Annotated in this window: 56 protein-coding genes and 1 riboswitch (1 of these 57 running past the window's edge); of the genes, 53 read left to right on the top strand and 3 right to left on the bottom strand. The window is 47.4% G+C overall.

Annotated features, from left to right (window positions below):
* Positions 1 to 189: 189 nt before the first annotated feature.
* The gene (locus tag OM416_RS29710) at positions 190 to 630 is read left to right on the top strand and encodes a hypothetical protein (protein WP_264935564.1); all 441 of its coding nucleotides are present in this window, start codon (positions 190 to 192) and stop codon (positions 628 to 630) included.
* Positions 631 to 1,248: 618 nt separating this feature from the next.
* On the opposite strand, the gene OM416_RS29715 is transcribed toward OM416_RS29710, so the two are convergent.
* Positions 1,249 to 1,773, bottom strand: coding sequence for a hypothetical protein (locus tag OM416_RS29715; protein WP_264935566.1), 525 nt, complete (start codon positions 1,771 to 1,773; stop codon positions 1,249 to 1,251).
* A 494-nt stretch (positions 1,774 to 2,267) separates the two neighbouring features.
* On the opposite strand from OM416_RS29715, the gene OM416_RS29720 reads away from it, so the two are divergent.
* The 12 genes from OM416_RS29720 (at position 2,268) to rsmI (ending at position 12,261) form a co-directional block, all read left to right on the top strand.
* Positions 2,268 to 2,453 carry a sigma factor G inhibitor Gin gene (locus tag OM416_RS29720; protein ID WP_062838106.1) on the top strand — a complete coding sequence of 62 codons (186 nt, stop codon included), beginning with the start codon at positions 2,268 to 2,270 and terminating at the stop codon, positions 2,451 to 2,453.
* Positions 2,454 to 2,709: 256 nt separating this feature from the next.
* On the top strand, positions 2,710 to 4,536 hold the full coding sequence (locus OM416_RS29725; protein WP_264935569.1) for an aminotransferase class I/II-fold pyridoxal phosphate-dependent enzyme: 1,827 nt from the start codon (positions 2,710 to 2,712) through the stop codon (positions 4,534 to 4,536).
* A 529-nt stretch (positions 4,537 to 5,065) separates the two neighbouring features.
* On the top strand, positions 5,066 to 5,494 hold the full coding sequence (locus tag OM416_RS29730; protein WP_264935571.1) for a CidA/LrgA family protein: 429 nt from the start codon (positions 5,066 to 5,068) through the stop codon (positions 5,492 to 5,494).
* The gene (locus OM416_RS29735; RefSeq protein ID WP_264935572.1) at positions 5,464 to 6,156 is read left to right on the top strand and encodes an LrgB family protein; all 693 of its coding nucleotides are present in this window, start codon (positions 5,464 to 5,466) and stop codon (positions 6,154 to 6,156) included. Before OM416_RS29730 ends, OM416_RS29735 begins: the two co-directional genes overlap by 31 nt.
* A 217-nt stretch (positions 6,157 to 6,373) precedes the next feature.
* Entirely contained in the window at positions 6,374 to 7,021 is a 648-nt protein-coding gene (gene tmk / locus OM416_RS29740; protein ID WP_264935573.1) for a dTMP kinase, read from the top strand.
* Between the two features lie 61 nt (positions 7,022 to 7,082).
* Entirely contained in the window at positions 7,083 to 7,412 is a 330-nt protein-coding gene (locus OM416_RS29745) for a cyclic-di-AMP receptor (protein WP_017691391.1), read from the top strand.
* A 348-nt stretch (positions 7,413 to 7,760) separates the two neighbouring features.
* Positions 7,761 to 8,204 carry a YaaR family protein gene (locus OM416_RS29750; protein ID WP_017691389.1) on the top strand — a complete coding sequence of 148 codons (444 nt, stop codon included), beginning with the start codon at positions 7,761 to 7,763 and terminating at the stop codon, positions 8,202 to 8,204.
* 9 nt (positions 8,205 to 8,213) lie between these two features.
* Positions 8,214 to 9,185 (top strand): DNA polymerase III subunit delta', encoded by a 972-nt coding sequence (gene holB, locus OM416_RS29755; RefSeq protein WP_062838101.1) that lies wholly within the window; start codon positions 8,214 to 8,216, stop codon positions 9,183 to 9,185.
* A 118-nt stretch (positions 9,186 to 9,303) separates the two neighbouring features.
* Positions 9,304 to 10,104: a stage 0 sporulation family protein gene (locus tag OM416_RS29760; protein WP_053778939.1), complete on the top strand. Its 801-nt coding sequence runs from the start codon at positions 9,304 to 9,306 to the stop codon at positions 10,102 to 10,104.
* Positions 10,105 to 10,132: 28 nt separating this feature from the next.
* Positions 10,133 to 10,501 carry a DNA replication initiation control protein YabA gene (yabA, locus tag OM416_RS29765; protein ID WP_017691386.1) on the top strand — a complete coding sequence of 123 codons (369 nt, stop codon included), beginning with the start codon at positions 10,133 to 10,135 and terminating at the stop codon, positions 10,499 to 10,501.
* A 95-nt stretch (positions 10,502 to 10,596) separates the two neighbouring features.
* On the top strand, positions 10,597 to 11,376 hold the full coding sequence (locus tag OM416_RS29770; protein WP_264935575.1) for a tRNA1(Val) (adenine(37)-N6)-methyltransferase: 780 nt from the start codon (positions 10,597 to 10,599) through the stop codon (positions 11,374 to 11,376).
* Positions 11,377 to 12,261: a 16S rRNA (cytidine(1402)-2'-O)-methyltransferase gene (gene rsmI, locus OM416_RS29775; protein WP_264935576.1), complete on the top strand. Its 885-nt coding sequence runs from the start codon at positions 11,377 to 11,379 to the stop codon at positions 12,259 to 12,261.
* A gap of 281 nt (positions 12,262 to 12,542) precedes the next feature.
* Here the strand turns inward: rsmI and OM416_RS29780 are convergent, their stop codons facing one another.
* Positions 12,543 to 12,797 carry an AbrB/MazE/SpoVT family DNA-binding domain-containing protein gene (locus OM416_RS29780; protein ID WP_024633700.1) on the bottom strand — a complete coding sequence of 85 codons (255 nt, stop codon included), beginning with the start codon at positions 12,795 to 12,797 and terminating at the stop codon, positions 12,543 to 12,545.
* A gap of 318 nt (positions 12,798 to 13,115) precedes the next feature.
* Here OM416_RS29780 and OM416_RS29785 point away from each other — a divergent pair, with 318 nt between their 5' ends.
* The 13 genes from OM416_RS29785 to OM416_RS29845 all read left to right on the top strand — a co-directional run bounded on the left by OM416_RS29785 (position 13,116) and on the right by OM416_RS29845 (position 26,077).
* Positions 13,116 to 14,393: an HD domain-containing protein gene (locus OM416_RS29785; RefSeq protein WP_264935577.1), complete on the top strand. Its 1,278-nt coding sequence runs from the start codon at positions 13,116 to 13,118 to the stop codon at positions 14,391 to 14,393.
* Between the two features lie 333 nt (positions 14,394 to 14,726).
* Positions 14,727 to 15,497 carry a TatD family hydrolase gene (locus tag OM416_RS29790; protein ID WP_175623837.1) on the top strand — a complete coding sequence of 257 codons (771 nt, stop codon included), beginning with the start codon at positions 14,727 to 14,729 and terminating at the stop codon, positions 15,495 to 15,497.
* A 241-nt stretch (positions 15,498 to 15,738) separates the two neighbouring features.
* Positions 15,739 to 15,992: riboswitch (cyclic di-AMP (ydaO/yuaA leader) on the top strand.
* 271 nt (positions 15,993 to 16,263) lie between these two features.
* Entirely contained in the window at positions 16,264 to 17,454 is a 1,191-nt protein-coding gene (locus tag OM416_RS29795; RefSeq protein WP_264935578.1) for a 3D domain-containing protein, read from the top strand.
* Between the two features lie 155 nt (positions 17,455 to 17,609).
* A complete protein-coding gene (gene rnmV / locus OM416_RS29800) occupies positions 17,610 to 18,155 on the top strand; it encodes a ribonuclease M5 (protein WP_264935579.1) in 546 nt (181 codons plus the stop codon).
* Between the two features lie 4 nt (positions 18,156 to 18,159).
* Positions 18,160 to 19,062, top strand: coding sequence for a 16S rRNA (adenine(1518)-N(6)/adenine(1519)-N(6))-dimethyltransferase RsmA (rsmA, locus tag OM416_RS29805; RefSeq protein WP_272907837.1), 903 nt, complete (start codon positions 18,160 to 18,162; stop codon positions 19,060 to 19,062).
* 59 nt (positions 19,063 to 19,121) lie between these two features.
* Positions 19,122 to 20,018 (top strand): sporulation peptidase YabG, encoded by an 897-nt coding sequence (gene yabG / locus OM416_RS29810; RefSeq protein WP_264935580.1) that lies wholly within the window; start codon positions 19,122 to 19,124, stop codon positions 20,016 to 20,018.
* A 153-nt stretch (positions 20,019 to 20,171) separates the two neighbouring features.
* Positions 20,172 to 20,447 carry a biofilm formation stimulator Veg gene (gene veg, locus OM416_RS29815; protein ID WP_053778931.1) on the top strand — a complete coding sequence of 92 codons (276 nt, stop codon included), beginning with the start codon at positions 20,172 to 20,174 and terminating at the stop codon, positions 20,445 to 20,447.
* A gap of 251 nt (positions 20,448 to 20,698) precedes the next feature.
* Complete coding sequence (locus OM416_RS29820) at positions 20,699 to 20,875, top strand: small, acid-soluble spore protein, alpha/beta type (protein WP_017691375.1); 177 nt, start codon at positions 20,699 to 20,701, stop codon at positions 20,873 to 20,875.
* Positions 20,876 to 21,024: 149 nt separating this feature from the next.
* Positions 21,025 to 21,879 (top strand): 4-(cytidine 5'-diphospho)-2-C-methyl-D-erythritol kinase, encoded by an 855-nt coding sequence (gene ispE, locus OM416_RS29825; RefSeq protein ID WP_026081373.1) that lies wholly within the window; start codon positions 21,025 to 21,027, stop codon positions 21,877 to 21,879.
* 97 nt (positions 21,880 to 21,976) lie between these two features.
* On the top strand, positions 21,977 to 22,804 hold the full coding sequence (gene purR, locus OM416_RS29830) for a pur operon repressor (RefSeq protein ID WP_062838094.1): 828 nt from the start codon (positions 21,977 to 21,979) through the stop codon (positions 22,802 to 22,804).
* Positions 22,805 to 22,992: 188 nt separating this feature from the next.
* The gene (spoVG, locus tag OM416_RS29835; protein ID WP_017691372.1) at positions 22,993 to 23,277 is read left to right on the top strand and encodes a septation regulator SpoVG; all 285 of its coding nucleotides are present in this window, start codon (positions 22,993 to 22,995) and stop codon (positions 23,275 to 23,277) included.
* A 354-nt stretch (positions 23,278 to 23,631) separates the two neighbouring features.
* Positions 23,632 to 25,023, top strand: coding sequence for a bifunctional UDP-N-acetylglucosamine diphosphorylase/glucosamine-1-phosphate N-acetyltransferase GlmU (glmU, locus tag OM416_RS29840; RefSeq protein WP_413775845.1), 1,392 nt, complete (start codon positions 23,632 to 23,634; stop codon positions 25,021 to 25,023).
* Between the two features lie 100 nt (positions 25,024 to 25,123).
* Positions 25,124 to 26,077: a ribose-phosphate diphosphokinase gene (locus OM416_RS29845; RefSeq protein WP_017691370.1), complete on the top strand. Its 954-nt coding sequence runs from the start codon at positions 25,124 to 25,126 to the stop codon at positions 26,075 to 26,077.
* A 298-nt stretch (positions 26,078 to 26,375) separates the two neighbouring features.
* Here OM416_RS29845 and OM416_RS29850 read toward each other — a convergent pair whose 3' ends face one another.
* Entirely contained in the window at positions 26,376 to 26,576 is a 201-nt protein-coding gene (locus OM416_RS29850) for a hypothetical protein (RefSeq protein ID WP_024633712.1), read from the bottom strand.
* A 141-nt stretch (positions 26,577 to 26,717) separates the two neighbouring features.
* Here OM416_RS29850 and pth point away from each other — a divergent pair, with 141 nt between their 5' ends.
* The 27 genes from pth to OM416_RS29985 all read left to right on the top strand — a co-directional run.
* Positions 26,718 to 27,278: an aminoacyl-tRNA hydrolase gene (pth, locus tag OM416_RS29855; protein ID WP_062838091.1), complete on the top strand. Its 561-nt coding sequence runs from the start codon at positions 26,718 to 26,720 to the stop codon at positions 27,276 to 27,278.
* Positions 27,279 to 27,376: 98 nt separating this feature from the next.
* Positions 27,377 to 27,607 (top strand): anti-sigma-F factor Fin family protein, encoded by a 231-nt coding sequence (locus OM416_RS29860; RefSeq protein ID WP_017691368.1) that lies wholly within the window; start codon positions 27,377 to 27,379, stop codon positions 27,605 to 27,607.
* 273 nt (positions 27,608 to 27,880) lie between these two features.
* Positions 27,881 to 31,408 carry a transcription-repair coupling factor gene (gene mfd / locus OM416_RS29865; RefSeq protein ID WP_264935581.1) on the top strand — a complete coding sequence of 1,176 codons (3,528 nt, stop codon included), beginning with the start codon at positions 27,881 to 27,883 and terminating at the stop codon, positions 31,406 to 31,408.
* Positions 31,392 to 32,540, top strand: coding sequence for a peptidylprolyl isomerase (locus tag OM416_RS29870; RefSeq protein WP_264935582.1), 1,149 nt, complete (start codon positions 31,392 to 31,394; stop codon positions 32,538 to 32,540). Before mfd ends, OM416_RS29870 begins: the two co-directional genes overlap by 17 nt.
* A gap of 321 nt (positions 32,541 to 32,861) precedes the next feature.
* Positions 32,862 to 33,404 (top strand): stage V sporulation protein T, encoded by a 543-nt coding sequence (gene spoVT, locus OM416_RS29875; protein WP_036606123.1) that lies wholly within the window; start codon positions 32,862 to 32,864, stop codon positions 33,402 to 33,404.
* A 174-nt stretch (positions 33,405 to 33,578) separates the two neighbouring features.
* Positions 33,579 to 35,327 (top strand): polysaccharide biosynthesis protein, encoded by a 1,749-nt coding sequence (locus tag OM416_RS29880; protein ID WP_264935583.1) that lies wholly within the window; start codon positions 33,579 to 33,581, stop codon positions 35,325 to 35,327.
* Between the two features lie 149 nt (positions 35,328 to 35,476).
* Positions 35,477 to 36,970, top strand: a complete 1,494-nt coding sequence (gene mazG, locus OM416_RS29885) for a nucleoside triphosphate pyrophosphohydrolase (RefSeq protein ID WP_264935584.1) — start codon at positions 35,477 to 35,479, stop codon at positions 36,968 to 36,970.
* Between the two features lie 307 nt (positions 36,971 to 37,277).
* The gene (locus OM416_RS29890) at positions 37,278 to 37,550 is read left to right on the top strand and encodes an HU family DNA-binding protein (RefSeq protein ID WP_017691362.1); all 273 of its coding nucleotides are present in this window, start codon (positions 37,278 to 37,280) and stop codon (positions 37,548 to 37,550) included.
* Positions 37,550 to 37,828 carry an RNA-binding S4 domain-containing protein gene (locus OM416_RS29895; protein WP_264935585.1) on the top strand — a complete coding sequence of 93 codons (279 nt, stop codon included), beginning with the start codon at positions 37,550 to 37,552 and terminating at the stop codon, positions 37,826 to 37,828. The genes OM416_RS29890 and OM416_RS29895 overlap by 1 nt, the downstream gene beginning before the upstream one ends.
* Positions 37,829 to 38,002: 174 nt before the next feature.
* Positions 38,003 to 38,287, top strand: coding sequence for a sporulation protein YabP (gene yabP / locus OM416_RS29900; protein WP_056697424.1), 285 nt, complete (start codon positions 38,003 to 38,005; stop codon positions 38,285 to 38,287).
* On the top strand, positions 38,284 to 38,853 hold the full coding sequence (gene yabQ, locus OM416_RS29905; RefSeq protein WP_264935586.1) for a spore cortex biosynthesis protein YabQ: 570 nt from the start codon (positions 38,284 to 38,286) through the stop codon (positions 38,851 to 38,853). Before yabP ends, yabQ begins: the two co-directional genes overlap by 4 nt.
* 11 nt (positions 38,854 to 38,864) lie before the next feature.
* Positions 38,865 to 39,200 carry an FtsB family cell division protein gene (locus tag OM416_RS29910; protein WP_062838085.1) on the top strand — a complete coding sequence of 112 codons (336 nt, stop codon included), beginning with the start codon at positions 38,865 to 38,867 and terminating at the stop codon, positions 39,198 to 39,200.
* A gap of 198 nt (positions 39,201 to 39,398) precedes the next feature.
* Entirely contained in the window at positions 39,399 to 39,929 is a 531-nt protein-coding gene (locus tag OM416_RS29915) for a S1 domain-containing RNA-binding protein (protein WP_017691357.1), read from the top strand.
* Positions 39,930 to 40,410: 481 nt separating this feature from the next.
* Complete coding sequence (gene spoIIE / locus OM416_RS29920; RefSeq protein ID WP_264935588.1) at positions 40,411 to 42,918, top strand: stage II sporulation protein E; 2,508 nt, start codon at positions 40,411 to 40,413, stop codon at positions 42,916 to 42,918.
* Between the two features lie 85 nt (positions 42,919 to 43,003).
* Positions 43,004 to 43,756 carry a VWA domain-containing protein gene (locus OM416_RS29925; RefSeq protein WP_264935589.1) on the top strand — a complete coding sequence of 251 codons (753 nt, stop codon included), beginning with the start codon at positions 43,004 to 43,006 and terminating at the stop codon, positions 43,754 to 43,756.
* Positions 43,740 to 44,687 carry a serine/threonine protein kinase gene (locus OM416_RS29930; RefSeq protein WP_169483002.1) on the top strand — a complete coding sequence of 316 codons (948 nt, stop codon included), beginning with the start codon at positions 43,740 to 43,742 and terminating at the stop codon, positions 44,685 to 44,687. Before OM416_RS29925 ends, OM416_RS29930 begins: the two co-directional genes overlap by 17 nt.
* Before the next feature lie 44 nt (positions 44,688 to 44,731).
* Positions 44,732 to 46,171: a tRNA lysidine(34) synthetase TilS gene (gene tilS / locus OM416_RS29935; RefSeq protein ID WP_264935590.1), complete on the top strand. Its 1,440-nt coding sequence runs from the start codon at positions 44,732 to 44,734 to the stop codon at positions 46,169 to 46,171.
* A 52-nt stretch (positions 46,172 to 46,223) separates the two neighbouring features.
* Positions 46,224 to 46,763: a hypoxanthine phosphoribosyltransferase gene (gene hpt / locus OM416_RS29940; RefSeq protein WP_017691352.1), complete on the top strand. Its 540-nt coding sequence runs from the start codon at positions 46,224 to 46,226 to the stop codon at positions 46,761 to 46,763.
* A 100-nt stretch (positions 46,764 to 46,863) separates the two neighbouring features.
* Positions 46,864 to 48,909 (top strand): ATP-dependent zinc metalloprotease FtsH, encoded by a 2,046-nt coding sequence (ftsH, locus tag OM416_RS29945; protein WP_264935591.1) that lies wholly within the window; start codon positions 46,864 to 46,866, stop codon positions 48,907 to 48,909.
* 299 nt (positions 48,910 to 49,208) lie between these two features.
* Positions 49,209 to 50,147, top strand: a complete 939-nt coding sequence (nadA, locus tag OM416_RS29950) for a quinolinate synthase NadA (protein WP_017691350.1) — start codon at positions 49,209 to 49,211, stop codon at positions 50,145 to 50,147.
* Positions 50,148 to 50,182: 35 nt separating this feature from the next.
* Entirely contained in the window at positions 50,183 to 51,814 is a 1,632-nt protein-coding gene (gene nadB / locus OM416_RS29955) for an L-aspartate oxidase (RefSeq protein ID WP_264935592.1), read from the top strand.
* Positions 51,811 to 52,677 carry a carboxylating nicotinate-nucleotide diphosphorylase gene (nadC, locus tag OM416_RS29960; RefSeq protein ID WP_264935593.1) on the top strand — a complete coding sequence of 289 codons (867 nt, stop codon included), beginning with the start codon at positions 51,811 to 51,813 and terminating at the stop codon, positions 52,675 to 52,677. Before nadB ends, nadC begins: the two co-directional genes overlap by 4 nt.
* A 6-nt stretch (positions 52,678 to 52,683) precedes the next feature.
* Positions 52,684 to 53,454, top strand: coding sequence for a type III pantothenate kinase (locus OM416_RS29965; protein ID WP_062838078.1), 771 nt, complete (start codon positions 52,684 to 52,686; stop codon positions 53,452 to 53,454).
* A gap of 74 nt (positions 53,455 to 53,528) precedes the next feature.
* Entirely contained in the window at positions 53,529 to 54,449 is a 921-nt protein-coding gene (hslO, locus tag OM416_RS29970) for an Hsp33 family molecular chaperone HslO (RefSeq protein ID WP_264935594.1), read from the top strand.
* 23 nt (positions 54,450 to 54,472) lie between these two features.
* Positions 54,473 to 55,423 carry a peptidyl-prolyl cis-trans isomerase gene (locus OM416_RS29975; RefSeq protein ID WP_264935595.1) on the top strand — a complete coding sequence of 317 codons (951 nt, stop codon included), beginning with the start codon at positions 54,473 to 54,475 and terminating at the stop codon, positions 55,421 to 55,423.
* Positions 55,424 to 55,767: 344 nt separating this feature from the next.
* A complete protein-coding gene (gene cysK / locus OM416_RS29980) occupies positions 55,768 to 56,706 on the top strand; it encodes a cysteine synthase A (RefSeq protein WP_169483011.1) in 939 nt (312 codons plus the stop codon).
* 140 nt (positions 56,707 to 56,846) lie between these two features.
* Positions 56,847 to 57,671, top strand: the 5' portion of a protein-coding gene (locus tag OM416_RS29985; protein ID WP_264935596.1) for an anthranilate synthase component I family protein. The gene runs 789 nt beyond the window's last position; the window shows 825 of its 1,614 coding nt (coding positions 1-825); its start codon is at positions 56,847 to 56,849; its stop codon lies off the right edge, out of view.

Consider the following 57,671-nt stretch of genomic DNA (forward strand, 5'->3'; position numbering starts at 1 on the left):
TGGTGGTGGTTTTTATTTGTTTATAAGGATTAAATATAATGAGCAGAAGCTCTAACATGATCGTTATTGGAAGGTAACATTTTTGTTACGGATAACAGCGGCAAAACCAGTATAATAGGACTATGTTAAATATGCTAAAAGTACCTGACCACAGAGCTGGAATGTGCAGCTGTGAAAAGGAGGGTGTGTGTGTTAAGTTGGCGGAGACTTGGACTACAATCATTTCTGTTGCTTTGTCTGGCTGTTGTTATGGCAGGATGCGGTGAAGCTTCAGGAGCTGTATGGACTTCATATGAAGGTGCGGTTAACGAGAAGAGTTTTCCGGTACCTAAAGTAGCGAATAAATCTGACCAGTCCGAAAACAATTCGGATATGGATTATGTACGATATACGCTGTCTGGTATTAGTGAAAGTACTAGCTTGCCTGAGGTATATCTAGACGAGATTAAAAGCTGGGGTTGGACAGAGAGGCAAGCCAAGGGTACATCCAATGAATCCAGTACCTTGCGTGTATTTGCAAAGGAAGGACATACTGTGCATTTAGCAGTACATGATGGTTCCTTTACACTAATGGTTCCTAGAAATGATGCTACTCAAACGACAGTTAAATCATTGGCTGAAGATGATTGAGCTGTTGCGGTAAGGCTGAATATGAATAATTAACGCTGTGATGTTCCTTATATAGTAAAGCTCCCGTGTAATTGATCGGGGGCTTTTTTGTTATTTTGCGAAGTAGGCTTTAGTAGTGATAGGAGAAACGCTCGCTCGCGTAAAGCACAGTAGAGGGTATAAGAGGTACAAAGGGAATAGAGCGAATGGAGTAGACCTTCTCGTACACGGATAGACGGTATGTGTGCTTGAGCTATGGGGGATTGCCGAGCTACTGGTGGAAACAGCTTAACGAGAGAAAGGGGGATAGAGAATGAGACTGAGTCAGAGATCGCTTAAAGGCGTAAGAACTAGGAGATAAATGGGATTGTAAGATATGGAGCAACAGGTGAAAAGAAGGAGAAGAATGGAGACTGGCGTGGGGATAACTCATTTAACTATACCCATGCTGTGGATAATGGATGAGAAGGGAACAACAAATAAAGGTTATCCACAGTGGATAACCTTTATTTGAGCAAGTGATGCTGAGTCAGCTGAACGATACGACAATCCTGTTTTGTATCAGAATATCCAAAGAACTCAGCCATTATGTATTACTGGTAAATGAGGTACATGTTCTATTGAATGAATGAAGGGCAATTATTGCAGATAGTATGAGACATCTTGTTCATTCAATTTGATGAGTCCATCTTTGCGCTCGCGGGAGAGGACCATTACAACATATAAGCGAGGGCCCAACAACCACAGATGCCAGAAGATCAGCGAGAGGGTGAAGGACAATGGCGACCATATCAAACATACTGTAATGATACATAGCCCAATCCAGCTCATGTTTAGGTGTACCCGGACAAACATACGGAAGCTGAAATGCTGATCAGGGATATAGCCTAACCAGGGCATACGCAGATTCCAGCGCCAGCGTTTGGCATAAGAGGTACGGACCAGAAGTAATATGGTTCTTGCGATGACATAATGAATCCAGATGGTAATTGGGCCTGCCAGCACAAAAAAGAAAAGGCCAGTCCAGGAGAATGCGAGTAGATTGAATATGAGCATGATGACCGGCAGACACAGATAGCTGTAGATGACACTGCGGGCGATAGCCTTTTTTTTCAGAAGCCGGTATTGATAAAATGTTGCCTTATTCTCCGGTTCGGCGATCATACGATTATATATCCTCCTTCGGATTCACGTTTGTGTGAGGTAGGTATTCGTTTTTTTACACGTGTAAAAGGGAATGAATCATGTATGTATATATGAACCTTGTATCTCACGCCATGACGATTGTACAAGATATTGAGATTCAACGGAGCTTATCTCAGTATACTCCCGAATGCACGGACTGTCAGGCTTTGATATCGTTATCATGTATTATATATCGGCTGAGAATCCAAGTTTTTTTAAGGAAATTGAATATAAGTTTGAGGCAGACCAAGGGATACGTGATTTAGAGGGAAGTGCGATGGAGTGCAGGATAACGGTGTAGACATAAGCAGGTGAATGTTCTTGTAGGAAAATGAATGTATTTTTCGGTACAGACACCCACGAGGGGGTGGGCGAATATATATATTTTATAGAAAGAAAGCACTATGAAAATGTTTAAAATAATAGAAACTGTGCAATACTGATAGTAAACGTAAAACAAGGTGGGATGGTTCATGGAAGAACATGCCGAACACACATGTATTATCTGCGAGCAAAGAAAAAGAGAAGGCATTTTTATTGTATCTGAATTCATATGTGACACTTGTGAAGCAGAAATGGTTCATACCGATGCGCAGGATGCCAAGTACAATTATTTTATCAATCAGATGAAACAGATTTGGGTACAAAAGAACGCATAATCAATGTTGCTATAGAAGTAGAAGCTAAGCATCGCATTGCAATGATGCTGATGTGTATAGAGGCCCAATGGGCCTTTTTCTGTTTTTAAGAGGAGAGATTGTCTTGTCTGCCATCTTAGGAAGGCGTATGCTGATATAATGATATAGGAAATTTGCAGTAACGTGTGTGAAGATGGGGAAGAAGGGCGTTGCTTAGATTAGGATGCATTTTGGAACGCATCGGGCGCACATAATATATGTACAGGATGGTTATTTCATGGATCACAAAAATAAAGCAAGTAGAGCCCCTTTATATGAAGCGTTGCTTGCGTATCGTGATTCGAAGCAGCGTTCTTTTCATGTGCCTGGGCATAAGAATGGACAAGCTTACCGACAGTTGGTGGAAGAAGCAGAAACGGGACAACCTCCTATTAAGGATATCGTTAATGAGGAATACCAGCAAAACGGAGAGACTCAGAGGGATGTAGGAAAGAATGCTAACCATAGGGTAGAGCGTTTCAGTTCGGTGGATGAACATGGGACTGATCTGGAGAGTGGGGAACGTTCTGGCGATGAAGGGGCTTGTTCGGAAATAGAACTGGTACCAGTGCGTTCATTTCTGGAGATGATGGAGATCGATGTTACGGAGATTACGGGCACCGACGATTTGCATCATCCAGAAGGTGTGATCCAGGAAGCGCAGGAGCTTGCGGCAGATTGTTTTGGTGCTGAGGAGAGTTTCTTTCTTGTGGGAGGTAGTACAGCAGGTAATCTGTCCTTACTGCTCACCGTGTGTGATGAGCCAAACAGTATTGTACTGGTGCAAAGGAATGTGCACAAATCCGTTATTCACGGGTTAATGCTGGCTGGCGCAAGAGCTGTATTTCTGGAGCCGTGGGTTGATCCTGCGTCTGGACTTGCGGTCATGCCGTCGGTGGAGACGGTTCAGGATGCTGTCCAGTCTTATCCTGAGGCAAAGGGCGTATTGGTCACTTTGCCCAATTATTACGGCATGGGCGCTGATCTGACGCCCATAGCCGAGGTATGCCACGCCGCTGGCATGCCATTGCTCGTGGATGAAGCGCATGGCGCGCATTATGGGCAGCATCCGGAGCTGCCTGTCTCTGCACTGTCATGCGGAGCAGACGGTGTCGTGCAGTCGACACATAAGATGCTGACGGCCTTCACCATGGGTGCCATGCTGCACATTCAGGGACCACGGTTAAATCGGTCCCTGTTAAGGCAGCGCCTGGCCATGGTGCAAAGCTCAAGCCCATCATACCCGGTGATGGCTTCGCTTGATCTGGCGCGCCGCCTGCTGCATGTGCAGGGCGCGAACACATTCACGGCGGGGCTCGCCGCCGTGAATGCCTTTAAGCGCGGCCTTGCGGAGCTGCCGCGCTTCCAGTTGCTGCAGCCTGCACAGCCGCTGCAGCAAGAACCGCCAGCCGGAACAGCGAAGCCGGCTGGCCTTCCCGTGTCCGCTGCGCAGCAGACACGGGAAGGCCTGACCGCGGCGGCAATGCCAGCTGCCGCGGGGTATACCGCTCAGGACCCATTCAAGGCCGTCATCTATGACGGCACAGGGGTGCTGAGCGGTTATGGGCTACAGCAGCAGCTGGAAGCATGCGGCTGTGTGCCTGAGATGAGCGACGAACGGTACGTCGTCTTGCTCTTCAGCCTGGGCTCAACGGTGCAAGATGCTCAGCACCTGTTGCAGGCTTTACACCACATCGGCTCTGCCAATGGGCATGAGCAGGTCCAATCCAATGAAGAGCCGTCACATCAGCTTGCGAAAGGTTCTGCACATTATATTTCCACGTGGAACAATTTACAAGAAAACACTCGCTTCTCGGAACCGATCTCCTTTACAATACAACCGATTGTGGAGACGGATGCGATCAATGTGCCGATAGAAGAAAGTGCGGGCTGTCGATCAGCTGAGATGGTTGTTCCATACCCTCCAGGGATTCCGCTTGTATATCCGGGGGAACGCCTAAGTCCATCGATGGTGGCACGTATACAACTCCTGCGGGATGAGGGTGCAAAGTTTCATGGGGTATCAGATGCATCTCTACAGGTATTGAAGGTCATGAAAGATTGAAGAGAACATGAAATATCTGAATGTATTCACCCGTAGGTAGTCTATATGACCAATACGGATAGCGATACCCGACCCTACACATGTGAGGGTCTCTTGGTCATTAATCTACTTGCTAGGATGGTGTCTTCAAACTCAGGCATGCAATACGTTGAAGGATGTCAGTGTCCAACATCTTGAAGTCCAGGCTGCTGATCCTGGCGAATTGTCCAGACGATTTTCTAAGGAACCGAGGACGTCTTATTGAGTCTTCGAGTCCTCCTTTTATTTTGTAAGGAACCTGAGACACGTTGTTTACCAGATTCACCTAACAAACACGCTGTAAACGGCTGGTTATTCCAATATAGCGTGTTACAGATTCCTTAGATTGTTGCGGGCGCTTCAAATCGCTGAATAAGACGTCACAGGTTCGTTAGCGCTCCCGTTCCATGCTCTGCTCCAGACACGTTTAGTTACGTTCCGGCTTTCGGCAGGTTTGAAGACACGCTCTGGTTCAACTTACAAAGATAGACATAAGAAAGAAGGGGCCACTTTGGGTATTCCGCTAAAAAAATATACAGGAATAGTCCTGCAAGTTTTGTTGATGTACGGTTTTTATTGGATTGGAAACTTGATTCAAGCTCTATTACATTTGCCGTTAACAGGTAGTATTGTGGGCATGCTGGTATTGTTTATCGCCATTCAACTGGGATGGATCAAAATGAGCTGGGGAGAAGAAGGGTCAACGTGGCTTCAGTCGCATTTGCAATTATTATTCATCCCGCCTACTGTGGGCATTATTAATCATTTTGATTTTTTTAGAGCGAACACCTTGTTATTGGTTCTGGGTTTGATCATTAGCACATTAATCACATGTCTGATATCTGCCAAATTAAGCGAGTGGCTCATGACATGGAGATCGTCTCATGCAGGTAAAAAGGAGGCGATCCCTTGTCAGCATTCATCCTCGGAATTGGAATGATTGCGCTAACCATCGCTGTATATATTCCAGCCACTCGTCTATATAAAAGGCTGAAATGGCCGATCCTTATGCCTGTACTCACAACGACTGCCATCCTGATTCTGATCTTGGTGCTTTCCGGTATAAAGCTGGATACGTACATGCTAGGTGGAAAATGGATACAGGAGCTTTTGGGCCCAGCAGTCGTATCGCTCGCTTTTCCCTTGTCCAGACATCTGCATGTGCTGAAGCAAAATATCATTCCAATTGTGGGTGGAACGATCGGAGGCAGTATTACAGGTATAGCCACAGGGGCTTTAATCGCCATTCTGCTTGGGTATCCTAAAGAGATGGTCATCGCTTTATTACCAAAATCCGTGACAACTCCTGTGGCTATTCAACTTGCAGATCAGGTTGGAGGCAATGCCTCGTTTACATCGCTGTTTGTAATGATTGCAGGTTTCTCAGGGATATTACTAGGGCCGATGCTCTTGAAATGGGCCAAGGTTCGCAGTAAACATGCCTATGGAATTGGACTGGGTTCAGCATCTCATGCCCTTGGCATGGCAAGGTCTTTCGAATATGGAGAGAATGCGGTAGCGCTCAGCTCGGTATCCATGATTGTCAGTGCTATTGCCGGATCCATCATGCTTCCATTATGGGTATGGATCATATACGGTTGAACGCTTTACTTTGTTGTTCATGTTGGAGTAACCGCTGACCTATAGTATTATAGAAAGAAACAAGCTTGTATGATCTTGGTGTTATTAATACGTACCGATATAGCTGTAGCTATACACCTCTGGGCGGGGGATATCATATCTTGTAGCAAGAGGGTCTAAGCATATTCAATTACAGCAGCAATAGATGCAATTATCGACATAGAAAGCAGGGAAGCATATGCAGGGCAGAGGTAAATTCATTACGCTGGAAGGGGGAGAGGGTTCCGGTAAAACGACGATGATCGGTAGAGTAGGTTCTTATTTTGAAGAACGGGGTATACCTTACGTAGTTACGCGAGAGCCTGGCGGGATTGAGATTGCGGAGAAAATACGTTCCATTATCCTGGACCCTCTTCATACGGCAATGGATGCTCGAACCGAAGCGCTATTGTATGCAGCCGCACGTAGTCAGCATCTGGCGGAGAAGGTAGAGCCTGCACTGAAAGCTGGAAAAGCAGTCATCTGTGACCGATTTGTCGATAGCAGTCTGGTCTATCAAGGATACGCTCGTGGACTCGGGATAGAGAATGTATGGGCCATTAATCGCTTTGCAATTGGTGATCTCATGCCGGATGTGACCTTATATCTGGACATCGAGCCCGAAGTGGGGCTTGCCCGTATTGACGCTCATGATGGCCGCGAAGTGAACCGTCTGGATCTGGAAAACCTGGAGTTTCATCGTAAAGTGCGAGAGGGTTACTTCCTATTAAAAGAGCAGTTCCCGGAACGAATCAGGGTTATCGATGCTTCCATGAAGCAGGAGGATGTCTTGGCAGCAATGATTTTGTCGCTGGAGACAGGGATTTTGAAGGATTTTGACGAGTAATTGTCTAATATATAGACAGGGCATTTGATAAAGGTGCTTATTCTAAAGGAGGTTATGCAGGATGAAACTGATTGTTGCGATTATACAGGATAAAGACAGCAACCGATTATCCAGCGCATTGGTCAAAGCAAACTTTCGGGCAACGAAGCTTGCCAGTACGGGTGGATTTTTGAAGGCAGGCAACACGACGTTTATGATCGGTGTCGATGATGGTCAAGTCGAGTCCGTAATGAACGTCATTCGCAGCAGCTGTAAGGTTCGTGAACAGCTCGTGACTCCGGTCACACCGATGAGTGGAACAACCGACTCTTACCTGCCGCTACCTGTTGAAGTTCAAGTAGGTGGAGCGACTGTATTTGTTCTCCCAGTAGATCGCTTCGAACATTTCTAATTAAACCTTTTGCATGGATCCCATGAGGGTCTTTCATTATCGATAGTATGTTGAAAACGATGGATGCAAGAAGATTTATACAAAGTTCGTGCGTGCTGCTGCTGGAACACCTTTCTTGATCAGAAGAATGGGCACACTCTTTCCGAATGAGCATTTCCTGGCTGGGGAATGCTCATTCGGAAAGAGGTTGACTACAAACAAAGAAGACCTTGATGGTGATGTGTATCTACCATTATATATAGAGTGTGATCAGCATCAGCATATATAAAGCCTCATCCTCACGCACAGGCGCAACGCGCACTGTGCTGATGGGCGATTAGCTAACTATGATAGAAAGCGGGCGTATCCATGAAAATCAATCCTGGATTCAGACCGATTCAGAGCGGGATCAGTTCTACTGATTCAGGTTCCAAACCGGTTCAATCCAAAAATTTCTCTGATATGATGAACCACCAGGGTGAACGAGCCTCACAAGCTGAACTGAATCGCCGGTTTAGTGAAATCCAGCTTCAGGGTGATCGCTTGGCACGTTCCATGACGATTCGTGAACTGAAGGCGTATAAGCAACTTGTTAAAAGGTTCCTGGAAGAGACCGTTCGTCGCGGTGTATCCATGAAAGAGACAAGGGGTTGGGATCGTCGTGGTAGAGGCAAGCGGTACAAGCTGATTGATGAAATTGACTCCGCTCTGTTATCCATGGCTGATGAACTGCTGGATACAGAAGAAGGAAAAATCTCTCTATTACAACAAGTAGGCGAAATTCGGGGGATGCTTATTAATTTAAGCTTCTGAGGAGGAAGTATGTCCTTTCAACAGATTATGGGTCAACAAGCGGCCAAGCAAATGTTACAGAGCAGTTTGAGACGTCAGGCCATAAGCCATGCGTATTTGTTTAGCGGGCCATCCGGAAGCGGGCAACGGAAGACGGCAATTACCTTTGCCAAAGCAATTTTCTGTACAGAGCTTGAAGATGACGCGTGCGGGCAGTGTCTTGAATGTCGTAAGGTGGAACATGGTAACCATCCGGATCTAACCATGCTTGCACCAGATGGAAACAACATTAAAATAGATCAAATCCGGGATCTGCAGCGTATCTTTTCATATCGATCTGAGGCAGGCCATCCCAAAGTATATATTATAGAACAAGCCGAGAAAATGACGGTGCAGGCAGCGAACAGTCTGCTGAAGTTTCTGGAGGAACCACAGGTTCCCGCAGTCGGCATCCTGATTACAGATAATGGACAGGCCATGTTGCCTACGATCCGTTCACGCTCCCAATTGGTGCCGTTCAGTGCACTGAATCCGGAGGAGATGTTACAATCTCTGATTGAAGAAGGGCACCCTGCCAATCTGGCTCGCTCTGCCGTCCATTTAGCGTCAGGATTGGAAGCATGTAGAGAAATTCTCCAGCAGAATTGGTTTGCAGAAATTAGAAACGTAATGTTACAATTAGGGAAGGAGTCCCTGGGTAGAGGAAGTACATCATTGATCTCTGCACAGCAGAAGCTTTTTAAAACCGGACTCTCTGAACACCTGGACATGTTACTTAGTTTGTTCCATCTATGGTTTAGGGACATGCTGTATGTTCAGTACGATAGGCATGAACATATCGTTTTTATAGATCAGTTAGACATGCTATCTCAGTTGGCACATACCCGCAGCACAGAGCAGTGGGTCTCCTATATGGATATGGCCGCGGCATGCAGAAAAAAATTGCGTTTCAACGTCAATGGCCAGCTTTGTCTGGAGCAATTTTTGATCGGTTTGGCATAAGACTGGGAGAAGGCAGCGTTAGCTCCAATCATATGCAAACGGTTATAACTTCGGCCGGGTTCCCTAAGAAGACAGGGCTTCAGACGAAGTGGGGTTGGCTTACAAGGGGGTTAATTTTTTGTACAGTGTAGTGGGTGTCCGTTTCAAAAAAGCGGGCAAAATTTATTACTTCGATCCCCTGGACCTTCCCATTGAGAAAGAAAACTGCGTTATCGTGGAGACAGCGCGGGGGGTTGAGTACGGTAAGGTTGTCGTAGGTAAGAAGGAAGTGGGCGAGTCCGATGTGGTGTTGCCGCTGAAGAAAGTCATCCGCGTTGCGGGCGAGACAGATGCCCGTGTGGTTGATGAGAACAAGCGTGCAGCCAAAGAAGCATTCGGTACTTGTTTAAATAAAATCAAAGACCATGGCCTCAAAATGAAGCTGGTTGATGTGGAATTTACGTTTGATCGCAATAAAATTATATTTTATTTTACAGCTGAAGGAAGAGTTGATTTCCGGGAGCTGGTCAAGGATCTGGCAAGTATTTTCCGGACACGAATCGAGCTGAGACAGATTGGTGTACGTGATGAAGCGAAGATGCTTGGCGGAATCGGACCTTGCGGCCGTGTGTTGTGTTGTTCTTCCTGGCTGGGAGACTTTGAGCCGGTATCAATCAAGATGGCTAAAGATCAGAGCCTGTCACTGAATCCGACGAAAATTTCAGGGTTGTGCGGAAGACTCATGTGCTGTCTGAAATTTGAGCATGATAACTATGAAAGTGTGAGAGAAGAACTTCCGGCTGTAGGCAAATTGGTCGTCACCTCATTGGGTGAAGGAAAAGTTGTCGGAATTAATGCCGGTAGCCGCACAGTCCATGTTCAACTGTTCGACATCAGTAAAGTCAAAGAACTTCCGCTGGATGACGTCGTTATCAAGTAAACCATAAAGGTTGCTTCGGGGTGGAAACTTGGAAAAGAAAAATCTGTTTACGCACATTCATGAAATGGAAACCCAATTGGGTCAGTTGCACGGTGATTTAGGAGAGTTAAAAATGATTGTGAAGGAGCTGCTTGAGGATAATCAGCGGCTTACCATCGAGAATGAGCAGTTACGCAAGCTGCTCAAGCGTGAAGCTCCGGCAGATCTGCCGATCTCCTCAGCACTCGCTCCTGTAGCAAGACCAGCAGGTCCGGCTACAGGTGAAGATGTTGTGGGTGAAGGTTATGATAACCTGGCCCGGTTGTATCACGAAGGCTTCCATATCTGCAACGTCTATTATGGACATCTGCGGACGGAAGGCGATTGTCTGTTCTGCCTGTCTTTTTTGAATAAATGAAGTGACCGTAGGGATCCCCTACGGTTTTTTTTCAAGGTTACAAACCTAAACTTAACGAACATGAGATATAGAGTACCGGAGGATGAGCGTAACATATGAAAGCAAATGAAGTAGTGTTACATGAGTCAGAGCGGATTGATGATCTGCTCTCTCATGATCTGAGAATCATTCAAAGTGATGAAGTATTCAGTTTTTCGATGGATGCGGTATTGTTGGCTCGGTTTGCTTCCGTACCTAAACGGGGACGTGTGCTTGATTTGTGTACGGGTAACGGGGTGGTTCCCATTCTACTTACAACGCGTACGCAGGCTAGTCTGGAAGGAATTGAGATTCAGCCACGTTTGGCTGATATGGCGCGTCGCAGTGTGCAATTAAATGAACTGGATGAGTCGATTATGATTCGTGAAGGTGATTTGCGAGAACTGGTGAAAGAAACGGGTCACGCTGTCTATGATGCAATAACGGTTAATCCCCCATACATGCCTCTGAATGGAAGTGATCTCAAGATGAACACACATCAGGCTATGGCACGTCATGAGATCGGATGTACCCTGGAAGAAGTGATTCAGGCTTGCAGTCGACTTGTACGTAATGGCGGCAAAGTATCGATGGTTCATCGTCCACAGCGTCTTGCAGAGATTATCTCGCTCATGCGCGAATATAAGCTGGAGCCCAAACGGATTCGGATGGTACATCCCCGTGCTCATCTGGAAGCCAACATGGTATTAATTGAAGGCATGAAAGATGGTAAACCCGAAGTAAGGATGCTTCCTCCACTCATTGTCTACAATGAAGAGGGGAAATACTGCGAAGAGATTATGGATATTTACTATGGTCAGCAACATGCTGAGCGCACAACGAAGGGAGGACTTTAGATGACTTTGCATATTCAGAAAAGCTATGTAGACCAGCCTGAAGGCTCGGGCAAGCTGTATCTGGTTGGAACACCCATTGGTAATCTGGAGGACATGACCTTCCGGGCCATCAAGACTTTGCAGAGCTGTGACATCATCGCAGCAGAGGATACACGCCAGACCCGAAAGCTGCTTACCCATTTTGAAATTACACCGTCGATGTTGTTTAGTTATCACGAGCATAATAAGGGAGCAAGTGGCCCTGAACTGATACGCTATATAATAGAAGGAAAAAATCTGGCACTCGTCAGTGATGCCGGTCTGCCAGCCATTTCAGACCCTGGTTCCGACCTTGTACAGCTTGCGCTGGAAGCCGGAGTAACGGTCATTCCCATCCCTGGACCCAATGCTGCGTTGTCTGCTCTGATCGTGTCCGGATTACCGACGGAGCGTTTTACATTCGGCGGTTTTTTGCCGCGGGAGAAAAAGGACATGCGAAAAGTGCTGGAGGCTTTTGACGAATCCAACGGGACTTTGTTATTTTATGAATCACCTCACCGTATTCGAAAAACATTAGTCCATCTCGAAGAAATTCTGGGTGATCGCTCGATTGTCCTGGCTCGTGAACTAACCAAGCGTCATGAGGAATTCGCAAGGGGCAGTGTAAAGGAATGCATAGACTGGCTTGAAGAGCATCCACCTCTTGGTGAGTACTGTTTGCTGGTAGAAGGCATTAGGGAAGAGGAGCGTAAGGCTGAGCGCGAAGCATGGTGGCAGCTCATGTCGCTTGCGGATCATGTCAGTCATTATGAGGGTGAAGGACATAACCGCAAAGATGCGATGAAAAAAACGGCAACCGATCGTGGTCTGACGAAGCGGGATGTATATAATGCGTTAATCGAGTAGCTGATTTAACCGAATATCTTCTGTCATGGGGAACATAACCTGAAAAGAACCTTATTCCCAACCTTAGTGGAATCTTAAGAAAGCAGAGCGGTTCAAAAGATCCAAATAAAATTCACCGCTCTCTCTCGGCTCGCGTGTGACAGCCCCATTTTGGGTAATGCAACCCATAACAGGGCAAAAAAAATACCTTCCACGGTGGGGTTCACACCGGGAAGGCCATTAAGGAATATTAAAAAGGTTAGAAATAACAATTTAGATAAGTCCAGTATACCTGGTTTTTCTTATTTTGTCACAGGTGCAGGGATTTCGGAAATACATTCGTTACAAACAATTTTACCTTTGAAGTAAGTAACGTTCTCTGCATTACCACAGAAGATACAAGCAGGCTCGTATTTTTTCAACATGATGCGCTCGCCGTCAACATAGATTTCCAGAGCATCTTTTTCACCAATACCGAGCGTACGGCGCAATTCAATTGGAATAACTACCCGTCCCAGTTCGTCCACTTTTCTTACAATACCTGTTGATTTCATCATTATAATCAGTGCTCCTCTCAGCTAACTATCATTGTCATTATTCGACATTATTTTATGTTTTATGATACTCATCATACCAACGATTCCCAAAACAGTCAACCTTAAAATTAGCTTAAAATTAAGGCTGTTTTTCACAAGGTTACTGGTGGTAAGGGATTGAAAGCTGTTTTTCGTATTTAAACATCAATGTCAGCTTTGTCGATTTGGAAAACGACAAAACTACGTTATTCGACAAAGTTCGTCATGTTGTGTCGAATCTTTGATGAATTGTAGAGATCAAAGCGTTAATATAAAGAGAAATTAAAGGAGTGAGTCGACATGGAACAACGTTTAACGGAAGAGAAAGTGTTTAAAGATCCGGTACATAATTACATTCACGTGCAAGATCCAGTTATATGGGAGTTAATCAACACCCCCGAATTTCAGCGTTTACGCCGGATTCGGCAGTTGGGGACTTCTTATCTTACCTTTCATGGAGCAGAGCATAGTCGATTCTCACACTCACTGGGTGTTTATGAGATTACGCGCAAGATCATCTCTCAATTTGAAAGAAGTCATTATTCGGATTGGCCGAAGGAAGAAAAGATTGTAGCTCTGTGCGCAGCTTTACTTCATGATCTTGGGCATGGGCCATTCTCTCACTCCATAGAAGAAGCTTTTGACATGAATCACGAAGATTGGACTTGTCGCATCATTACAGGTGATACCGAAGTAGGGGCGATCTTAAGACGGTATGCTCCTGATTTTCCTGAGAAAGTGGCTTCTGTGATTCAAAAAACGTATGAGCAGCCGATTGTGGTCAATCTGGTGACCAGCCCTCTTGATGCGGACCGAATGGATTATTTGCTCAGGGATGCTTATTTTACAGGAGTAAATTACGGAACAATCGACCTTGATCGTATCCTTCGTATGCTGCGCCCTTATCATGGACGAATTGTAGTCAAAGATTCAGGTATGCATGCTGTGGAGGATTACTTAATGTCTCGATATCAGATGTATTGGCAGATTTACTTCCATCCGGTAACCCGCAGTTCCGAAATTATATTGCGGCAAATATTCAAGCGAGCGAAAACACTTATACAGGATGGTTTTCAATTCCGCTTCATGATCGATCCACTACCTCAATTATTTGAAGGAGAACTATCGGTAGAGGAATATCTGCAGTTGGATGAAGCTTTAATACAGACGGCATTTACGCAGTGGCGCAAGGAGGACGATGCTGTTCTGAGTGAGTTATGCGAACGTTTTATGGATCGCAAGTTATATAAGTATGTAGAGCTTGAACAGACCGACTTGACAATGATGGAAGAGATTCGGGAAGCATTTGTTCAGGCTGGTCTCAATCCCGAATATGATCTTGAAATTGATTTTCCATCGGATAATCCGTATGATGTGTTTCGTCCGGATGAATCCACGGATAAGCAGATTCTTCTGCTCGATCGACAGGACAAGTTACATGAGTTGTCAGAAGTATCCGACATTGTCCGTTCCATCAGTGGGATGCATCGGGGAAAACATCATTTGTATTACCCGCAAAACAAGGTGGATGCGATTATTCACGAATTACCGTCCCATATACGCCCCTATTTCTTGTAATGATGAAGGTAACACTTGGTGAAGAATTTCGAGTTCAAAAGACTTTCTAAAAGAGCTATTTTTCATGATACAGTAATCTGCTTTAATGGGGAGTATATGTAGATCGACATAATTTTGTAAAAGATAATAGATGCAGTCATCATAAGTAGCAATATATAGATCTAAATATCCGTGTATATTCTATATATTGTAGTTTGTGAAGAAAAGAGTGTAAGAATGGAAATCCAAGTATTTTTATAAAATTTTCTTTATGAATGATTTAAATATTGGATTTTATAAATTAAATTACCAAAAGAAGATAGTCGTTAGTTCGACATGAAGGGAGATACAAACATGATGCTGTTCGACACACACACACATCTGGATGCACCACAATTCGACGAGGACCGCGAGGACATGATTCAACGTGCCGTGGACGCGGGGGTTGGTCGCATGATCAACATTGGTTTTAACCGAGAGACGATTCCAACCACAATGAAACTGGCCGAAACATATGACTTTATATATGCAGCAGTAGGGTGGCATCCGGTAGACGCGATCACGATGCAGGAGGGCGATCTGGAGTGGATTGCATCATTATGCAAGCATGAAAAAGTGGTTGCGATCGGTGAGATTGGATTGGATTATCACTGGGATACTTCACCGAAGGAAGTGCAACATCGCGTATTACGACAACAAATTGCTTTGGCGCGTGAAGTGAATATGCCGATTGTCATCCACAATCGGGATGCGCACGAAGATATTATAAGAATTTTGCGTGAAGAGAAGGCGGGCGAGGTTGGTGGTGTGATGCACTCATTCTCTGGCAGCTGGGAAACAGCAAAAAGTTGTCTCGATATGGGCTTCCATCTGTCCTTCGGTGGTCCAATCACATTCAAAAATGCCAAGCAGCCAAAAGAGGTCCTGGAGAAGGTTCCTATGGACCGGTTTTTCATTGAAACAGATGCGCCATATCTGACACCTCATCCGTACCGTGGAAAACGAAATGAGACAGCGCATGTACGTCTGGTTGCAGAGGCAGCTGCGGAAATTAAAGGCATTTCGGTAGAGGAAATTGCTGCAATAACAACCAAAAATGCCATGGAACGATTTGGCATTCGTTAAAAAAACGAGTAAATCAGGTGAAATAGAGAGTTAAGCGGAGTTAATTTGCTCTTTGATCCAAATAAATCAAGAATATTACAATATTTTAACCAAATATTCAGAAAAACGTACTTGATCAATGCTTTACAACATGCATCAAAACAGGATATCATCTTTTCAGTGAATTGTTGTGCGGAAAATTGGACAGATGTTCGGGGGATGAACAAAGGGACACTTTCCGAGGAAACAACATTACTTTCATGAATCAGTCTCGCTGAGTCTCCGTTAACGGAGAGCGGGGGAACCAATAGGGCTTAAACATCGGTGTATTTGGCCGATGCGCATCGTTCGCTGACCCAAAAGCAGCGAAAAGATCTGCGAAGCCGTATTTGATTTCTTCTTTGGGTCTCGGGGTGAATTCAAGGGCGTCCGCCATGAGCGGGTGACCCAAGATAGGGCGGCTCTCTTTCGCCCGAACCCGACAGCTAACCTCGCAAGCGGAAAAAGAGAGGCAACCTCGTGCATGAATTTCCGATATTCAAAATCATTCGGAAGCCACGAAAGAGTTCCTCTTACACTCTTTCTTTGGCTTTTTTGTTTTTGAATAAAAGAAATGTTGTCATCATACGGTAGGTATTCAGGAGGATGACATCATGTTGCGAAGATTGATTCATGGTGCAGAACCGGTCATTTGGTCCGATCTGTGTTCTGTAGAAAATTTGGTATAGTCACGTCAAAGACATCATGCATTACTTTAGACGACGAGGCTATGAAGGAGGACGGAGAAGTGGGCACATTCCAACCAGAAGAGACCCATGAGTCACGATCATCCAGTAAGTCTTTCGCGTTGCGGTGGAAGCATGAGAACATGCGTCAAATGGCATTGATCGCGATTTTCTCAATTGCGCTTACAATCATGATCTTGTTAGTCGTTTACGGTCAGGCCGGGAAACAAATTTCACTGGTTATTGATGGCAAAGCTCAGGTGGTAGAGACTCGTACAGGAATGCTTCAGGAAATGCTGGAGGAGCAGTCAATCACAGTCAGCCCTCACGATAAGGTATCCATGTCCATGAACGGGGCGATTACAGATGGAGACCGAATCGTTATTGAGCGGGCCGTTCCAGTTAACATTACGGCAGACGGAGACACCAAGACTCTGTATACAACCGATTCATCGGTACAAGAGGCAATTCAAAAATCAGGTATTCAAGTTGCAAGTAATGACAAAGTGTATCCGGCGCTTGGAACTACAGTCAAAGCGGATATGAAAATCCGTGTAGTGCGGGTAACAAAGCGTACAGTGGATGTAGAACAACCGATCGCTTATAAAGTGATCAAAACGGCTGACCCTAGCTTGTACAAAGGGGATAACCGTGTCGTTGTAAGCGGCAAAGAAGGCACACTCGTACAGCATATCGAAAAGGTATTTCAGGATGGAGAATTGGTCTCCAAAAAAATGGTCGGCAAATCTGTCGCGAATAATCGTGTAGATAAAGTGATTGCTGTCGGTACCAAAGCAAAACCGGTCGTAAAAGAGCCTGAGATTCAAACCGTATCGGCTCAGACTTCAACTTCAACAACGAAACAGGCAACAACAACGAACTCGAAGAAAACCTCTGCCTCGGGCAGCAAAGTGATTACCGTATCCGGGACTTCTTTTAAATACTCCAAAGTACTTAAGAATGTATCCATGACTGCCTACTCTTCCGAAGAGCCTGGCATTGGCACTAAAACAGCTTCTGGTACTCGTGTAACGGAAGGGCGCACCATCGCGGTTGATCCCAAAGTCATTCCAATTGGCTGGTGGGTATATATCGAAGGTCTGGGCTTCCGTCGGGCGGAAGATACAGGCGGTGCCATTAAAGGCAACAAAATTGATGTATATTATGACAGTGTGAAGCATGCCCTGAATTTTGGACGCAAGAAAGGCAAGACGGTCTACGTGATCGGTCCGGTGAAGCCAGAAGCGAACTAAAATCGTTTTACTTTGAAATGGGAATGCTATAAAATAGTTGCATGAATGATTCATGCGGAATATGCGGCGGAGGGGTCTGAATTCAGTCTCCCCCGCCGTTTGGCAGAGAAGAGGATATTCCTCTTCTTTTTGCGTTAGAAAGGAAGAAATGGAACATGATAAAAGAAGTCATTGTGGTGGAAGGCCGTGACGATACGGTAGCCATCCGTCGGGCCGTGGAAGCCGATACGATAGAAACGGGTGGATCAGCCATCAACCAACGCATTCTGAAGCGAATAGCGCTTGCTCAGGAGAGACGGGGAGTCATCGTATTGACAGATCCGGATCATGCCGGCGAACGCATTCGTAAAATTATTGCGAATAAAGTCCCTGGCTGCAAGCATGCCTTCATTCCAGAAGCAGATGCGACGCGCAAAGGGGACATTGGGGTGGAGAATGCCTCACCGGAGGCGATTCGGCACGCGCTGGAACGCGTACATACTTCATACGAAGGTGCTCCGAGTCTGATCGATTGGGAGGACCTGATCGTGGCAGGGCTTATCGTGCATCCTCAGGCTGCTGCACGTCGCATGGAGATGGGCAATCTGCTGGGCATTGGATATTGTAATGGTAAGCAGTTCCACAAACGTCTCAGTGTATTTCAGATTACACGGGAAGAGTTCTCTACAGCATTAGCGCAAATTGAACGTGAAGGATTGTGAGCATATGAAGGACATGGAAGAGACGATAGAAATTGCAACGCCCAAGAGAACCAAAGAGATTATTCAAAGACACGGATTTTCATTCAAGAAAAGTCTAGGTCAGAACTTTCTGATCGATCAAAATATACTGAACAAAATCGTTAATGCAGCCGATTTAGACGAGTCCAAGGGCGCGTTGGAGATTGGGCCAGGTATTGGGGCTCTTACGGAGCGTTTGGCTCGGGTAGCCGGTCCTGTCACAGCCGTAGAGATTGATCAGCGCTTGATCCCAATCCTGGGGGAAGTGATGCAGCCTTATTCAAATGTACGTGTTCATCATGGGGATGTGCTGAAGCTTGATCTGGCTGAGTTGTTTAATACGGATTTTGCATCCGTGGACAAAGTTAGTGTCGTGGCTAACCTGCCTTACTATGTAACGACCCCAATCATGATGAAACTGCTGGAAGAGAAGCTGCCGGTAGACAGCATCGTTGTCATGATTCAAAAAGAAGTGGCTGAACGCATGGCTGCTGCACCAGGATCGAAAGATTACGGAAGTCTGAGCATCGCAGTTCAGTACTACAGTATGCCGGAACTTGTGTGTATTGTGCCTCCTACGGTCTTCATTCCGCAACCTAACGTGGAGTCGGCTGTCATTAAGCTGAAGGTGCGTGAGCAACCGCCCGTGGAAATTCCGGATGAAGCACATTACTTCGAAGTGGTACAGGCTTCTTTTGCCCAGCGGAGAAAAACAATCTCGAACAATCTGAAGGCACGCTTCTTCACGAAGGAGAACCGGGAACAGGCAGATATTCTGCTGGAGCAGGCAGGTATTCAACCGTCCCGACGCGGAGAGACGTTAAGTCTGCAGGAGTATGCTACACTTAGCACCGTGATGTGGGAAGCAGGGGTACGCGCCGCGCTGTAAAATTCGAATGAACCAAACCGGGTCTCTGCCCATACGATGGGGTAGAGGTGATTACGTTGATGAATATCGGAGACTTGGTCGTTCGGAAGTCATACGGCGGCGATGTGACTTTTCGGGTGGAAGGCCTCCAGTTGGATGCTGCGGTCATTAAAGGGACTGAGTTCCGGCTGATTGCTGATTCCCCGGTGGACGATTTGATACAGGTTCCCTACGAACCGCAAAGCGCCAAGACCAGACAGGCGCATATTAAAGCACATCAGACCCTGTCCCGCCTGCAGCAGAATCGCATGGAACAGGCTGAGCGGAATCGTGAAGGTCTGGTGCAGGATTGGTCTGCCCAGCAGGAACCGGCTTATTTTGAGATGCCTGGCAAGGTGCTTCATCTGGATGGAGATCCGAATTATTTGAAAAAAAGTATGGATCTCTATGAGCAACTTCGTGTTCCCGCAGAGGGACAATATGTCCATGAATCGGCAATGGCAGATACCTTATACCGTTTATTACCCAAAGTACGTCCCGATATCGTGGTCATTACGGGTCATGATGGGGTACTTAAGACACGCCAGCCTTATGACTTATATAGTCTTGGTAGCTACAAGAACTCGCAAAATTTTGTGGCGGCCATTCAGGTGGCCAGACAATATGAACGTCATCTGGATGCACTCACCATTGTGGCAGGGGCCTGTCAGTCTCATTTCGAGGCATTGCTGCGCGCTGGAGCGAACTTTGCCAGCTCTCCGGGCAGAATTCTCATTCATGCACTTGATCCAGTCTATGTGGCAGCCAAGGCCTCCTTCACATCTGTTAGGGATACCGTCAACATGAACGATGTTCTGCACAATACCATCAGTGGTAGCCAGGGTGTGGGTGGTGTGGAGACACGGGGGAGTTACCGGGTAGGTCTGCCGGGATTAAATGATTTATCTACGCTAAAAGTGAACCCATCGGCAGTCTGATGTAGGCCATTTAAAGTCCCAATTTGGGGCTTTTTTTGTTTTCAAAAAAATTCATTGACAACAACTTTTTGATGCTGATATAATAATTAGTTTTGATTTGACAATGACTGTAAAATCCGGTATAATGGACAAGAAAAGAGGTGGTCGTCGACAATGGCTAAAAACACGCTGTTGGATATCAAACGCAATCTCGACGCACATATAGGTCAGAAAATTATGTTGCGGGCTAATGGTGGCCGCCGTAAGACCATTGAGCGTACGGGTGTATTGGAAGAAACGTACCCTTCTGTTTTTATCGTTAAGCTTGATGAAGAGCAAGAAACCTTCAAGCGAGTATCTTATAGTTATGCGGATATACTTACGGAATCGGTGGAAGTCATGGTCTTTGACCCGGGCAGCCAGACGCATAGCTCCTACATGGAGACGTAAGTATCGTTTTACAGGCGATTCGCCCCACTGGGCGGATCGCTTTTTTGTTTTTTACTAAACCACCAGCCCATCTCCAAAGGTAAACCATACATACGCAGGAATGAGCGAGGAATGGTCGCGGCATACTATTTGGACAGGTGAAGGAACAGTTTCTAAGCAAATGCAGGAGCTGAACTTGGCCTGGTGGCAAAATGTCCAAAACGTGAACGAACTCATCACATCATGAAGGATACTTTGGAGGAGGATGGTTCATGAGTCGGAGAAGAAGAAGTGTCATGTCAGAGGATCTGAAGAATGAGCTGGCGAAAGACCTGGGTTTCTATGATACGGTGCAACAGGAAGGCTGGGGCGGAATTAAAGCCAAGGATGCAGGAAACATGGTAAAACGTGCAATTCAACTTGCTGAACAGGCTGCGCGCAAATCTTAATCCGTTTCAAGCAGACTGAAAAGCGGGGAAATCCGTCAGGAATAACCCCGCTTTTTCCCCTTAGATGCGGAATACAAATGACTTGACAGCCCCATTTTGATATAATATGTTAAGTTGTCTTAGGGAAAAGGTGAGGACGGGTGAACGCCTTGAAAATTTACGAAAAAGCGCCTGCTAAAATTAATTTGATGCTGGACGTTTTACATAAAAGAAGCGATGGATTCCATGAAGTTGAAATGATCATGACCATGGTCGATCTGGCTGATCGGCTGGAAATGTCGGAGCTGCCGCGAGATACCATTTTCATCTCCAGTCAGGCGGGATATATCCCGCTGGATGAGAAGAATCTGGCTTTTCAGGCAGCCAGACTTATCAAAGAGCGCTATAACGTGCGTACCGGCGTCCATATTCATCTGGATAAAAAGATTCCAGTTGCAGCCGGACTTGCAGGGGGTAGCAGTGATGCAGCAGCAGCGTTGCGTGGATTAAACCGTCTGTGGCGGCTGAATATACCGGATCACGAACTTCAGGAGCTTGGGGCTGAACTCGGTTCGGATGTTCCATTTTGTATCACAGGAGGGACTGCACTCGCTACAGGACGTGGTGAGAAATTGACTCCCATACCTAATCCGCCGCAATGCTGGGTGATTCTGGCCAAGCCTCCGATCAATGTGTCTACAGCCGATGTGTACGGACGATTCCGCAGTGACAAGATCGTTCGTCATCCGAGTGCGGCCAAAATGGAGCAGGCTATCCGTAACCAATCATTTACGGAAGTATGTGACCAGATGGGCAATGTACTTGAAGATGTAACCTTGAAGCTGTATCCGGAAGTTCAGCATCTGAAGGATGCCATGATTCGTCTGGGTGCAGACGGTGTGTTAATGTCCGGTAGCGGTCCAACGGTATTCGGTCTGGTTTCCAAAGAATCCAAGGTTGCCCGGATATACAATGGTCTGCGCGGCTTCTGCAAAGAAGTCTACGCTGTACGTATGTTGACGTAAAATTCGCTTTTATAATGTACAAACACGTATAAAGGTGGTATATTTTTAAATAATTATTCGGATTTGGATGTTTCCGTGATCGTGAGGATGGATCTCTGTGAAGAAGTTAAAACGAAGCGCAAGGCTGGTTGAAATGACGCAATACTTATTGTCCAGACCGCATACGGTTATTCCGTTGACCACATTTGCCGAACGCTATGGAGCCGCGAAGTCTTCGATTAGTGAAGATTTGGCGATTATCAAGGAAGTGTTCGAAGAAGGTGGGTCAGGAGAACTGCATACACTGGCTGGAGCAGCCGGGGGAGTAAGATGGATTCCGAAGGTGTCTCGAGAACTGGCACTGGCATTCGCGGAGCGACTGTCGACCCAGCTCGCGCAGCCTGATCGGATCTTGCCTGGAGAATACCTGTACATGTCCGATTTGCTTGGACAACCCGCATTGATGAATGAAGCCGGCAAGATCTTTGCAACGGCCTTTGGTAATATGAATATTGATGTGGTTATGACGGTAGAAACCAAAGGAATCCCACTGGCTTATGCGACCGGAGCCCAGCTCAACCTGCCTGTCGTGCTCGTACGCAGGGACCATCAGGCTACAGAAGGATCGGCCGTAAGTATCAATTATGTATCTGGGTCCCATAAAAGTCTGCATACCATGTCCCTGTCCCGCAGGGCGATGCGTGAGCATTCCAGAGTACTCATTGTGGATGACTTCATGAAGGCCGGGGGTACGGTGCAAGGAATGATCGATCTTTTGGCCGAGTTTAATGCTACGGTAGCCGGGGTAGGGGTACTGGTTGAATCTGGTTCTGTAGATTCAGAGGAACGCCTGCTAACGGATTACGTCTCTCTGGCGAAGCTGACAGCGGTTGATGCCAAGAGCAGACACATTTCCGTCAAGCCTGGTAACTATTTCGACCTGTAGAAAGATGACGAATTTTGTGTCGGTAAAGGTTCTTTTCCATCGACCTGGCACTAACGTTGTCGAATTGTGTATTAAATAAAAAAATTCCTGAAATTAGGAAATTTTTGTGGTTATAAAAAGAAGGAGTTCGTATAGGCTGTGTGGAATTATACACCAAGTTCTGATGGAAAAAGGTGGTGAACACACACATGCAAATTACGGATGTCAGACTCCGCCGTGTTAACTCGGAGGGGAGAATGAAGGCTATCGCATCCATTACCATCGATAACGAATTCGTCGTTCATGACATTCGTGTCATTGATGGTAACAACGGAATGTTTGTTGCTATGCCGAGCAAGCGTACTCCTGACGGAGAGTTCCGTGATATCGCCCACCCGATCTCTTCCGGTACTCGTGAGAAGATTCAGGCAGCAGTTTTGACTGAATATGATCGTGCAGCAACTGAGGAAGAAGTCATTGAAGAAGGTGCCTGAGAACATTATTGGGGTTCGAAGGAAAAGAGAGCCATGTCTTATGGCTCTCTTTTCTTTTTGACCGGAATAAGATATATTCAGTATTGAGTTATTAGCAGAGAACAAAAAGCGCATCGTGCGCTTGGTGGCAGGGCGGCATCTTAGGAATCATTGGGATTCGGTTAAGCTCGCAGGTACACGGCGTATACATATAGGTCACGATTCGTTGGTGTCCGCGTTGTTACGTGTGATTACAGAGACAGCAGGCGATGAACAGGACCGGCTTGAAGCCGGCTGAACGATACTCATTGGATATAGATAAGTAATGCAATTCAATGGGATTTTCAGAACAGGAGGTCGTTAATTTTGAAACGAATGGCAATCGTTCTTGCCGCAGGGCAAGGGAAACGAATGAAATCAAAATTGTACAAAGTACTGCATCCCGTATGCGGTAAACCTATGGTTGGACATGTGCTGGATGCAGCACTCAGCGCAGGCGTTGAACGCAGTGTAGTTGTAGTCGGTCATGGTGCCGAAGCGGTGCAGTCATTTTTGGGTTCCAGAGCGGATTATGCACTTCAGGCAGAACAACTGGGTACAGGTCATGCAGTGAAGCAGGTTAAATCCTTGCTTGGCGGTGAAACTGGCTCTACAATTGTGGTCTGTGGTGATACACCACTTGTGACCAGTGAGACGTTGGAAGGTCTGATGAAGCTGCATGAGAGCAGCGGAGCAGCAGCCACAGTTCTTACGGCTCAGTTGGACAATCCCAAAGGCTATGGCCGCGTCATTCGCGGAGAAGATGGGTCTGTACAACGGATTGTGGAACAAAAGGATTGCACAGAGCAGGAAGATGCTGTGAATGAGATTAACACGGGCACATACTGTTTTGATAATGCAAAATTGTTCGCAGCCCTGGAAAAAGTGACGAACCAGAACGCTCAGGGAGAGTATTATCTCACAGACGTGGTTGGCATTTTCCGCAATGATGGAGAAGTCGTTGAAGCTTACATGTCAGATGACATCGCAGAATCCATCGGGGTTAACGACAGACTCGCACTTTCACAAGCCGAAGCCTTTATGCGGGAACGTCTTGCCGTACGCCATATGTTGAACGGTGTTACGATCATTGATCCGTCATCGACATATATCGGAGCGGATGTTACGATTGGAGCAGATACGGTATTGTATCCGGGGACGATCCTCAAAGGCACAACTTCCATTGGTGAAGCATGCCATATTGGTCCTCAGGCAGATGTGGAAGACAGCGTTATTCAGGACGGAGTTACGATTAAACATTCGGTAGTATCCAATGCCGAGGTTGGTTCTGATGCAACGGTAGGTCCATTTGCTAATTTGCGTCCAGGGACTAAACTGGGTCGCAACGTAAAAATTGGTGACTTTGTTGAAGTGAAAAATGCTACAATTGACGAAGGTTCCAAAGTATCTCATCTCAGCTATATTGGGGATGCCAAAGTAGGGAAAAACGTAAATGTTGGATGCGGGGCAATAACTGTCAATTATGATGGTTATAATAAAGCTGTGACAACGATTGAAGATGATGCTTTTGTAGGCAGCAACGTCAATCTGATTGCACCGATTACGGTAGGAAAAGGCGCTTATGTGGTTGCTGGCTCCACCGTTACCCATTCCGTTCCCGAGAATGATCTGGCCATTGCTCGTCCACGTCAGGAGAATAAACCTGGTTATGCGGAGAAGATTCGCGGACGTGCCAAAGCCAAGAAACAAAATGCCAAACCCCAATAAGGGGTTTTGATAACAGAATTGCCTCCCGAAGACCGGGAGGTGCCGACATGTCGCAGACGCTTATTGATTCCAATGAACCAGCACGGAGGGTTTTTATTTTATGACTTATTTTGATTCGAAATTAAAAATATTTACTTGCAATTCTAACCCCAAGCTCGCCCATCAAATTGCTGATTATATCGGGATTCCTATGGGTGAATCTCACACAACCAGCTTCAGCGATGGCGAGATTCAAGTGAAACTCTCCGAGAGTGTTCGGGGTTGTCACGTCTACATCGTGCAGTCCACTTGCTTGCCGGTTAATGACAACCTGATGGAAATGCTCGTTATGATTGATGCACTTAAACGGGCATCTGCCAAGACGATTAACGTCGTTATTCCTTACTATGGCTATGCAAGACAGGATCGCAAGGCACGTTCGCGTGACCCAATTACGGCGAAACTGGTTGCCAACCTGATCGAAAAAGCGGGTGCAACCCGTGTTATCGCGATGGACTTGCATGCAATGCAGATTCAGGGATTCTTCGACATTCCGGTCGACCATTTGCTCGGCGTGCCGATTCTGGCTCAATATTTCCGGTCGAAACAGATCGAAAATCCAGTTGTCGTGTCACCTGACCACGGTGGCGTAGTACGTGCACGTAAACTGGCTGATTTCCTGAATGCACCTCTTGCGATTATCGACAAACGTCGTCCTGAGCCGAATGTGAGCGAAGTGATGAACATTATCGGTAACATCGAGGGTAAAACAGCCATTCTGATCGATGACATTATTGACACGGCGGGAACGATTGTACTGGGAGCGAATGCTCTGATGGAAGGCGGCGTGAAAGAAGTATACGCGTGCTGTACTCACCCGGTATTGTCGGGACCTGCGATGGAACGTTTGGAGAATGCACCATTGAAGGAAGTCATCGTAACGGATACGATTCCTATTACGCATGCGAATCCGACAAGCAAACTCAAAGTGTTGTCTGTAGCGCCTTTGCTCGGAGAAGCAATTATCCGGGTTCATGAGGAATTGTCAATCAGCAAGCTGTTTGAAATTGAATAAGGATGTCTGCATAAAGTAGTAGAGGGGTTACGTTTTCCGGTTCAATGGAAAATGTAACCCCTGTCGGCGTGCCGTTTTATTAAAAATGAAACAGACGCTGGGCAGTCCATATAATTTGAACTACTAATTTACACAATAACGGAGAGGGCAGAAAAGATCTGAAGAAGTGAAGCGTTCGCCTTTATCACCGGATTTTCCCTTTGAAAAGGGAATCAAAAAATCTGGGGATAACAGCGATCGGAAGATGTTTCTGCACGTGCAGTGATCCAGTGTAAAATGGTTCGTTCATCTTATATGGTTAATACCCGGGGCGGGAGATAAATCGGAAACGACGCCGGTGAAAGAGCGTGTCGGCAATCTCGACGAATTGATTATCGAAACGAGTGATGAGACCAATCTCAATATGGGTGTCGCGGTCGTATACCTGTACAGGTACGTGATATTCGAGATGATAGATAAAATCGCTATGTTGAGTCAGTTGTCCGTTGTCTTCGCGCAAAACCCGCTCACCTTCCTGGGTTGATAAAATAATAACTGTGAATACTACAGTAAATTCGGATCTTTACTTTCCTGATATTATATGAAATATAACATTCGAAGTCTATGCCTCACCTCAGGCTAATCCGAAGGAGGGAACAAGATGAAGTGGATTGTCGGACTTGGAAATCCAGGCTCGAACTATGCCAAAACCCGTCATAATATCGGTTTTATGGCACTGGATCGGTTGGCTGATCGTCATAGTATCTCCATTACACAGAGTAAATGTAAGGCGCTGATTGGAGAAGGCAACATTGGCGGTGTGAAAACAGTGCTGATCAAACCGATGACCTTTATGAATTTGTCTGGTGAATCGGTTCGAGCGTATATGGATTTTTATAAAGTTAGTCTTGAAGATCTGATTGTTGTGTACGACGACATGGATACAGAGATTGGCAAAGTTAGATTGCGTTACCAAGGCAGTGCAGGTGGACATAATGGGATCAAGTCCATTATTCAGCATACCGGTACACAGCAGTTTAACCGGGTACGAATGGGAATATCCCGGCCTGAACCAGGACATGCCATTGTCGATTATGTACTATCGACATTTATGAAGAAAGAAAAAGAAGCCCTTGATCAGACCATTGAGCAAACATGTGATGCTCTGGAGCATAGCTTGACTCATACGTTCGAACAAACAATGGCGAAGTTTAACGGTTAATTCTGTAAGACATACTGGTAAAATGATCATAAAAGACGGGTTCGATTCAGCCATACTGGACATACTGGATGTATAAACCATGTTCAGGAGGCATAAACATGTCAGTGAATTACGTATGTCGGCATTGCCGTACCTTTATTGGACGAATCGATTCAGCCCGGATAACGGAAGTAGAGCTCGGCTTTCATTTCTTGACCCCCGACGAGCGGAGGGATATAATAGCGTATAATTCCGGTGGTGACATTACCGTTCGGATTACATGTGATTACTGTAAGGAAGCCCTGGAGCACAATCCAGAGCTTAGTCTGCTCGCGAGTCCGCTTCAGTAGACATCGCCTGTAACAGGATCGAATGACAGTTGAGGGCGGTTGCGTAATAACGCTCCACCTTTTATAGCCTTGGCAGCCTGCTGAGGCTTCTTTTCAGTTGGAATGAAAGCCAGCGCTATTTCCAAATCAGGCTCAGCTACATCAACAGATGTGGCAATGTTGCGAGTAATCATTTATGATGAAACAGGACAAAAAGGAATTTGTATCCATTTTAATAGTGATGCTACGCGTATGCGTGAGATAATCAAGTAAGTTATAAGAGAGGTGCCCCTTTTGTTACAAGCACTTATACAAGCTTTTTCCAAAGATCCGGACTTCGGGTCCATTACAGCCGGAATCAAGTCCGGCATGAAAGAGCAATTGGTTTCGGGTCTATCCGGCTCGGCGCGTCAGATTATGCTGGCTGCTCTGCATCAGGAAATGAACCGACCATTGCTCGTAGTAACACACAATATGTTTGCAGCTCAAAAAATTGCAGAAGATTTACAGGAAGCGCTTTCACCTGATCAGGTGTTAATCTATCCTGCCAACGAACTTGTCGCTGCTGAAGCTGCTGTTTCCAGTCCGGAAACATTGGGTCAGCGTATTGATGTGTTGGTCCGCTGCGCCCAGGGATTCAGGGGCGTTGTTGTTATTCCCTTTTCTGGCGTAAGACGTTATGTCCCGCTTCCGGAAGTGATGGCCAATGCTCAAATTTTGATTAAACAGGGCAACACACTTCAACTGGATTCCTTCCTGCTGGAGATGGTAAAGCTCGGATATGAGCGTGTGGAGCGCGTAGAATCTCGTGGGGAGATGAGTGTACGCGGAGGAATCATCGACTTCTATCCGGTTACTTCATCGATCGCGTATCGAGTGGAGTTATTTGATGATGAGATCGACTCCATTCGGACGTTCGACCCCGCGGATCAGCGTTCGATTGAACGGATTGAAGAAATTACGGTTCTGCCATGCAAGGAGTTAATCGCAGATCGTGAACGGATGGAAAAGGCTGCCGATGCAGCTGCCATTTTGCTCGAGCAACAGTTGGAGAAAATGACGGACCGGCAGGCGAAGCTGCATCTTCGTGAAGAAATTCACCGGGAGATCGAGCTTTTGCGGGAACACGTGTATTTCTCCGAAATGTACAAATATATTTCTCCGCTCTATCCGGAGAACAAAACGATCTACGACTATATGCCAGAAGATACCCTGCTGGTTCTTGATGAGCCTGCCAGACTATCGGAGACATCGAAACAGCTGGACCGTGATGAATCAGAGTGGAATCTGCATTTGATGCAAAACGGAAAAACACTTCCGGATCTTCCATTATCCGCAGACGGTGATGAACTCTTGTATGAGCGTCCATTCCAGACGCTGTTTATGTCGATCTTTTTGCGTCAGGTTCCACACACCCAACCACAGAACATTCTGAACTTCATCAGTCGTGGCATGCAGGATTTCCATGGACAGATGAACGTACTGAAGGCAGAGATGGAGCGTTGGCAGAAGGCCGGAGTTCAAGTGCTCATGCTGGCGAACGGTGGGGAACGACTGGATCGGATGCGCCGCGTTCTGATGGACTATGATATTCCGGAGCCAGAGATGCTGATTGGTAACTTGCAAACCGGATTTGAAATGCCGTCCATTCATTTGGCTGTCGTGACTGAGGGCGAGATGTTCTCGCAAAAACAGCGTAAAGTGCGCAAACCGATTCGAAATGTAGACAACGCGGAACGGATCAAATCCTACAGTGAGCTAAAAGTGGGCGATTATGTCGTTCACCAGAACCACGGGATTGGTAAGTACCTCGGAATCGGCACCCTTGAGGTTGGCGGCATTCATAAAGACTACATGCATATTCTCTATGCCGGTGGAGACAAACTGTCTGTACCTATTGAACAGATCGATCTGATTCAGAAGTATGTAGGTTCGGAAGAGAAAGAGCCTAAAATATACAAGCTGGGCGGTAATGAGTGGACACGGGTTAAAAATAAAGTCCGCACATCCGTACAGGATATTGCTGATGATCTGATCAAGCTGTATGCAGAGCGTCAGACGTCCAAAGGGTTTGGGTTCGACAAGGATTCTGCCGAACAGCAGGAGTTTGAGGACATGTTCCCTTATGATGAGACACGTGATCAGGTGCGTGCGATCGAAGAAATCAAGAAGGACATGGAACAAAACCGTCCAATGGACCGTTTATTGTGTGGGGATGTTGGTTACGGCAAAACCGAGGTGGCTATTCGTGCTGCGTTTAAAGCAGCTATTGAAGGCAAACAGGTGGCTGTACTCGTTCCGACAACGATTTTGGCACAGCAGCATTTTGAGACATTCCGTGAGCGTTTCTCCGGTTACCCGTTCAACATTCATGTGCTTAGCCGTTTCCGCTCGCGTAAAGAGCAGAATGAAACTGCCAAAGGCATCAAGGCAGGCACCGTGGATATTGTCATCGGGACGCATCGACTGCTGTCGCAGGATCTGGTGTTCAAGGACCTGGGACTGCTCATTGTCGACGAAGAACAGCGTTTCGGAGTAACTCATAAGGAAAAATTGAAGAAGCTGAAAACCAATGTGGACGTGCTAACGCTGACGGCAACGCCGATTCCGCGCACGCTTCATATGTCCATGCTGGGTGTACGTGATCTGTCCGTTATCGAGACTCCGCCAGAGAATCGCTTCCCGGTGCAGACCTATGTGGTTGAACACAGTCAGGCGCTTGTCCGCGAAGCGATTGAGCGTGAGCTTGCTCGTGGCGGTCAGGTGTATTACCTCTACAACCGTGTTCAAGGAATTCAGGAGATGGCAGCCGAAATTTCTGAACTTGTGCCTGAAGCCAAGGTTGGTGTGGGTCATGGTCAGATGTCGGAAACAGAACTGGAGAAGACGATTCTGGACTTCCTGGATGGTGAATATGACGTGCTTGTGAGCACAAGTATCATCGAGACCGGGGTAGATATTCCGAACGTAAACACACTGATCGTACATGATGCGGATAAAATGGGGCTTTCCCAGCTGTATCAGCTGCGCGGCCGGGTGGGTCGTTCCAACCGTATTGCATATGCCTATTTTACGTACCAACGGGATAAAGTGCTTACTGAAGTTGCCGAAAAACGTCTGCAATCGATCAAAGAATTCACCGAACTGGGCTCGGGATTCAAAATCGCCATGCGTGACTTGTCGATTCGTGGGGCGGGAAATCTGCTAGGAGCAGAGCAGCATGGCTTCATCGCTTCCGTCGGATTCGATCTGTATTCCCAGATGCTCGCGGAGGAGATCAACAAACGCAAAGTTACGATGCTTGGCGAGGAGCCGGTACCTTCCGACCAGTGGAACACAACCCTGGATCTCAGTATTGATGCTTACTTGCCGTCCGATTATATCTATGACAGTATTCAGAAGATTGAGATCTACAAAAAAGTGGCGGTCATTGCATCCTTCGACGATGCGATGGAGTTGGAAGACGAATTGGTTGACCGGTTCGGTGATCTTCCGGAGGCCGTTATCAACTTGCTGGCTGTTGCGCGGATGAAAGTATATGGAAAAATCTACGGTATTGAGTCCATTTCCCAACGTGGTGAGGACATTACCGTGAAGTTCTATGAAGGTCGCGAGCATGCCTTTGAACTCTCGAAAATCGCGCACATTGGAAATCAGTTCGAAAGACGTGTACAATTTGAACAAGGACCCCATATGCTGATTCACGCTAAAGGCAAGGGGCTTGGGGATAAGCAACTGATGGAGCTGGTAGAGAAAATTCTGGAGTCCATGAAGACTGCTTTTAAATCAAAGGGGGAACTAAAAGATGTTACCAAAGTATAAAAAAGTAGGAAAAGTACTGTCTGTGAGCATGGTCGCAGTACTATCCTTATCATTGCTTGCTGCATGCGGCAAGAAGGAAGAAGCGAAAGCACCGGAATCGACAGATACGAGTGCTGTAGTCGCTACGTATGATGGTGGTACCATTACAGCCAATGAATTCGACATGGAACAACGCGTTATGAAATTCCTTTATCCGGAATATGCACAAATGATGGATATGGACGATTTCAAAGAGTATCTGGTGAAACAGGAAGTTGCTTATGAATACCTGAGCGGCAAAGCAAGTGAAGAAGCGAAAACAGCGGGTGCCAAAACAGCAACCGAGCAATTCGATAAAATGAAAGCTTCTGTTCAGGCAGATCAATGGACTGAGATGCTGAAAGCTCAGAACCTGACTGACCAGAACATCAAAGATTATATGACACGCATCATGACAGTAATCAAAGACAAGGAAACTGGCGTTACGGAAGATGCGATCAAGGCTGAGTTTGAGAAAAACAAAGATCAGTTTACAACGGCTTCCGTTCGTCACGTGCTGATTAACTTCACAGATCCAAAAACGCAAAAAGAGCGTAAAAAAGAAGATGCACTGAAAATTGCAAAAGAAGTAAAAACCAAATTGGATGGCGGAGCTGATTTTGCTGAAATTGCAAAAGAATACTCCGAAGATCCAGGTTCTGCTGAAAAAGGTGGACTGTATGAAGAAACACCTGTAGGCAGCTGGGTAGATGCGTTTAAAGAAGCTGCAAAAACATTGCCACTGAACAAAATCAGTGATCCGGTTGAAACGGAGTACGGTTACCACATCATGAAAGTGGAAGCTCGTACAGAAGCAGACTTCACTAAATTGACGGCTGAGCAAAAAGAAAGTCTGAAGAGCCAATTGGCAGCTGCTGAGATCGATACGTTCATGCAAAATGAATTGGACAAAATCGTAAAAGAAGTTAACCTGCCAAAAACAGAAAAAGCTGAAGAAGGTACGACTGAAGGCACAACAGGTACAGGAACTGAAGGAGAGCAAACAACCGAACCAAAAACGGATGACTCCACAGGTACAGATACCAAGACTGACCAAGGTACAACTGGAACAGATAAAGATGCAACGACAGACGAAGGTACAAGCAGTAAGTAATATGGCTGTTAGCATACGTTCAGGGGTAAATCCGCCCGAATGAATGCCTTGTACAACAGTAAATATGGACAACCATACAGAGAAGCAAGGGGAGGACTTTGGACCTCCTTCTTGCTTCTTCTTGTATATATTCAAGCCGTATGGGTATATGGTCGCCTTCTTCGAAAGTTACACAACTATATTCTCCGATGTATGTATAAGGAAATGGGAACAGATGAATACTATGGTCAAGATATCACACTAAACGTTCTGGGACTTTCCTCTACCCATTAAGGAACAGTAGTTGAAAAATCTTCTCGAGAAAGTGGGGCAACATGTGAAATGAAAGCTACTGGTATTGTCCGCCGTATAGATGACCTTGGTCGTGTGGTCATTCCAAAAGAAATCCGCCGTACGTTACGTATTCGTGAAGGGGATCCACTGGAAATTTTCGTGGACCGTGATGGAGAAGTTATTCTTAAAAAATATTCGCCGATTGGCGAGCTTGGTGATTTTGCCAAAGAATATGCAGAATCCCTGTATGAGAGTACAGGACATGTAACCATGATCTCCGACCGGGATACCATTATCACGGTGGCAGGGGGCTCCAAGAAAGAGTATTTGGACAAGCAGGTAGGTCAACTGTTGGAGGGCTGTATGGAAAACAGAAAGACCATTTTGGAAACAAACAATGGTTCTTATGAACTTAGCAAAGATCATGACGAGACGTTATCTTCTTTTGTTATTGCGCCGATTATCTCGGGTGGTGACCCCATCGGAACGGTTATCCTTTTCAATAAGGATGAATCGGTGAAGATGTCTCAGATGGAAGTGAAGATGTCTGAGACGGCTGCTGGTTTCCTTGGCAAGCAAATGGAACAATAGTCAGCAGATCAACTCCTGGTGCCCTGATTTGGGCATACGGGAGTTTTTGCTTTTTAAGGGACAAGGCGTTGATTCAGATGATTGTCACGGGGGTGGGTTAGTCTGTGTGCCTTCAGGCAGGTATAATAACAAGGTATGCTTAATTGAACGCAGGGACATACGCAGGAGGGAATTATGAAACAGCCGTCTACAGGCTCAAGGTTGCTACAGGGTGCATTTGTACTTGGGCTTGCCGCCATTATCTCTAAAATCATTGGTGCTTTTCAGAAGATTCCGTTGCAGAATCTGGGGGGAGACGGAGTTTTTGGCATTTACAATACGGTGTATCCGTTATATATGCTTATTGTTACGGTTGCTGCGGCAGGGCTACCGCTGGCCGTATCCAAATTCGTAGCAGAACAGAATGCACTCGGAAGACCGGACGAGAGCAGAAGGATTATCCGATTATCTTCCGTGCTGCTCGGGGGAATAGGACTTGTTATGGTGCTCTTGATGTATGCAGGTGCGCCGCTGATCGCCGATCTGATCGGCAACCGACATGTCGTTCCTTCGATTCGCGCAGCTTCATGGGCGTTATTGTTCGTACCGATGATGACAGGGCTGCGTGGATATTTTCAGGGATTACAGCAGATGGTGCCGACAGCGGTATCGCAGGTGGTGGAGCAGACGATACGTGTCACCGTCATGATTGTTCTGCTGCTTTGGCTGATGAGGCGGGATGCTTCGCTTGAAACTATCGCTGCTGGCGCCATGATGGGCTCCGTTGCCGGCGGAATGGTTGGGCTATTAGTCATGTTAGGGTACATGGTCCGACATCGGCGGAAAGGTAAGGAAGTGGTCACCGGACAATTGGATTTGGAATGGAGCAGCAGAGGTGAAGAGGCTGGAGCAGACATGCATAAGCGTCAGAAGCATAGGCCGGTTACGCCCCAGTTGAAAACGGTGAGTGCTATTACCCCCGCTCTGGCAGAACGATCACGATCCAATGGTGAGTGGATCAGGACGTTGCTCATGTATGCTATTCCGGTCTGTCTCGGGTCGCTGGCCGTACCACTGATGAATCTGGTGGATACCTTCACTGTGCCCCGGTTGCTGCGGGGGGAAGGACTGGATGAGATCCAGTCGATGGTTTCCTTCGGCATCTACAACCGTGGATTGCCGCTGGTTCAACTGGTGACGATGCTGGCTACGTCACTGTCTGTGCTGTTTATTCCGGCGATGGCGGAAGCCCGGTTAAAGGGCGGGCCAGAAGCCGTCCGGCAGCAAGCAGGCCTCGCGCTGCGCTGGTTCTGGTTGATCGGCCTGGCGGCATCCGCAGGTCTGGCGGTGCTGGCGGAGCCGATTAACCGCATGCTGTACGGAGATGCCGCAGGCACCGAAGCACTGCGGTACATGGCGCTGACGGCTGCAGGCAGCACCGTCAGCATTATTGCGGCGGCGCTGCTGCAAGGCCTCGGCGCCGTGCGCGCACCCGCGTTCAGCATGCTGGCCGCCGCAGGCGTCAAGGTGCTGCTGAACGTCATGTTTGTGCCGGCGCTGGGCATCAGCGGCGCGGCCCTGGCAGGCGCAGTCGCCTACATGCTGGCGGCTGGCCTGAATGTGGCGCTGCTGGCGCGACTTGTCGCCCTGCGCCCTGCCCCTGGCGCCGTCCTGGCGAAGCCGGCGCTGGTGATCGCCGCCATGAGTCTGGCGGCGGTAGGCACGGCCTGGGCCGCCGAAGCCGTGCTTGGCGGCATGGGTATCGCGGCCGACCGCAGGCTGGCCGCGATGGGCGTGAGCCTGCTGGGCATTGCCGCAGGCTCGGCCGTGTTCTTGCTGGCGGCGGCCCGGACAGGGCTACTGACCGCCGCGGAGCTGGCGGCCGTGCCCAAGTTGGGGCCTCGCCTTGCCAAGCTGCTGCGCAGACTGCGTGTGCTGCGCTAGCTCCATGCTCACGGTGCTTCTGCCTCCAGCACCCCAAATATGCAATTATAGAATATCGAATGATTCTGGTATAATACGTGTAATTAGTCCTGTTCAGATATGATGAATTTGTGAGCCTGGACAGGATAGTCCGGATGGAGGTTTACGTAATGAGTGCAGCTATAACCGTAGTAGGTCTTGGATCTGGAGATGCAGACCAACTGACCGTAGGTATTATCAAAAAAATGAAACATGCAGCTACGCTGTATGTACGCACCCTGGATCATCCTGTGTTGAATGATCTGAAGCAAGAGGGACTGGAGATGACCTCATTTGATGCCATCTATGAGGCGAAGTCCTCCTTCCCCGAAGTGTATGATGAGATCGCAAACCAACTGATAGAGGCCGCTCGCAAGGGTGAGGCTGGAACCGAGATTGTGTATGCTGTACCCGGTCATCCCATGGTGGCAGAAGCAAGTGTACGTCTGCTCAAAGAACGTTGCCCACAGATGGGTATTTCACTGCGTGTCATGGGTGGAGAGAGCTTCCTGGACGAAGCCTTTATACGACTTGGATTTGACCCGATCGAAGGCTTTCAACTCCTGGATGCCAGCAGTCTGAACACGGAACTGGTACAACCACAGCTACATACGTTGATCGGACAAGTCTACGATGTGTTCACTGCCTCGGATGTGAAGCTATGCCTGATGGAAGTTTACCCGGACGATTATCCCGTATTTGTGGGTCATGCGTTGGGTGTACAGGGTCAGGAAGTTATTCACAAGATTCCGCTACACGAACTGGACCGAATCGAAGGGTACGGCAATCTGTCACTGATCTATGTACCGAAGAACACCGATGATGCCTTGCGTCGTCGATCTTTTGCACGTTTGCATGAGATTGTAAACATTCTTCGCAGTCCAGGTGGCTGTCCATGGGATCAGGAGCAGACACATCAGTCCATTCGCAAAAACCTGATTGAAGAGACCTATGAAGTTGTTGAGACGATTGATGAGGATGACCCTGACCATATGAAAGAAGAGCTGGGTGATCTGTTGCTGCAGATTTTATTGCATTCCCAGATGGAAGAAGAAGTTGGTACATTCAATGTGTATGATGTCATCGAAGGTTTGAATGATAAGCTGATTTTCCGTCATCCACATGTGTTTGGTGATAATCAGGCAGAAGACGCGAATGAAGCTCTTCAGAACTGGGAACAGATGAAGGCAGAGGAGAAAAAACGCAAGGGCCTAGATCAACAGAAGGTTTCCGTGCTGGACGGCATACCGCGTGATTTACCTGCATTGATGAAGGGATACAAGCTACAGAAGAAAGCAGCCAAAGTGGGCTTTGACTGGGATGATGTTGAAGGTGTGTTTGCCAAGATCGAGGAAGAGCTGGCGGAGTTGAAAGAAGCGGTGCAACAAGGTCAGTCTGCGGAAGAACGGAAGCTCGAGCTGGGTGACTTATTATTCGCAGCCGCGAACGTTGCAAGATTCATCGATACGGATCCGGAAGAGGCACTCGCTGCGACCAACCGCAAGTTCGTTGGGCGGTTCCAGTATATCGAAGAGCGTCTGCGTGAACAGGGAAGAACACCAGCAGATAGCAATGTAGAAGAGATGGAGCAATTCTGGCAGGATGCGAAGAAAGCAGGATTATAAGGGGTTCAATTTTCTGGAAAATACCGATAAACCTTATTCCATCATGCTATGCAGTGTGTTATGATATACGAACATGTGTTCATCTGTGTAAACTGGAGTTGGTGTTTAGCGACGGATGGTTTCGCGTACTGGTCTTAGACTGTCCCCTGCGGACCATCGACAAAAAGCTAAAAAAAGTCGCGGACCAAGGCAGGATTTCAGATACCAAGCCAGAATACATGTGTAGTAACCTAACGCGAACCCAGCGGCAATAACCTATTGCTCAGGCTCGCAGATACTTTTTTTTCAATTTGGGAGGCTTTTAAAAATGAACAAAACAGATCTGATTAACAACATTTCAACCAAAAGTGGTTTGACTAAAAAAGACGTTGAGTCCGTATTGAACGGCTTTTTGGGAGAAATTACAGATGCACTTGCCAGCGGAGACAAAGTACAATTGATCGGCTTTGGCACTTTTGAGACCCGCAAACGTTCCGGTCGTACCGGACGTAACCCACAAACAGGGAATGAAATTGTGATTCCTGAGTCCACTGTTCCTGCATTCAAAGCAGGCAACAAACTTAAAGAAGCCGTAAAATAATGCGTCTTGATAAATTCCTGAAGGTCTCCCGGCTAATTAAACGCCGTACTGTGGCCAAGGACGTCTCTGAACAGGGACGTGTTCTGATAAACGGACGTGAAGCGAAGCCCAGCGCCGCTGTTAAAGTAGGCGATGAGCTGACGGTTCAGTTCGGTCAGAAACTGGTCACGGTGAAGGTGGAACGAATTGCCGAGAGCACCAAGAAGGATGAGGCGAGCAGCCTCTACACCTTGGTTAAGGAAGAGCCGATCGCCAAGGATAACGGGATGAACTGGTAACAGTACACCTGGTATGATTGAATATTCATTCAATGCAAGTTGAATCGAAACGTCCTCCTGTAACCGGGAAGGGCGTTTTTGTTTTATTAGATGTCGTGTTATTTGTTCAACAACGCTGGTTCTATTCCAACCTTCTCATCCATAAGCTAGGTGTAAGAAGGAGGGGTACATGCCATGGTTGAGCACGGTAAGGCCAAACAGCATCATCTGAGCATGCAGAATCGGAAACTGCTGGATCTGACAGGTGTCTCCAATGTGGAGAGCTTCGACAGTGAGGAATTTTTGCTGCAAACTGAACTTGGGCATCTGACCATCCGAGGGCACAATTTACATATCAAAAATCTGAGCCTGGAGGAAGGTCTGTTATCCATTGAAGGCACAGTCAGTTCACTCCAATATCTGGACCCCGGTTCCCAGTCCAAAAACAGTAAAGGCCTGTTTGGCAAGATGTTCCGATGAGTCCGGATACTCAATGGATCACATTGATGTGGATGCTTACTTCGGGGGTCGTGATGGGAATGGCCTACGACAGTTACCGGGTACTGTCCGGACAGCTGCGGTTTCCGAGATGGAGCATCCACACACTCGATCTGTTGTACTGGGTTGCTTCCGCGCTGTTCGTTTTTCGGATGATATATGCCGGAAACCACGGACAGCTGCGGTTTTATGTCTTTTTGGGGCTGATTATAGGGGTTTGCTTCTATTTTTGGCTTTTAAGTGTTACAACCCAGCGTTTTGTGGTAATGTTAATTAAACTCGCAAGAACGCTGATTCATTGGTGTGGACGTATCCTTAACATCCTGATCGTTATGCCGGCTAAGGGGATTTATAAGTTAATTCGCGTATTATTCGGTTTTGTAATTGCGATACTATTATTCCTGGGCAGGCTGGTGCTGCAATGTTTGGTACCTTTCGGCAAGTTGTTCCGCTGGATGTTTAGGCCGCTCCTGAAACATTGGGTAACGCCGCATTGGATGATCCGTGTGGGTACAAGAATTGCAGCGATGTGGAAACGCTGGTTTTAAGGAGGTCCGTAATGGGTAAAACACCTGTGGGCAGATCAAAGGCTCCAACTAACCAAGGAAAATCTGCCGGTGCACGAAGGCGCCTCATGCTTTGGATGACGTTTATGATTGTATTTGTAATATGGGCAGGATATACATTCCTTGTGCAGAATGCACAAATTTCGGACAAGAGTTCTCATCTGGCTACTCAGCAAGCTTCAAAGGAAGATACGTTGAAGAAGCTGGAACAGTTGAAGTACGAAGTCAGCCGGTTGAATGACCCCGAATACATAGGACAGCTGGCACGGAAAAAAGGATATTATCTTCCTGAGGAAACGCCGATCCAGGTTGAAGAGTCAGGGAACTGATGGAATTCGGTCCATTACCGAGCTAGGTTTGTTATCCGTGTGTCTGAAGCCGTTAAACCGGAAAAAATAGGCTCTCTGATGGGGTAGTGTTCAGTTGACCTTGGTTTACGGCATAAGGTATAATTACATTAGCGCAGCATTGATTTTGGCATTCAAAAAATCGGGTTGTATATTTTTAAGGGAGGATCATTTTATTCTATGGCAATTGAAGTGGGCACCAAGTTAGAGGGCAAGGTGACAGGAATCACGCATTTTGGAGCATTTGTGGATCTGTCAGGAGGTGTCACGGGTCTCGTTCACATCTCGGAAATCGCCGACAATTACGTCAAAGATGTCAACGACCACCTGAAGCTGAATGACCTCGTTACAGTGAAGGTTATCAACGTTGACAAGGATGGCAAGATCGGACTTTCCATTAAGCAAGCTGTTGACAAACCGGTTGAGCAACAAACACAATCCAGACCCCCGAGAGCTCCTAGACCGGAACGCAGTGGAGGAGATCGCGAACGATTCAGCGGCGGAGGCCCAAGTGGTGGCCAAGGTCGTGGTGGCGGTGGCGGTGGATTTAACCGTGGTGACCGCGGAGGCCGTTCTTTCAAGCCCGCAGCAGGCAAACCTTCATTTGAGGATAAAATGTCACGCTTCCTGAAAGATAGTGAAGAGCGGATCTCTTCGCTTAAGAAGAACACAGAAGGCAAACGCGGAGGCCGCGGAGCCAAGCGTGTGTAATCTGTCTCAACCTGATCTAAACATATAAGAAAAACCGTTAGCCCGTGGGCTAACGGTTTTTTTGCGTTTACTTTCAACTTTCACAGATAAGTAGTTGAATAGCTTTTTTTGTAAGGTGAAGCTCCATATCCCCAGTTTTTCTGCATGGCAAAATGGAACGATAAGAACATTTGTCGTCTACCATTTTTTACCGACAGGTTTCCGTGGCATTCCACAGCTATCCTGCTCAAATGATGGCGAGACCAAACCATCCTTGGTTCAAAATCAGACATTCCCCTTGTCGGAAACAAGTAGGAGAATGAATGAAACCACAATAAGGCCGGGGGTTTCGCACCACCGCGCCAAGCTCGTTTCTTTTGTCGTAAACTTTTTGGACCCTGCCCACCTATTCTGACAAACTACGTCTTCTAATCTATCTATAATCAGAACCATCGAGAACGAAACACGAAAATTCAAATTAATCGAATGGGGTGCCTTGAGGATGATGGAAAAGTGGAATGTCATTCAATTTCCGGGAATGAAAGCAGGTAAAGGAGGTATGGAAGCTCGGGAGGAGCTGTCGGTACGTCTGAAACAATGGCTTGGCTCCCGCAAGGCTGTCCAAATGGTTGCTTCCCGCAAATGGGTACTGCTGCTTACGTTTATGGGGTTCCTGCTCGGAAAGGCCATGATTCTTAATGAATTATCACCCTTTGCCATTGCTTACTTCGCTGTAATTGCATTCATGCGCAGGGATTACATCATTCCGGTAGGTGCCGCGCTACTCGCAGGTAGTCTCTTTGCACCGTTTCCAGTACCGCTCATTGTTGCATCGGAGATCGCCATCTTCTATCTGCTCTTCCGTGGACTGGAGTCATATGATCGTGCTGAATTATCTTATGCACCAACGATGGTGTTTACCACTACATTTATGGTCAAGTTATTCGCGGTTGTGATTGGACCATCCTTCAGCTGGTACGCCATGCTGATGCTCACGATGGATTCGGTACTAAGCTTCGTGCTCACCCTTGTTTTTATACAAGCCATACCGATCTTCACCTATCGCAAAAAAAAGTTCAACCTAAAGAACGAGGAGATCCTCTGCCTGATCATATTGCTCGCTTCCGTCATGACGGGAGCCGTAGGTTGGACAATCCAGTCCTTGTCCGTCGAGCATATGCTCTCCCGTTATCTCATTCTAATCTTTGCACTGGTGGGCGGAGCCCCCCTCGGAGCCTCGGTTGGGGTCATTACCGGCTTGATTCTGAGTCTGGCTGACATGTCAGCGGTGTATCAGATGAGCCTGCTTGCTTTTGCCGGGATGCTGGCGGGTATGCTTCGAGAGGGTAAACGTGCAGCGGTTGCACTGGGCATGCTGCTGGGTTCGTCCATTCTTTCGATATATCTGGGCGGACCAGGCGATGTGATGAACTCATTATGGGAGACATGTGCAGCTATCGTTCTGTTTATGTTGACACCGAAGAGCCTGCTGACGGCGATATCCAAATATGTACCAGGCACGCAGGATCATACGAAGTCCCAGCATGAGTATGCCAAACGGATACGGGATATCACTGCAGAGCGTGTAACGCGGTTCTCGCAAGTATTCCGTCAATTGTCACGCAGCTTTGATCAGATGTCCGGTGCGGGGGAGCCGGTACAGAAAGAAGGTGGAATGGATCATTTCATGAATGCAGTTGCCGAGGGCGCATGTGCAAGCTGCTTCAAGCGTACACAATGCTGGGATGCGAAGTTTATTCAAACCTACAAATATATGACGGATGTGATGAGTACGATTGAAGGGAACCCGGAGATTTCAGGCAAGCAGATTCCAGTGGACTGGAACAGGGTGTGTGCGAAACCGGAAGAGGTCCTTGAAGTCATGCGTGCCCAGTATGGGTTGCATCAACATAACATGCAATGGAAGCGCCAGATAATCGATAGCCGGCAGCTGGTTGCAGAGCAATTGTCCGGTGTATCTCAGGTCATGGAGGACCTGGCCAAAGAAATTCAGCGGGAAAGCGAGGAGATGGTACAACAGGAGGAGCAGATCCGGGACGCACTGGAGTCACTGGGCCTGTCCATTCACTCTATCGAGATCATCAATCTGGAAGCGGGCAATGTAGAGATTGAGATTGTGCATGCATATACACGGGGATTCGATGAGTGCCGGAAAATGATAGCTCCGCTGATCTCGGATGTATTGGACGAGCATATTGCCGTCTTGCATGAGACCATGACCGACCCTCGTCAGGGACTAGCGACCGTTACGTTTGGTTCAGCCAAAACGTTCGAGGTAACCACCGGTGTTGCTGCTGCTGCCAAAGGGGGAGATGTGATGTCAGGCGACAGCTTCAGTACGGTTGAGTTAGGCAACGGTACATTCGCGGTGGCGCTCAGTGATGGAATGGGCAATGGGGAACGGGCGCGCATGGAGAGCAGCGCAGCTCTGAATATTCTGGAACAGTTGCTACAGTCGGGTATGGACGAGAAATTGGCGATCAAATCGGTGAACTCCGTTCTGATGTTGCGCTCACCTGAAGAGATGTATGCCACAGTTGATATGGCGCTGATTGATGAGTATACGGCGGAGACCACATTTATGAAAATCGGATCTACACCAAGCTTTATCAAACGTGGACAGGAGGTTATTCAAGTTTCGGCCAGTAATTTGCCAATCGGTATTATTAAGGATATCGAAGTGGATCTGGTGACGGTACAGCTGCAACCGGGGGATATCCTCATTATGATGACGGATGGCATCTATGATGCGCCGGGGTATGCGGTGAACAAAGAGCTATGGATGAAGCGGCTTATTCAAGAGATTGATACAGATGATCCGCAAGATTTGGCCGATTGCCTGCTTGAGAGTGTCATCAGATATCAGCAGCATGAAATTTTGGATGATATGACCGTGGTTGTTGGAAAAGTAGAGCATTTCCGCCCTGAATGGGCCACACTACGTGTGCCTGGCATCAACCGGATGGAGCGTCCACGGACCGTCAGTTAATTGCATATTCTTCTGTTTGAAGTCTCTTCATTCTGGCAATGCTAGTCATAGAGTTGGAGAGTAATGAATAACGGAGGGATATCGGATGAAGCAAATCTTGTTGATCACCGACGGTTGTTCCAATGTAGGACCAAGTCCGGTGCTGGCAGCGGCCGAAGCGCAGGAAGAGGGGATTACGGTTAATGTGGTGGGTGTGATTGATTATGGAACCATAGGTGAGCTGGGTAGCCGGGAGATTGAGGATATTGCCAGAGCCGGAGGTGGAATTAGCCAAATTGTAGGTACACGGCAGCTTGCCCATACCATGCAGATGATGACAAGGAAAACGGTGGTTCAGACCATTCAGCAGGCGGTTAATAGAGAGTTAACACAAATTTTGGGAGAGAAGGAGCCCAAAACGGTAACGGATCTGGAGCCTGCACAACGCGCCAAGGTCGTGGAAGTAATGGATGATATGGCTGAGACTACAGCGTTGCAGGTAATATTGCTGATTGACGTCAGTGCCAGCATGAAGCCCAAACTGGCTGCGGTAGAAGAAGGCATTCGCGATTTAATGTTAAGTTTGCAGGCGCGTATTGGTCAGAGCAAGCTTTCCGTGTTTCATTTTCCTGGGCGACACAGTGGAGAAGATGCGGTAATGGATATTGACTGGACAACGGATCCCGGCCGTGTTCGGTCCCTGTTTGGACGTTTGCAGATGAAGGGTGCAACGCCGACAGGTCCTGCAATTCAGAAGGTGATTGATTTTTACCGTTATGGTACACTGGAGGAACAGCAGGAAATAGAAGGGAACTATCGCATTGAAAGAGAAGGGATGCTCGGTGACAACGTTGTCTGACGCCTCTTTCCCGCCAGGAACAGTGGTTACAGGGAAATGGAATCGCAGTCGTTACACGATTCGGAAGCTACTGGGCAAAGGAGCCAATGGCATCGTTTTTCTTGTCCAACGGGGTGAAAATGGCAAACACTACGCGCTAAAAATGGGATTTGATCCGGTTGATCTGCAATCGGAAGTCAATGTGCTCAAATCTTTTCAACTACAGCGTAATCATGAGGCCCTTCGGCAGAGCGGCATTCCTTCCTATCTTAAAGATGTGGATGATTATGCCGTTCGTGGCCGGGATATTCCTTTTTATGTGATGCGTTACGTTCGAGGTGAGGCTCTTCATCACTTCATTCGGCGTCAGGGGACAGACTGGACACTTCTGGTTGGACTTAGACTCTTGCAGAAGCTGGCACAATTGCATCAGGCTGGATGGGTGTTTGGTGATCTCAAACCTCAGAATGTGCTGGTATCCGATTATGGGCAGGTGGAATTGATCGACTACGGCGGAGTTACGTCGATTGGTCGAAGCGTCAAGCAGTTCACCGAATGGTATGATCGAGGTTTCTGGAATGCAGGTAGTCGTACAGCAGATGGTACCTATGATGTATTTGCTTTTGCATTATTGTTGATTCATGTACTTGAAGCAGACGCGCTCAAGGCACTTGCAGCCGAAGGGTTGCCGCAACTGCGAAGTGTGAATCAGCTCGTAGCGCTGGTGGAGCGCAGTGAACGACTGGGTCCTTTTCGCAATTGGACGATACAGGCCTTACGAGGTCAGTTTCGTGATGCAGGCCATGCGGCACAAGGATGGAAGGAAATGATGGCACGCCCCACGCCTCTTCGTCGTCGTTCCAAAAGTACAACACCGCGCTGGCTTAAGAACGCATTTGCTGTATCTGTTATATTACTTATTGGGGTGCTCATCTATGCACTACGTTTCTGATCTGTGAGGGTGCATATACATAACGCAAGGAATGAGGAACAGGTATGGAGGCTTTACGCTGGAACATGCTGGTGAATAACGTGCTGGATGCAGCGGAAGAGCATCAGTTATGGGTTCCCGGGGATCGGATTGTCGTCGCAGTATCGGGCGGGCCGGACTCGGTGGCTTTTTTGCATATCATGCACGAGATCAGCAAGCGGCATGTGCCACTTGAATTGATCTGTGCCCACGTGCATCATGGCTTCCGTAGTGAATCTGATGATGAAGCGGAGAAAATGATGGAACTGGCACAGCAGCTTGGGATTGCTTTTGAATGGATCAAGGCCGATGTTCCTTCATATATGGAGCTAACGGGTCAAGGACCACAGGAAGCGGCCCGCAACAAGCGATATGCCTTTCTGCACGAAGTGGCTGCCAAATATAATGCGGCAAGCATCGCTTTGGCACATCATGCGGATGATCAGGCAGAGACGGTCATGCTTCATTTGCTTCGTGGAACCGGCTTGTCGGGACTCTCAGGAATGAAGTTTAAAAGGCGAGAAAAAAATGTGGAACTTATTCGTCCATGCCTTCGTATAAACAAGACAGACCTTGTAGAAGCTTGTAATACCCAGGGTTTTATGTATTTCAATGATGAGAGCAACTCCCTGCGTAAATATCGGCGCAATGCCATTCGCTTGGATGTGCTTCCTTTTTTGGGGCAGTATAATGGACAACTCACGCCGTCATTGAATCGGCTTGCCGAAATTGTGGGTGATGAAGACGATTTCATGGAGCAGAGTGCATATGACGCATACAGGTGTCTAGTGCAGGTGAACGGCGGAAGGCAAACCTTTGAGGTGCCTTCCTTCTTGAAGTTACATGTCGCTTTACAACGAAGGTTGATTAAACTAATATTGAATTATCTGCCTTTGGACAGTGATTTTGTCGACTTTACCCGTATAGAAACCATTCGTCGCAAGGTCATGGAGACCCATGTGACGACCTGGAGCCTGGATATAGGACAGACACTCGCCTGCACTCGGGAGTATAATCTGATTTCTTTTGGCATACGGACAGACGTACAGGATCAATCTTACGAGTATCGTCTTGCGCAATGGAGTGGAACTTATGAGCTTTCACTCACCCAAATTAACCGGTATATTCGGTTGGTGTCGGTGAGTCCCGAGGACTATCATGTACCAGAATCGGCGGATCAAGCCGCGTTTGATGCGGATCAACTGCTTATGCCGCTGGTTGTGCGTTCACGGTTACCTGGAGATACCATGAAAGTGATGGGATTAAACGGAAGCAAAAAGGTGAAAAATATTTTCATCGATGAGAAAATCCCCCCATCTGTCCGTCCACGTATTCCTGTGGTATGTGATGGAGCAGGTCATATCATCTGGTTACCGGGTGTTCGACGGTCCAATGTGGCTCCTGTCAGGGAGGGCACTTCCGCAATCCTGTACATGACTGTAGGCGATTCAGCGATTCAGGGGTAGTGGTTATGGTTCAGGTAAGGCTTTCATAGTATAACTTAGGAGGTTCGCACAGTTGCAGAACGACATTCAGGAAGTATTGATCAGTGAAGAAGAAATTCAGAGTAAAGTCAAGGAATTAGGCGCAACACTAAGTGCCGAATATGCAAACCGCAATCCTTTGGTCATTTGTGTACTCAAGGGTGCGTTTATATTTATGGCTGATTTGGTTAAAAACATAACGGTACCTGTTGAAATGGATTTTATGGCGGTATCCAGTTATGGCGCTTCCACCAAGTCATCAGGTGTTGTCAAAATCATTAAGGATCTGGATGTATCCGTTGAAGGACGGGAAGTCCTGATTGTCGAAGATATTATCGACAGCGGACTTACACTCAGCTATCTGATTGAACTGCTAGAAAACCGCGGTGCCGAATCGGTGCGTGTGGTTACGCTGTTCGACAAGCCTTCAGGCCGTAAAGTGGAGTTGGAAGCTCATTACACAGGCTTTGACATTCCTGACGCGTTCATCGTTGGTTACGGTTTGGATTTTGCCGAGAAGTACCGGAACCTGCCCTATATCGGGATTTTGAAGCCGGAAGTCTACAGTAGCTAATATCCTGCCCGACCCAAGCCTTGAGCTGTTCTTGGCTTCTGTTGAGAAGCCATGTCGGGCTATGTTAAAATAATTAAAGTGTCTCGAGAGGAGGTAGGGGATGAATCGGTTCATCCGGAATTCTGGTTTTTATTTGATTCTTTTTTTAGTTGTGGTGGGGATAGTCCAGTTCGTCAGCAATGGCGGCGAAGCCACCGATAATCCTAGATATGATCAGTTGCGCACAGCGATCAAAGCCAACAATGTCTCTGAATTGACGGTTCAATTCAACGGTCAAACGTACCTCGTGACCGGTCAATACAAGAAGGCACCTGATGGCGCCAAATCAGAAAATTTCTCAACGTATATTCCTCCTACGGATGAGGCAATTAGTGAACTTGTAGCTGCAAGTGAAACTAACAATTTCCAATATCATCAGGAGCCAATGAAAGGTGACAGCATCTGGTTGACGTTGCTGACTTCCTTTATTCCTTTGATCATTATGTTCCTGCTGTTCTTCTTCCTGTTTAATCAGGCTCAAGGCGGCGGCGGTAAAGTAATGAACTTTGGTAAAAGCCGTGCTCGTCTCTATAACGAAGAGAAGAAACGGGTTACATTCGAAGATGTTGCGGGTGCTGACGAAGAGAAACAGGAACTTGTTGAGGTTGTAGACTTCCTCAAGGATCCTCGGAAATTCGCAGCAGTAGGTGCACGGATTCCTAAGGGCGTATTGCTCGTAGGGCCTCCAGGTACCGGTAAAACATTGCTCGCTCGTGCCGTAGCCGGTGAAGCGGGTGTACCATTCTTCACTATTTCAGGTTCCGACTTCGTGGAAATGTTTGTCGGTGTCGGTGCATCACGTGTACGTGATTTGTTTGAAAATGCGAAGAAAAATGCGCCATGTATCATCTTTATCGATGAGATTGATGCTGTAGGACGTCAGCGTGGTGCTGGTCTCGGTGGTGGTCACGATGAACGTGAGCAAACACTCAACCAGTTGCTCGTTGAGATGGACGGATTCGGAGTTAACGAAGGGATTATCATCATAGCTGCAACGAACCGTGCAGATATTTTGGACCCTGCCTTGCTTCGTCCGGGACGTTTTGACCGTCAAATTACGGTTGACCGCCCTGATGTAAAAGGCCGTGAAGCTGTCCTGAAAGTACATTCCCGTAATAAACCACTGACCAAAGATGTGAAGATGGATATTATCGCGAAACGTACAACAGGCTTCTCTGGTGCAGATCTGGAAAACCTCTTGAACGAAGCGGCATTGCTTGCAGCACGCCGTAACCGTAAAGATATTTCCATGAAGGAAGTTGACGAAGCGATTGACCGTGTCATCGTAGGTACGGAGAAGAAAAGCCGTGTCATCAGTGACCGCGAAAAACGAATCGTTGCTTATCACGAAGCAGGTCATACCATTGTAGGATACTTCCTCGAACATGCTGATATGGTACATAAAGTGACCATTATTCCGCGCGGACGTGCGGGTGGATATGTAATCATGTTGCCAAAAGAAGACCGTATGTTGGTTACCAAGCAAGAACTGTTGGATAAAGTAACCGGACTCCTCGGAGGTCGTGTAGCTGAAGAATTGTTCATCGGAGAAATTGGTACTGGTGCATACAGTGACTTCCAGCAAGCGACAGGTATTGTTCGCAGCATGGTTATGGAATACGGTATGAGTGAGAAATTGGGACCTATGCAATTCGGAAGTTCACAAGGACAGGTATTCCTTGGTCGGGATATCGGTCATGAACAGAATTACTCGGATTCCATTGCTTACGAGATTGATCAGGAAATGCAACGTTTTATCAATGACTGTTATGAGAAGTGTAAGGACTTGCTTGTTAAACATTCAAAAGAGATGCACCTGATCGCTCAAACTTTGCTTGAGGTAGAGACTTTGGAAATGGATCAGATCAAGCAATTGATCGAGACAGGTTCTTTGACGCCAAAAGCAGAGAATGACAATGATGGTGAAGGTACGCCAACTGAAGGCGGAGAGCCAATCATCGATAACATTGGTGATGTGCGTGTCCGCATTCAAGGTAAAGATGAAACGCCTGAGCCACCAGCCGGAGATATTCCGAACGAAGCTCCGAATCTGGAAAAGGGTAATAACAATAACCCGGATGATGGCGGAACGAAGCCAACGTCTTAATGCATAATACATCTGGCTAGGACAGCAGGTGAGATCAGGAGAGCCCTCGGGCTCTCTTTTTTTGTCCATTATTTTAAAAGAGGATAGATAAAGATAAACGGGAGTTAGATGGCGAACCAGTTAGCAAACGGGTGGTTACGGCGCTGTTCTGGGCCTTTTTCATTTATTGACAGAGTCGTGAACGTTGTGTAAATTAGTTGTTAAACCGCTTGTGATTCGTTTCTCAAGCGAAGATAACGACTTAGGTTAGCCCTACGAAACAGCGCATGACGCTGTCCCGATAAAGGAGAGGATCACAGGTGGAAGCTCTGGCTTTAGAGCGCAAGGCTGAGATGAACCGCGAGCTGCGTGAGCGGCTTATGGAGTTGAAGAAGGAACGTAATGCCATTATTCTTGCCCATTATTACCAGCGTGACGAGGTACAGGAGGTTGCTGACTTCCGTGGAGATTCGTTTCTATTAGCCCAGAAGGCAGCACAAACAGATGCAGATGTGATCGTATTCTGTGGTGTTCACTTTATGGGTGAAAGCGCTAAAATTCTGGCACCGAACAAAACAGTTATTATCCCGGATGAGCGTGCGGGTTGCCCGATGGCAGATATGGTGAATGTGGATGGACTACGCAAATTGAAAGCACAACACCCTAATGCCAAGGTAGTTACGTATATCAATTCCTCGGCTGAGATCAAAGCAGAGACTGACATCTGTTGTACATCAGCGAATGCAGTTCGAGTTATTCAATCGGTAGATTCCGACGAAATTATCTGGGTGCCGGATAAAAACCTGGGACATTATGTGCAGCAGCATACAGACAAGAAAATGATTATCTGGGAAGGTTACTGCAACACGCATGATATGCTCACAGTCAAAGATGTGGTGGAGATGAGAGCCAAGCATCCAAATGCAGAGTTTGTTGTCCATCCAGAGTGTCGCCCTGAGGTTGTAGAAATGGGTGATTTTGTAGGCAGCACAACAGCTATTCTGGAGTATTGCAAAAATTCATCAGCGAAGGAATTTATCGTAGGTACCGAAGATGGTACCGGATATCAGCTTCGTTTGGATAGTCCGGATAAACAGTTCCATTTTGCGACCAAGTTCCTCGTATGTCCCAACATGAAGGTGAACAACTTGAAGAAACTGGTGAAATGCCTGGAAACGATGAAGCCGCAGATCTATGTGCCACCAGCCGTTGCCGACAAAGCCAGAGAATCACTAGAGCGCATGTTGTTGGTGAAGTAGGATGCGCTACTCTTGCTCCAAGACAGGTGAATAACATGATACCGCAATATTTAGTTGATTTTGATCTGTCTGCGCTACCGATGGTAGAGACGGATGTACTGGTTATAGGCTCAGGGATTGCTGGTTTGTTCACCGCCATTAAGGCAAGTGAACAACAACGTGTATTAATGATCACGAAGAAGTCATTACTTGAAAGTAACACCAGGTATGCGCAGGGAGGCATCGCTGCGGTTATTGCTGAAGATGATTCACCTGCTTACCACTTGCAGGACACACTCGTTGCAGGAGCGGGCTTATGCCGCTCCGAGGCGGTAGAGGTATTGGTGAATGAGGGTCCGGACGGAGTGAAGGAACTAATTCGTCTGGGTACATTGTTTGACCTGGAGAACGGCGAGTTGGCGTTGACGCAGGAAGGTGCGCATAGCCACCGCCGTATTTTGCATGCCAACGGGGATGCAACGGGATATGAGATTGTACGTGCGCTTGCGGTCGAAGTGAATGAACATCCCGGGATTGAAGTATGGGATGAGCATTTTGTTATTGACCTGATTACGGATCGAGATCGAGGGGAATGTGTCGGCGCCCTGATTCAGAAAGAAGATGGATCGCAAGTGTTTGTGAAGGCACAGGCAACCGTTCTCTGCTCTGGTGGGGCAGGACAATTGTACCGATACACGACGAATCCGGATGTAGCTACTGCCGATGGTGTAGCCATGGCCTACCGGGCTGGGGCTGTCGTTCGTGACATGGAATTTATCCAGTTCCACCCGACCTCTCTTTGTTACCCGGGGGCACCACGTTTCCTTGTGTCAGAAGCCGTACGCGGCGAAGGCGCATATTTACGAAATGTGAAGGGCGAACGCTTCATGGATCGATATCATGCTCAGCTTGAACTGGCCCCGCGCGATATCGTGGCACGAGCGATTGTTAGTGAGATGGAGTCCACCAACAGCACCTTTGTGTATTTGGACATTACACATGAACAGCCAGAGATGATCAAGCATCGTTTCCCAACCATATATGAGACTTGTATGCGTTATGGATTGGACATGACAACGGACTGGATTCCCGTTGCACCTGCTGCCCATTACATGATGGGCGGAGTGAAAACGGATCTTAGTGGAGAGAGCAGCATCTCCCGGTTATTCGCTTGTGGTGAGGTATCTTCTACAGGAGTGCATGGAGCTAACCGTCTGGCAAGCAACTCCTTGTCTGAAGCAATTGTATTTGGCCAGAGAATTGTTGAGCGCATTCAATCACTTTCTCCGCTTGGTTCATTACAAATAAGAGGAACTGCGACTTCACCTATGGACATGAATAGTAAAATCATGAAAGAGCAAAAGCCGATATCCGAAAGACGCTTACGACTACAGAAAATGATGGTTCGTCAGGTAGGCTTGCGCCGGAATGGTGAGAACCTGCAGAAGGCTATGGACAAGCTGCAACAGGAATTGCAATTTTTTGATCAGACACTCACCCATAAGGAAGAGCTGGAGTACGCCAACCTTCTGACCTGTGCCTGGTTAGTTACCAGCGGAGCATTACACCGCGAGGAAAGTCGGGGAGCTCACTATCGTGAGGATTTCCCGGCACGTGATGATGTCGTGTGGCAGAAGCATAGTCTGCAGCAGCGAGAACAAGCGATTGTGGAGGAATTGATGTCATGATACTGAACGGATATAATGAGGGACTTATCGAATCAATCAAAAACTGGCTTCGTGAAGATGTTGGCGCAGGTGACGTTACAACAAGTGTAACGATCCCAGCAGGTAACCAATCCAAGGCCATTATACATGCTAAAGATAATGGTATCATTGCAGGCATGACCGTAGCTGAACTCGTATTTCAGGTAGTCGATCCTGAACTTGTATTTACACCGAAGGTAACAGACGGAGACAAGGTCACGCATGGAACGATTTTAGCAGAGGTAGAGGGAAGTACACACTCACTGCTTACGGGTGAGCGACTGGCACTTAACTTGCTGCAACGTATGTCGGGAATAGCTACGCGTACGCGTGCCTATATGGACGTGCTGGATGGTCTTGAGACAAGGCTCGTGGATACACGTAAGACAACACCGGGTCACCGGTTACTTGAGAAATACGCGGTGCGCGTGGGTGGAGGAGCGAATCATCGGTTTGGACTCTACGATGCTGTTATGATTAAGGATAACCACATTAAGGGTGCAGGAGGAATTACGGAAGCGGTACAGCGAGCACGAACCGTTATTCCGCATACGATGACGATTGAAGTGGAGACTGAGAATCTGGAGCAGGTGAGAGAAGCCTTGCAAGCCGGGGCAGATATCATTATGCTGGATAACATGCATCCAGATCGGATGCGTGAAGCGGTTGAACTCATTCGTGAGCAGGCTCCGCATGTGAAGGTTGAAGCATCAGGTAACGTCTCTCTCCAGACCATTCGTGGAATTGCAGAGAGCGGTGTGGATGTAATTTCGGTTGGCAGGTTAACCTATTCCTTTGAGAGCCTGGATATCAGCCTGGATTTAAATGAAAAGAAAGAGGGGTGAACCTCTTTGATTCTAGTAGTAGACGTGGGGAACAGCAATATGGTGCTCGGCGTATATCAAGGCCGGGAATTGCTGCACCACTTTCGTCTGAGTACATCACGTCAGTCAACAGTGGATGAATACGGCGTATTGATTTATAATTTATTTCATATGTCCGGCATCAGGGCAAGTGACATCGAAGGTGTCATCATCTCATCTGTGGTTCCTCCACTGGTGAATGTAATCGAAGCGATGTGTGAGAAATATGTAGGCAAAAAACCGTTACTCGTTGGGCCTGGTATCAAAACCGGCCTGAACCTGCGATACGAGAATCCACGTGAGGTGGGTGCAGATCGCATTGTTAATGCAGTGGCAGCCGTTGAGAAGTATGGCGGCCCTCTCGTCGTCGTCGATTTTGGTACTGCAACGACCTTTGACTGTATTGACGAGAAAGGTCATTACCTGGGGGGAGCTATTGTACCTGGTATTCACATTGCCACCGAAGCGCTCTATGAGCGGGCATCCAAGCTGCCTCGTATTGAGCTGGAGAAACCCAAGAAGGTCATTGGGCGTAATACTATTCATGCGATGCAAGCGGGCATTATCTATGGCTATGCAGGACAGGTAGATGGTATTGTGGAGCGTATTCGTGAAGAAATGGGAGCTAAACCCAGAGTCATTGCAACGGGTGGTCTTGCTACACTAATTGCGGAAGAAACCCGTAGTATAGAGGAAGTTGATCCGCTGCTTACGCTTGAAGGGCTGCGTATTATATATGAGCGGAACCGGGAAAGGTGAGCATAGAGACGGCATACAGCGGGCTGAGATTACAGCTTAAGTGTTGTGCCGTTTTTTCTGTGTTACTACTATAAATGGCGATACGCCAAAGGAGGCTGAATGACTTGGAAAACAACAACAAGCATGACCGGTTAATTCGTGGTACAGCAATGAATGGAAAGGTAAGAGCCTTTGCTATCCAGACGACACAACTGGTTGAGGAACTACGCAGAAGACATGATACGTTTCCCACGGCTACAGCTGCCATGGGGCGTACAGTTACAACAGCAGCTATTATGGGTGCGATGCTCAAGGGTGAAGAGAAGTTAACGATACAAGTCAACGGTGATGGCCCCATTGGACAGATCGTAGCTGATGCCAATGCGAAAGGCGAGGTTCGGGGTTATGTTTCTAATCCACATGTACATCTGCCAAGCAATAGTGTGGGAAAACTGGACGTTGCAGGCGCAGTTGGAACCGAAGGCTTCATCAACATAACGAAGGATTTGGGACTGAAAGAACCATACCGCGGCAGTGTGCCTATTATTTCAGGAGAACTGGGCGAAGACTTTACGTACTATTTTGCCCAATCGGAGCAGACTCCTTCTGCTGTAGGCGTTGGTGTGCTCGTTGATACGGATAATTCCGTTATTGTCTCAGGTGGATTCATTATGCAGCTGTTGCCGGGATTGACAGATCCAGAGATCACGGCGATCGAAAACGCCATTAGTACGTTGCCGCCAGTGACGACTTTGCTGGAGCAGGGGCTTGAGTTGGAAGAGTTGCTTCGCCGATTGTTGCCAGATGTACAAGTGATGGAAGGACTGGATATACATTTTAGCTGTGAGTGTTCACGTGAGCGGGTAGAGAAGACGCTGATCAGCCTGGGCCAAACGGAGATGGAGCAATTAATTGAAGAAGAGGGCCAGGCTGAAGTGGTCTGCCAATTCTGTAATGAAGCCTATGACTTTAACAAAGAACAACTTGAGACCATCCTAGAGCAAGCCAAGAACTGATCTATGCGGGGACGGGATGCGGAATGACAAGACAGGAAAAAGGGTTGTGGACGGCTGTAATTGTCTTGACGCTGGGCATGCTGGTTATGGGAACGGTGATGGCTATGCATGGTCTCAGACAGGGCAAAGACGAGGCAGATGCCTCCCATGATGCCAATACGGAAGAAGGAAGCACCGTAGCGACGATCAACGGAGAAGTCATCACGGACAAAGAGTGGAGCGATGCGCTGAAACGACGTTACGGTAGTGAGTTATTACTCCAGATGCTAAACCGTAAAGCAGTATATGCCGAAGCAATTGAACGTAAGCTGATTGTCACGCCCCAAGAGATTGCAAGAGAACTTGCGGCCGCGATGGATGGGTACGATTCAGAGAAATCGTATTTTGACGAAATGAAGTCGCAGTTGGGTCTGTCGAAACAGGAGCTTGAATTGGAAGCTGGCTATAGGCTACTGCTTGAGAAAATTGCAACGATCGGCATACAGATCAAGGATGCAGATATCGAGCATTACTGGACTGAACACCGTGAGGATTACGTTTCCCCCGAAAAGTATGACTTGTCCATCATCGTAGTGAAGGAAGAGGAGGAAGCCGATTCCTTACTGGATGCGTTGGAGAAGGGGGAAGACTTTGAAGAAGCTGCTCGGAGGCAATCGACAGACAGCTTCTCTCGTGATGCTGGTGGCAGGCTGGGATGGATTGAGCGGAATGATCCATTCCAGCCAGAAGAAATCCTTCAACTCGCTGCCGGGCTGGATGTGGGCGATATTGCTGGTTCAGTTCGAGTGGAAGAGGGCTATGCTATTATCAGACTTAATGATAAAGAAGAACGCCAGGTGCAGTCGGCCGAAGAGGTCCATGAGGAGATTCGAATGCAACTGGCTCTGAGTCAGGCCGATCCGTTGCCGCAGGTAGAGCAAATGCTGCGCAATAAGTATGAGGCCGTGATCCTGTCCGAGATTCCTGCCTCCTGAATTCAATGGAAAAGATTGTATCGTACTGCTTCATCTTGATAAAAATACTCTGTCTGCGGTCTTAGGGCCGAAGGCAGAGTATTTTTTTTGAGTACTCATATTGACAATAAGGGTTATCGTTGATAAGATGAAAATAATAAATACCTACTCGTTTACTCGGATATAAAAGATTTATTTATGAACAAAGAAACTTTCGGAAACCTCCGCCCTGTCTAGAAACTTAGTAGTAAGGGATAGGATTAACAGGATTTCCGCAGTTCTTCTATAACATCCAGAGGCTATCGGCCGCACAGTATAGGTTAACAGGACTCAAGTTTTATTCATCCACTAAGGAGGGCATTCATATGGCTAAAGTAGTTAATAACGTAACAGAACTCATCGGAGGTACTCCGCTTGTTCGTCTGAACCGTATCGTACCTGAAGGCAGTGCTGAAGTATTCGTGAAGCTGGAGTACCAGAATCCAGGTTCAAGCGTGAAAGACCGTATCGCAATTAGCATTGTGGAAGAAGCGGAAAAAGAAGGCAAGTTGAAACCGGGTGATACCATTATCGAAGCAACAAGTGGTAACACGGGAATCGGACTCGCGATGGTGGCTGCAGCCAAAGGCTACAAGTCCGTTATTGTAATGCCTGAGACGATGAGCTTGGAGCGTCGCAACTTGCTTCGTGCGTATGGTGCTGAGCTTGTGCTTACACCTGGAGCCGAAGGTATGAATGGTGCTGTTAAAAAAGCCGAAGAACTGCTGAAAGAAAACCCATCCTATTTCATGGCTGAGCAATTTAAAAATAAAGCCAACGTGAAGATCCACCGTGAAACGACTGGCCCTGAGATTGTGGACGCGATCCAATCTGTGGGCGGTACGTTGGATGCTTTCGTTGCGGGAATTGGTACAGGCGGAACAATTACAGGTACAGGTGAAGTGCTGAAAGAAGCTTTCGCTGGTATTAAAATTGTTGCGGTTGAGCCAGCAGCTTCGCCAATTCTGGCGGGCGGCAAACCAGGACCACATAAGATCCAGGGGATTGGTGCCAACTTTATCCCTGAGATTCTGGATCAGGAAATCTATGATGAGATCATTCACATTGAGAATGATGATGCATTCGAGACGGCTCGTCAGGTAGCGAAGGAAGAGGGCATTCTGTCCGGTATTTCTTCCGGTGCGGCGATCCGAGCAGGTCTTCAGGTTGCGAAACAGTTGGGTGAAGGCAAGCGCGTTGTCGTAATCGTTCCAAGTAACGGTGAACGTTACCTCAGCACACCTCTTTACAACTTCGAAGGCTAAGTCTACAAATGACAAAACCAATCCTCCTTGCCCGTATGACGGGTAGGGAGGATTTTTGGCGTAATGCTTTTAAAAGGGGCGGCGCTTTAGTATACTATCAGACAATAGAACTAGCGACAGATGGAGGGCGGCACACCGCAATGACACACCTGATGACAACATACGCCGACTGGACGGAGTGGGCTGGACAAGGCTGGACCATGATGCCCTATATCATGAAGTCGGATGAGGGACCGTATCATGGCGGTTTACCGTTATCGTGGGAGGCAGCCTGGCAGCAGGCGTCACCATACGCAATTGTGCTGGAGAATGGCAAAGGCGGGAGATATACATTTCTGGGGCTAGACCCCGTATCTGTTATTTCCGGCAAGGGTCAAAAAGCGGTTATTCATGATGTGACGCAAGGGACCACCTCGACAGACAGCGGCAAGCCGCTTGATGTATTGAAGAGATGGACAGCACCTTATAGCGCACCTAAGGTTAATGGGGCCCCAGACTTTGGGGGTGGCTACGCAGGTTATCTCAGTTATGATGTAGCAAGATCGTTGGAGAAGCTTCCAGCTTTGGCTGAAGATAACCCGGCTCTGCCGGATTATTGGTGGATGCGTTTTGAAGAAATATGGGCGTACGACCATCAGCAACAGGCGCTTTTCTGCATGGTTCACCTGGCTATAGAGCCTAACCAGAACGAAGCCGATATCCGTAGCCTATATGCAGCGGCAGAAGCGCGAGCGACAGCGATGCAGCAACGATGGCTTCATATTATGGGGTTTGCACAGGCCGAAGAACAACAGCAGGCACTGGAACGCCGTAATAGGCAGGTCAATCGCGCACCGCAGCCTGAAGATGCGGAAAGGGAGTCCGAAGGGTGGGAAACCTCCTTTCCGCAGGAGGACTTTGAACAGGCTGTACGCACGGTACAGGAATATATCAGGCAAGGTGATGTGTTCCAGGTGAATCTGTCC

The sequence above is a fragment of the Paenibacillus sp. LS1 genome (genome assembly GCF_026013365.1).
Lineage (GTDB): Bacteria > Bacillota > Bacilli > Paenibacillales > Paenibacillaceae > Paenibacillus.

Excerpts from the sequence above, each read along its gene's own strand:
- OM416_RS29780 (WP_024633700.1), bottom strand. The coding sequence starts at position 12,797 with ATGATGAAATCAACAGGTATTGTAAGAAAAGTGGACGAACTGGGACGG.
- OM416_RS29880 (WP_264935583.1), top strand. The coding sequence starts at position 33,579 with ATGAAACAGCCGTCTACAGGCTCAAGGTTGCTACAGGGTGCATTTGTA.
- OM416_RS29785 (WP_264935577.1), top strand. The coding sequence starts at position 13,116 with ATGGAACAACGTTTAACGGAAGAGAAAGTGTTTAAAGATCCGGTACAT.
- yabG (WP_264935580.1), top strand. The coding sequence starts at position 19,122 with ATGAATATCGGAGACTTGGTCGTTCGGAAGTCATACGGCGGCGATGTG.
- OM416_RS29890 (WP_017691362.1), top strand. The coding sequence starts at position 37,278 with ATGAACAAAACAGATCTGATTAACAACATTTCAACCAAAAGTGGTTTG.
- OM416_RS29870 (WP_264935582.1), top strand. The coding sequence starts at position 31,392 with ATGTTACCAAAGTATAAAAAAGTAGGAAAAGTACTGTCTGTGAGCATG.
- rsmI (WP_264935576.1), top strand. The coding sequence starts at position 11,377 with ATGACTTTGCATATTCAGAAAAGCTATGTAGACCAGCCTGAAGGCTCG.
- OM416_RS29750 (WP_017691389.1), top strand. The coding sequence starts at position 7,761 with ATGAAAATCAATCCTGGATTCAGACCGATTCAGAGCGGGATCAGTTCT.
- nadC (WP_264935593.1), top strand. The coding sequence starts at position 51,811 with ATGATACTGAACGGATATAATGAGGGACTTATCGAATCAATCAAAAAC.
- spoVT (WP_036606123.1), top strand. The coding sequence starts at position 32,862 with ATGAAAGCTACTGGTATTGTCCGCCGTATAGATGACCTTGGTCGTGTG.
- OM416_RS29915 (WP_017691357.1), top strand. The coding sequence starts at position 39,399 with ATGGCAATTGAAGTGGGCACCAAGTTAGAGGGCAAGGTGACAGGAATC.
- yabP (WP_056697424.1), top strand. The coding sequence starts at position 38,003 with ATGGTTGAGCACGGTAAGGCCAAACAGCATCATCTGAGCATGCAGAAT.
- glmU (WP_413775845.1), top strand. The coding sequence starts at position 23,632 with ATGGCAATCGTTCTTGCCGCAGGGCAAGGGAAACGAATGAAATCAAAA.
- spoIIE (WP_264935588.1), top strand. The coding sequence starts at position 40,411 with ATGATGGAAAAGTGGAATGTCATTCAATTTCCGGGAATGAAAGCAGGT.
- OM416_RS29910 (WP_062838085.1), top strand. The coding sequence starts at position 38,865 with ATGGGTAAAACACCTGTGGGCAGATCAAAGGCTCCAACTAACCAAGGA.
- spoVG (WP_017691372.1), top strand. The coding sequence starts at position 22,993 with ATGCAAATTACGGATGTCAGACTCCGCCGTGTTAACTCGGAGGGGAGA.
- yabQ (WP_264935586.1), top strand. The coding sequence starts at position 38,284 with ATGAGTCCGGATACTCAATGGATCACATTGATGTGGATGCTTACTTCG.
- OM416_RS29770 (WP_264935575.1), top strand. The coding sequence starts at position 10,597 with ATGAAAGCAAATGAAGTAGTGTTACATGAGTCAGAGCGGATTGATGAT.
- OM416_RS29895 (WP_264935585.1), top strand. The coding sequence starts at position 37,550 with ATGCGTCTTGATAAATTCCTGAAGGTCTCCCGGCTAATTAAACGCCGT.
- OM416_RS29790 (WP_175623837.1), top strand. The coding sequence starts at position 14,727 with ATGATGCTGTTCGACACACACACACATCTGGATGCACCACAATTCGAC.
- OM416_RS29975 (WP_264935595.1), top strand. The coding sequence starts at position 54,473 with ATGACAAGACAGGAAAAAGGGTTGTGGACGGCTGTAATTGTCTTGACG.
- OM416_RS29860 (WP_017691368.1), top strand. The coding sequence starts at position 27,377 with ATGTCAGTGAATTACGTATGTCGGCATTGCCGTACCTTTATTGGACGA.
- ftsH (WP_264935591.1), top strand. The coding sequence starts at position 46,864 with ATGAATCGGTTCATCCGGAATTCTGGTTTTTATTTGATTCTTTTTTTA.
- hslO (WP_264935594.1), top strand. The coding sequence starts at position 53,529 with ATGGCGATACGCCAAAGGAGGCTGAATGACTTGGAAAACAACAACAAG.
- OM416_RS29820 (WP_017691375.1), top strand. The coding sequence starts at position 20,699 with ATGAGTCGGAGAAGAAGAAGTGTCATGTCAGAGGATCTGAAGAATGAG.
- nadB (WP_264935592.1), top strand. The coding sequence starts at position 50,183 with ATGATACCGCAATATTTAGTTGATTTTGATCTGTCTGCGCTACCGATG.
- pth (WP_062838091.1), top strand. The coding sequence starts at position 26,718 with ATGAAGTGGATTGTCGGACTTGGAAATCCAGGCTCGAACTATGCCAAA.
- holB (WP_062838101.1), top strand. The coding sequence starts at position 8,214 with ATGTCCTTTCAACAGATTATGGGTCAACAAGCGGCCAAGCAAATGTTA.
- cysK (WP_169483011.1), top strand. The coding sequence starts at position 55,768 with ATGGCTAAAGTAGTTAATAACGTAACAGAACTCATCGGAGGTACTCCG.
- tmk (WP_264935573.1), top strand. The coding sequence starts at position 6,374 with ATGCAGGGCAGAGGTAAATTCATTACGCTGGAAGGGGGAGAGGGTTCC.
- OM416_RS29715 (WP_264935566.1), bottom strand. The coding sequence starts at position 1,773 with ATGATCGCCGAACCGGAGAATAAGGCAACATTTTATCAATACCGGCTT.
- tilS (WP_264935590.1), top strand. The coding sequence starts at position 44,732 with ATGGAGGCTTTACGCTGGAACATGCTGGTGAATAACGTGCTGGATGCA.
- OM416_RS29720 (WP_062838106.1), top strand. The coding sequence starts at position 2,268 with ATGGAAGAACATGCCGAACACACATGTATTATCTGCGAGCAAAGAAAA.
- mazG (WP_264935584.1), top strand. The coding sequence starts at position 35,477 with ATGAGTGCAGCTATAACCGTAGTAGGTCTTGGATCTGGAGATGCAGAC.
- OM416_RS29725 (WP_264935569.1), top strand. The coding sequence starts at position 2,710 with ATGGATCACAAAAATAAAGCAAGTAGAGCCCCTTTATATGAAGCGTTG.
- rsmA (WP_272907837.1), top strand. The coding sequence starts at position 18,160 with ATGAAGGACATGGAAGAGACGATAGAAATTGCAACGCCCAAGAGAACC.
- veg (WP_053778931.1), top strand. The coding sequence starts at position 20,172 with ATGGCTAAAAACACGCTGTTGGATATCAAACGCAATCTCGACGCACAT.
- rnmV (WP_264935579.1), top strand. The coding sequence starts at position 17,610 with ATGATAAAAGAAGTCATTGTGGTGGAAGGCCGTGACGATACGGTAGCC.
- OM416_RS29845 (WP_017691370.1), top strand. The coding sequence starts at position 25,124 with ATGACTTATTTTGATTCGAAATTAAAAATATTTACTTGCAATTCTAAC.
- OM416_RS29745 (WP_017691391.1), top strand. The coding sequence starts at position 7,083 with ATGAAACTGATTGTTGCGATTATACAGGATAAAGACAGCAACCGATTA.
- OM416_RS29925 (WP_264935589.1), top strand. The coding sequence starts at position 43,004 with ATGAAGCAAATCTTGTTGATCACCGACGGTTGTTCCAATGTAGGACCA.